This window comes from Rhodopseudomonas infernalis (assembly GCF_022271405.1).
GTDB lineage: Bacteria > Pseudomonadota > Alphaproteobacteria > Rhizobiales > Xanthobacteraceae > Rhodopseudomonas > Rhodopseudomonas infernalis.
Map to the genome: position 1 here is coordinate 1 of NZ_JAJNAL010000007.1, position 55,600 is coordinate 55,600.

Genomic DNA, 55,600 nt, shown 5'->3' on the forward strand with positions numbered 1-55,600 from the left:
GGGGCCCCCGCCCCGGAATGACGGAACGCTCAGCCAGTCGTCACGCCGCCGCCTCGACGTCGGCGATCCGGGTCGCCAGGATCTTGTCGATGCGCCGGCCGTCGAGATCGAGGATCTCGATCTGCCAGCCCTGATACTCGAACTTGTCGCCGATGCTGGGTAGTGCGCCGTAGTGCTGCAGCACCAGGCCGGCGACGGTGTGGTAGTCGCGATGCGGCGGGATCGACACCGGCAGCAGGTCGCCGAACTCGTCGACCGGCATCCAGCCGGCGATCAGGTAGGAGCCGTCCTCGCGGCGCACCGCGGCGGGCTCGGGTGGGCCTTCCTCGTTGCCGAACGCGCCGACGATCGACTCCAGAATGTCGGCGGTGGTGACGACGCCCTCGAACGCGCCGAATTCGTCATAGACCAGCGCCATGTGCACCGAGGACTGCCGCAGCGTCGCCAGCACGTCGCGGGCGTCGGCCGAGGAGGGGATCACGGGCGCATCGCGCACCAGCGCGCGCAAGTCCGGCTTGTCGCCGCGCAGATAGACTTCGAGCATGTCCTTGGCCTGGATGATGCCGATCGGATCGTCGCGCTCGCCATCGGTCACCGGCAGGCGCGAATGCGGGCTGCTGAGGAACGCCTCGCGGATATCCTCCAGCGAGTCGCCGAGGTCGACCAGATCGACCTCCGGCCGCGGCGTCATCACCGCGCCGACCGGCCGGTCGCCGAGCCGCATCACGCCGGCGATCATCTCGCGCTCGCCGGGTTCGAGCACGCCGGCCGTCTCCGCCTCCATCACCAGATTGTGGATCTCCTCCTCGGAGATCTTGTCCTGCATCACGCCGCTCTGACCGAGCAGGCTGAGGATCGCCTTGCCGGAGAAATCGAGCACGAACACCAAGGGCCGCGAAACCTTGGCGATCAGCGCCATCGCCGGCGCGACCTTGGCGGCAACGGCTTCGGGATTGCGCAGCGCGACCTGCTTGGGCACCAGCTCGCCGACGATCAGCGTCGCGTAAGTGATCAGCGCCACCACCAGGCCGAAGCCGAGAATGTCGGCGAACGGCACCGACAGCGTGGTCAGGTACTCGGTCAGCCGCTGGCCGAGCGTGGCACCCGAGAATGCACCGGACAGCACGCCGACCAGCGTGATGCCGATCTGCACGGTCGACAGAAACTTGCCCGGGTCCTCGGACAGCTTCAGCGCCTGCTTGGCACCGCGGACGTTCTTTTGCGCCAGCAGGGCCAGCCGGGCCGGACGGGAGGAGACGATCGCCAGCTCAGACATCGCGAGCAATCCGTTGGCGACGATGAGCGTCACCACGATTGCCAATTCCACCGATAGCATGGCGCCTGCGCCGCCTCCTTTGCTGGTTTCACCAGGGCTGAAGATAGGGTGTCGCAGGCTCGACCGGAACCGGCCCGGGCAGCTTTATCTCGGTTTGTCGGCGGTTTCGGCGAGCTTGGCCTCGTTCCACAGCGCATCCATCTCGGCCAGCGAGGCGGTTTCCGGCGACTGGCCGCGGTCGGCGAGGGCGCGTTCGATGTAGTGGAAGCGGCGTTCGAACTTGGCGTTGGTGCCGCGCAGCGCCATTTCCGGGTCGGCACCGGTGTGGCGGGCGAGATTGACCAGCGCGAACATCAGGTCGCCGGTCTCCTGCGCCATCTCGGTCTTGTCGCCGCGGTCGAGCGCGGCCTCGATCTCGTCGGCTTCCTCGCGGATTTTCTTCAGCACCTCGCGCGGGTCGTTCCAGTCGAACCCGACCTTGGACGCCTTGCGCTGCAGCTCCATGGCGCGCGACAGCGCCGGCTGCCCGGCCTTGACGCCGGCGAGCACCGAACTTGGCGGAGGCTCGACGCCGCCACGGCGGGCGGCACGCTCGGCCTTCTCCTCGGCCTTGATCTGGTCCCAGACGCCCTCGACATGCGACGGCGCGATGTTGCCGTCGGCGTCGGCGAACACATGCGGATGGCGGCGGATCATCTTGCGGGTGACCGCCTCGACCACGTCGCCGAACGCGAAAGCGCCGCGCTCCTCGGCGATCCGGGAGTGAAACACCACCTGCAGCAGCAGGTCGCCGAGCTCGTCGCGCAGGTCCTCGAGATCGCCCTGGGCGATCGCCTCGGCGACCTCGAACGCCTCCTCGATGGTGTAGGGCGCGATCGTCGCGAAATCCTGCTCGAGGTCCCACGGGCAGCCGGTGCCCGGCGTGCGCAGCTGGGCCATGATCTCGATCAGGCGGGAGATGTCGCGGGAAGGGGTCATGGCAGGGTCCGGTATGAGGCGGCTGGGCCTTCCTATGCCGCAACCACGCGGCGCGGCCCAGCAAAAATCCACGTGATTTGGCGGCGGCGTTGCACAGTGCTAGAGGCAGCCGTATGACCGACCTTCCATCCGACAAGACCGCGCTGGTGCTGTTCTCCGGCGGGCAGGATTCCGCGACGTGCCTCGCCTGGGCGCTGGCGCGGTTCGCCCGTGTCGAGACCATCGGCTTCGACTACGGCCAGCGCCACGCCGTCGAACTCGATTGCCGCGACAGACTGCTCGACGGCTTCCGCGCCATCAATCCGGATTGGGCCGCCAAACTCGGCGACAGCCACACGCTGGCGATCCCGACTCTGAGCGCGATCTCCGACACCGCACTGACGCGCGACGTCGAAATCGCCATGGGGGCCGACGGCCTGCCCAATACGTTCGTGCCCGGTCGCAACCTGATCTTCCTGACCTTCGCGGCGGCGCTGGCCTATCGCCGCGGCATCGCCGACATCGTCGGCGGCATGTGCGAGACCGACTACTCCGGCTATCCGGATTGCCGCAACGACACCATCCAGGCGCTGCAGGGCGCGATCAGCCTCGGCATGGCGCGCGAGGTCGAGCTGCACACGCCGCTGATGTGGCGCGACAAGGCCGACACCTGGCAACTGGCCCACGATCTCGGCGGCACCGCACTGGTCGACCTGATCCGCGAGCATTCGCACACCTGCTATCTCGGCGAACGCGGTGCGCGGCACGATTGGGGCTATGGCTGCGGCGAATGCCCCGCCTGTGCGTTGCGGGCCAAAGGCTGGCGTGAGTATCAGGCGCGCACGTAGCCGGCCCAGGCGTCATCTGCCTCACACTTGCGCATGATAGATTTCGGGCGCGCTGCTCGCGATGATCGCTGCAGCATCGGCGAGCGCAAGGGATCACTTGTCGTCTTCTCGGTTGCAGTCTTGCGCACTGCCGCGTCTCGCTACTACGGCGCTTGCGCTGGTCTGCTTGACGGGCGCGCCGGTCGCGGCGGCGGACTGCGATCCGGATGCGACCACTCCAGCGCAGGGTCGGTTCAAATCCGTCACCGCTTACTTCAATAACGAGATCGCCACCCGCAAGCTGCCGGGCATCCGGAATGGCAATCCGGCGGCGTTCACCGCGATGACCACCGACCATATCGGCCCGGACTCGGGCGTCGAGCGCGATTACTTCTATTTCCCGGGGGACGGCTTCGGTTACGGCTACGGATTCGCGGTCCGCACCGATCCGGGCGAGGCGAAACCACCGCCGCCGGGTTCGCTCGGCGAGCTGAAATGGGACGGCGGCGCCGGCACGTATTTCGGCGTCGATCGCAAGCTCGGGCTGATCACCATCCTGATGGAGCAGACAGAGACCGAACGCGGCCGGGTCGGGCCGGCGTTCAAGAAGCTGCTCTACGACGGCCTGGCGGTCAGCGACTGAATCAGCGAGCGGCGTCCCGCAAATGTGTTCCACGCCGACAGCGCCATCCGGCCTTTCACGCTCATCGGCCGTTCCAGCGTCAGCAACGGCTCCGCCTCGCAGCCAAGGCGCTTCTTGTAGTCGTAGCCACCGGCGCCGAGATCGAAACGGCGCACGCCGTTGTCGATCAACCAGCGAATGAGTTCGGTCGCCAGCACGATGCCCGGCGAGCAACGGCTCCATTGCTCGCCAAGATGCGCCAGCCGGACCGTCGTGCAGGTCTGCTGATGCAGCAGGCTGTAGGCGATCGCCACCACGGTGCCGCCGGACTCAAGCACCGAGAGCATCGCAAAACCCGGATCGGAACGCTGTGCCAGCACGGCGCGGTAGAAGTCCGAATAGACCGGGCGGTCGAGCACGTAGCGCTTGCCGCGCGCCGCGATCCTGGCGCGCTGCAGGCTGTCGAGGCTGTCGAGCAAATGGTCCGCTTCGGCTTGATCGGTGATCATGCGCACCGTGAAGCCGCCGTGGACGTCGAACGCGCGGTGATGCTGTCGCAGCGCCTTGCGAAACTTGCGGGGGCGGGCGGCGAGATAGTCGTCCCAGCTCGCGGGCAGCGTCATGACATTGCGGACCGAACCACGCGAGGTGTCCGGCAGCAGCGCCAGCGGATTGAGGCGCCTGCCGACGGCGAGCGGAAGGTTGCGGACACGCAGCACATCGGCCGGCGGCAGCACGGCGGCGACAGCTTCGAACGCTTCGGCCGCAGCTTCAGGCGTCGATGGCGCGGCCGGGCCGAGCAGCGGAAACGCGTAATCGGAAACCGACAAATCGGCGAATTCGATCAGGCTGACGCCGTAGAACCGCCGCAGCACCAGCGGCAGCAGCATCGCGATCTCGCCGCGCCGGTTGTCGCGGACGGTGATGAGCAACGGTTCGAGATCGGCCGCCGGCCCGAGCACGTTAAGCCAGGCGTCGAGCCAGCGCGGCGATTGGAATGGCGTCAGGACGCCTTCAGGTTCCAGCGCCGCGGCGCGGGCCAGGAAGGAGCCGATGTCGTGGGTGCAGTCTGCGATGTAACGGCCGGTCGCTTCCGCCGCCCACTCGGCGGATCGCTCGCACGCTTCGATCGGCAACATCGACCCTCAACTCACCACGCCGTTGGACGACCAAAGCCGCGCAATGCGGCAGAGTGACGGATCAACTCAAATTTGGCGTTGATCTTGTCCAGTCTGCACGATTTTTGGAACAGCAAAGTTAACGGCGCCTCCCGTGGATCGCTCGATTTGAAGCAAGCGCGGAACTCAATGGGGCTTGCAGAAATCGTCCGGCACCAGCGCGATCGGCTGGCCGTGCGGCGTGCGGTCGGCGGCGCGGTCCCAGGCATCGCGATACTGCATCTGGGTTTCCCGACTGGCGACGCCCTTGGCGGCGATCATGCGTTCCAAAGTCGCGAGCCAGTGCTGGTAGTACGTCTCGCCGGTGTCGGGATCGCCGCGCTGCTGCGCGCGGGTGATTTCCTCGGCGAGCGCTGCGGCCCATTCGGGCCAGGTGAACAGCCCGCGCGCGTGCAGCGTCACCGCCATGGCGAAGGCGTGCGCCTCCCACGGCTCGCGGAACACCGGGCCGTCGTGATCGCGCGGCAGATCGGGCAGGGCGTCGGATGCCAGGGCCGCGGCGCGGGCGTCGGGCGTCATCACGCCGGCTCCAGATAGCTGTCCCAGGCGTCGACCGAGACGCGCAGCGACGGCTCGGCCGCGTCGCCCCAGATCTGGCGGCCGTCGAACGTCACGGTGTACAGCCATTGCGGCTGCTCACCCTGGCCGAGCGCATTGGCGTCGGGGAATACGTGCGCGCCGTGCAGCAGTTCGATCACACCGACATGGCCGCGGACATAGCGCGGCAGCCGCGTGTGGGTGCGCGGATGCATCGTCTTGGCGCGGACGCGGTCGCCGACTTTGAACCGCGCAAGGGCCGCGGCCGGCCGTTCCGTGGGGCCGCCGCGCGCCAGCATCGGGCCGACCTCTTCGGCCGCAAGCGCCGCGACGTCGCGGCGGGGATGCAGCGGTCGGCCCTCGGCGACCTCGTCCGGAGCGACCAGATCGCGCTCCGCCATCAGCCGTTCCAGCCCGGCGATCCAGATCTGGTAGTAGCTCTTGGACAGATAGTCGGCCGGCGAGCGGTTCTCGCGGGCGAACCGCGTCATATCCAGATTCCAGCCCCCGGGCCGCGCCATCGCCAGCGTCAGCGCGAAGGCGCGGCGCTCCCAGGCGTCATGAAACGCCGGCTCGTTGGGTTCGGGGATGACGGGGCCGAAGCCGTCCATCCCGCCCATGTCGTGCGCGCCGTCCATCACGCCGTCTCCGCTGGCGAGCGGGCGAGGCCGGTGCCGATCATGCTGTCGCGTGTGACGAGATCGGCGAGGCGGTCTTCGGCGAAACCGTCAGTGCCCTCGGGCCGCATCGGCACCACCAAATAGCGGATCTCGGCAGTCGAATCCCAAACGCGGATCGCGGTGTCGCCCGGCAACGTGACGCCGAAATCGGCCAGCACCGCGCGCGGCTCCTTGACGGTCCGCGACCGATACGGCGCGGATTTGTACCAGACCGGCGGCAGGCCGAGCACCGACCACGGATAACAGGAGCACAGCGTGCACACGACCATGTTGTGGGTCGCCGGTGTGTTTTCGACCGCGACGATGTGCTCGCCCTGGCGACCGCTGTAGCCGAGCTCGGCGATCGCAGCGGTGGCATCCTTCAGCAACCGCTCGCGATAGGCCGGATCGCTCCAGGCCTTGGCGACGACGCGCGCGCCGTTGCGCGGCCCGACCTTGGTTTCGTAGGTCTCGATCAGCACGTCGAGCGCCGCGGGATCGACGTAGCCCTTCTCGGTCAGAATGGTTTCGAGCGCGCGGACCCGCAGCTCGGTTTCCGACAGTTCGGAATGATCGTGGTCGTGATGATGATGGTGCGCATGCGCGTCGGGCTGGCTGCTCATGCGACGCAACATAGAGGGGAAAATGTCGCGCTGTCGAGCCGGGAAGCTGTTAGTCTTCGGGCAATCAAGAACGACGACCGGGAGGCAGCGTGACCGATTTCGTGAGCATTGAGCGTGGGCTCGGCCCGGAGGGCCGCGTCGCGGTCGTTCGGTTCGATCGCCGCGATGGCATCAACGCGCTGTCGCCCGAGGCGATGCGGCAACTGACCGAGGCAGCGCGCAGCTTCGAGGATGACGGCGACACCTCGGTGGTGGTGCTCACCGGCGGCGCCAAGGCGTTCAGCGCCGGCTTCGACCTCAAGGACGCGGAAGGCCGCGGCCGCGCCGAGATGGACCTCGGCGCGCTGCGCCGACATCTCAAGCTAGGGCCGCGATTGACGCGCGCCTGGCAGGAGATGGAACAGGTCACGATCGCGGCGATCGAAGGCTTCTGCGTCGGCGGCGGCATCGCGCTGGCCGTGGCGCTGGATTTCCGGGTGATGGCGCGCGATGCGCACATTCGCGTGCCGGAGATCGGGCTCGGCATGAACATGAGCTGGCAGAGCGTGCCGCGCATGCTGCATCTCATGGGGCCGGCGCGGACCAAGCAGGCGGTGATCCTGGCCGACGACCGGATCGGCGCGGACGAGGCCTCCGCATGGGGACTGGTCGAGCACCTCGCCGAACCGGGGCAGGCGCTGGCGGGGGCGATGGCGCTCGCCGAGAAGGTCGCGGCGCAGCCGCCGATGTCGGTGGCGATGACCAAGCTGACCGTCAACCGGCTGGCGCATGCGCTCGACGACTTGGCCAGCCACATGGACCTCGACCAGTTCGCCCTGGCGGGCATGAGCCAGGACCACAAGGAAGGCGTCGCCGCGTTCCTGCAGCGCCGCACGCCGCGGTTTCGCGGCCGCTGACCTGACAATCAGGAGAAATCGATGATCACCACCATCGTGCAGTTCGCTCTGTCAGAGCCGATCAGCCTCGAGGACGCGGCGCAGCGGTTTAAGGGCAGCGCACCCAAGTATCAAAAGATGCCGGGGCTGATCCGCAAGTACTACATCCGCGCCGAGGACGGCCGCAGTGCCGGCGGCGTGTATCTGTGGGAGTCGCGGCAGGCGGCCGAGGCGGTCTACGCCGGCGAATGGCGGACGCGGGTTGCGCAGCTGTATGGCGCCGAGCCGGTGATCGCGTGGTTCGACAGTCCGGTCATCGTCGACAACACCGCCGGCGGCGCGATTACGACGGCGGCCTGAATCTCAGGAATCTGAAGCACATCGCAGTCGTTGCTGACGTTGCACTTGAGTTGTGGCGCCGCGATCAGCTGAGCGCGCGGCCGAGTGCGAAGCCCAGCCCGACGATCAAACAGCCACCCGCCGCATAAGCCAAATAGTCCGGGTTGTTGCACAACATTTGCGAGACGCCGCAGACGCGTGTGGCCCAGGGCGTGCCGTAATAGAGCTGACCGTGTGCCGTGTGAAATACGGCGGCCGCAGCACCGAGCGCCGCGGCGAGAAAAATGAAAATCGATGCCATCCAGATACCCCCGACTCGTTGAATAGTGTCTGAGGCCCTGCATGGCCGAGCAATTGATCAGGATCAATTCTCACAGTGGGTCTGCTTTTGATAGAATTACCGTCGTCCTCCTGGGGACCCGCTGGGCCCCATCCTTCGCGGCGCGCTACGCGCACCTCAAGATGACGAACTCCGCACTTCAGAAGACAGCGTCGCCTCAATCAATCGATGATGCGGTCAGGCGGCGGTAGCATTCAGCGCCACATGCCGCGCATCCGGGCGCCGATGTCGATCGGCGGGGCCTTGCGGGTCGGGTAGCCGGGGGAGGCGGTGGCCTTGGGCCAGTTCACCCGCTCGAACGCGCCGAGCAGGCGGTCGGGGATGAAGCGGCTGCGCGATGCGTAGACGTGGCGGTCGCCCATTGCGGCCTGGCCGTGGGTGAAGAACCGCTGCGGCACGACCAGATGCAGGTCGTCCTTGGCCCGCGTCATCGCCACGTAGAGCAGGCGGCGCTCTTCCTCGATCTCGGCCGAGGTGCCGGTGCCGAGGTCGGACGGCATGCAGCCATCTACCACGTTGAGCACGAACACCGACTTCCATTCCTGGCCCTTGGCGGAGTGGATGGTCGACAGGATCAGGTAGTCCTCGTCGAGCATCGGCACGCCGGCCTGGTCGGACGTGGCGTCCGGCGGATCGAGCGTCAGTTCGGTGAGGAAGCGCTCGCGGGACGGATAGCCCGAGGCGATCTGCGCCAGCTGCACCAGATCGGCCCGGCGCGCTTCGGCATCGTCATGAATGCGGTCGAGATGCGGCTCGTACCATTGCCGCGCGTATTCGATTTCGTTCGGCCAGCCGGCGCCGTCGCGCAACGTGCCGACCGCGTCGACGAAGCCGCGCCAGTCGCCGGCGCGCGGCGGCGCCGGCAGATCGGCGAGGGCGGCGAGCGGATCGGCCGCGGAGCCGATCGCATCCAGCACCTTCTGCGCCGACGCCGGGCCGACGCCCTGCATCAGCAGCAGCACGCGGAAGCCGGCAACGCGGTCGCGCGGATTTTGCACGAAGCGCAGCAGCGCCAGCATGTCCTTGACGTGGGCAGCGTCGAGAAACTTCAGGCCGCCGAACTTGACAAACGGGATGTTGCGGCGGGTCAGCTCGAGCTCGAGCGGCGCCGAATGCGACGAGGTGCGAAACAGCACCGCCTGCTGCTTCAGCGTCGCGCCGCCTTCGCGATTGTCGAGCACGCGCTCGACGATGTAGCGCGCCTGGTCGGCCTCGTCGCGGACGCCGACGAGCTGCGGCGGCGAGCCGATCGCGCGGTCGGTCCAGAGGTTCTTGGTGAAGCGCTCGCGGGCAAGATCGATCACCGCGTTGGCGGCGCCAAGGATCGCCTGCGTCGAGCGATAATTGCGGTCGAGCGTGATCAGGCGGGCCGGCGGACTGAAGGCTTTCGGAAAGTCGAGGATGTTGCGCACCGTGGCGGCGCGAAACGAATAGATCGCCTGGGCATCGTCGCCGACCACGGTCAGGCCATGCCCGTCGGGCTTGAGCCCGAGCAGCACCTGCGCCTGCAGCGCGTTCGTGTCCTGATACTCGTCGACCAGCACGTGGTCGAACCGGCCGCCGATCTCCTCGGCCAGCTCAGGCTCGGCCATGGTCTGCGCCCAGTACAGCAGCAGATCATCGTAATCGAGCACGTTGTGGCGCTGCTTGGCGTCGACATAGCCGGCGAATAACTGCTTCAGCTCGCCCGCCCAGCCTGCGCACCACGGATAGTTGGCGCCGAGCACCTGATCGAGCGCGAGCGAGGCATTGACGCAGCGCGAGTAGATCGACAGGCAAGTGCCCTTGGTCGGAAACCGGCTCTCGGTCTTGGAGAAGCCGAGATCGTGGCGAACCAGATTCATCAGGTCGGCGGAGTCTTCGCGATCGTGGATCGTGAAGGCCGGATCGAGCCCGATGCGCTCGGCGTGCTCGCGTAGCAGCCGCGCACCGATGCCGTGGAAGGTGCCGGCCCAGCTCAGCGCGCCGTTGAGCGCACCGGCGCGGTCGCCCATCACCTTGCGGGCGATGCGCTCGACCCGCCGCGTCATTTCGGCGGAGGCGCGGCGCGAGAAGGTCATCAGCAGGATGCGATGCGGATCTGCGCCGTTCAGCACCAGATGCGCGACGCGGTGTGCCAACGTGTTGGTCTTGCCGCTGCCGGCGCCGGCGATCACCAGCAGCGGCGGGTACGACGGCGCGCCGACGCCATGCTCGACGGCGCAGCGCTGCTCCGGATTGAGGCTTTCAAGATAGGGCGCGATGGCGGGCACGAATCAGCGTCGGTCAGAATGAAGGCCGACGCTCCCAGATTCCTGCTTTGTTCGCAACGGCGTTCTAGCGCCCGGGCGGCTGGCCCGGCAAGCCGCGGCGGAACCGAGCTGGGGGCAAAAATGTCACAGAGTGCCGGCTATGCGACGACGCATGTTGGGTTATGCTTCGGGAGGTCGCGGACGGTCTGCGACGGGTGGCAGGGCGGCATATTGCAAAGCGCCACGAGCCAGAGAGGGGAACTGGATGTTGCGAGGATCCATCATTGCTGGGGCTGCGATCGTGGTGATGACGTCGGCACATGCGCAGGCGCTCGATCTCGACACGGTGGCGATCCAGAGCGGCAAGCTGGTGATCACCGGCAAGACCACCAAGCCGGGGCAGGAGGTCGAAGTCGTCGGCACCGGCGACAAGGTCAAGAGTTCGTCCTCGCGTCGCTTCCGCTTCTCGCTCAGCTATCTGCCCGAAACCTGCAAGCTCGATCTCAAGGCCGGCGAGGAGATGGCCAAGGATTTGATCGTCGCCAATTGCGGGACGCGTGGCGCGAAGGGCGAGGCTGGTGCCGCTGGTCCCGCCGGCCCGCAAGGCCCCGCCGGACCGAAGGGTGATGCGGGTGCTGCTGGTCCGGCCGGACCTGCGGGCCCCGCAGGCCCGAAGGGTGACACCGGCCCCGCCGGGCCGAAAGGCGAGCCAGGCCCGAAGGGCGATGCCGGCACGGCCGGACCGAAGGGCGAGCAGGGCGAGGCCGCGCCGAAGAATTAATGCTCGGTGCTCGGCCGCTGCCGACGGCTGCACGCTGCACAGCCGTCGGTGGCGGCACCAATCGCTCGTTCCTGGCGCGCCGGTCACCGCCATGACGCTCGAAAGCACCAGGCCGTTCGCCGCAGGCGCGCTGCTGTTGACATATCGGATCGAGAGCGGCCGGGCGTAAGTCGCGGAACCGACGCTGCGACCGGAGGTTGGACCCCCGTTCAACCTTCCGGAGCAGCGTCTTGAAAGTCAGCGATTTCATCGTCGAGCGGCTGCACGCCTGGGGCGTGCGGCGGATCTTCGGCTATTCGGGCGACGGCATCAACGGCGTACTCGGCGCGCTGCAACGCGCCGGCAGCATCGAGTTCGTGCAGGCGCGGCACGAAGAGATGGCCGCCTTCATGGCGGTGGCGCACGCCAAGTTCACCGGCGAGCTCGGCGTCTGCCTGTCGACCGGCGGGCCCGGCGCTACCCACATGATCACCGGCCTCTACGACGCCAAGCTCGACCACGCACCGGTGCTGGCGATCTGCGGCCAGGCCGAGGCGACGGTGCGCGGCGCCAGCTATCAGCAGGAGCTCAACCTCGACCGGATGTTCGCCGACGTCGCGGATTTTGTGCAGGAGCTATCCGCGCCGGCGCAGGCGCGGCATCTGGTCGACCGCGCAATTCGGATCGCGACGGCGCGCAATGGCGTCTCGGTGCTGGTGCTGCCGAAGGATCTGCAGGATCAGACCTACGAGGAGCCGCAGGTCGCGCATGGCTTCACCCGCTCCGGCGTCGGCTACACGCGGCCGCGCGTGGTGCCGTATCCGGACGATCTGCAGCGCGCCGCCGACGTGCTCAACGCCGGCGACAAGGTCGCCATTCTGGTCGGCGCGGGCGGCCGTCATGCCGCGAACGAACTCGTCGCGGTCGCCGATGCGCTCGGCGCCGGCATCGCCAAGGCGCTGCTCGGCAAGGACGTGCTGCCTGACGATCTGCCCTACGTCACCGGCGCGATCGGACTGCTCGGCACCGAGCCGAGCTGGGACTTGATGCAGAACTGCGACACGCTGCTGATGGTCGGTACCGGCTTTCCGTGGGCGGAGTTTCTGCCGAAGGACGGCAAGGTGAGGGCGGTGCAGATCGATATCGAGCCGGCGATGCTGTCGCTACGCTACCCGGCCGAGGTCAACCTGCACGGCGACGCCGCCGAGACGCTGAAGCTGCTGCTGCCGTTGTTGAAGCCGAAGACCGACGGCGCGTGGCGCAAGACCATCGCCAGCGGGCTCGACAACTGGTGGAAGAAGCTGGAGGCGCGCGCGATGACGGCGGCCAAGCCGGTCAATCCGCAGCGCGTGGTCTGGGAGATGTCGCCGCTGCTGCCGGCCGACACCATCGTCACCAGCGACAGCGGCTCCTGCGCCAACTGGTACGCACGCGACTATCGCGTCAAGCGCGGGCAGGCGGCGTCGTTGTCGGGCGGGCTGGCGTCGATGGGCGCGGCGGTGCCGTATGCGATCGGCGCCAAGTTCGCGCATCCGACACGGCCGGTGGTGGCGCTGGTCGGCGACGGCGCGATGCAGATGAACAATCTTGCCGAACTGATCACCGTGCAGAAGTACTGGCAGCAATGGGCCGATCCGCGCTTCGTGGTCTGCGTGTTCAACAACGAGGACCTCAACGAAGTCACCTGGGAGCAGCGGGTGATGGAAGGCAATCCGCGGTTCGACGCCTCGCAGTCGATCCCGAATTTTGCCTACGCCAAATTCGCCGAGCTGATCGGCTTCACCGGCATCTATGTCGACGACCCCGACGGGCTCGCGGCAGCCTGGCGCCGCGCGCTGTCGAGCGATCGGCCGGTGGTGATCGAGGTCAAGACCGACCCCGACGTCGCGCCGCTGCCGCCGCACGTCACGCTGAAGCAGGCGCGCGGCTTCCTGTCATCGATCGTCAAAGGCGATTCCGGCAGCGGCGGCGTGATCGCCGAAACCGCGGCGCAGCTGCTGAATGCCGTGGTGGGCAAGAAGGAGTGAGCGGAGACCGCGCTAGCCGCGGTCGTTCGGTTCGCCGTTGCGTGGCGCCGGATCGGCCGGGATGCCCGGGCGCTTTTCCGCGGTGTCGCGGAACAGGGCGGCGCGGGTCAGAAGCATCAGTGTCACCGGCGTGGTGATGGTGACGAAGCCGAGGATCAGCACCTCGTGCAGCAGCGGGCGCATCTGTAGCAGCGAGAAGCACAGCATCGAGGCGCCGCAGATGAATGCGGTGCCGAGCGAGGTGCCGAGTGTCGGCGCGTGGGCGCGCTGATAGAAGCCGTCGAGCCGCAGCAGCCCGAGCGAACCGATCAGGGTGATGCCGGCGCCGAGCAGCAGCAGGAACGCGATAGCCCAGGCCGCCCAGGCCGGAAGATCCGCCGCGTGGCTCATTCGATCACCTCGCCGCGCATCAGGAATTTGGACAGCGCCACGGTGCCGACGAAGCCGAGCAAAGCGATGATCAGCGCCGCCTCGAAATACACGTTGCTGCCGGTGCGGATGCCGATGGTCAGCATCAGCAGCATGGCGTTGATGTACATCGTGTCGAGCCCCAGCACGCGGTCCTGCGCGCGCGGGCCGTTCAGCATCCGATACGCCGCACAGGCCATCGCCAGGGCCAGCATGCCCTGCGCGATCCCGATCGCCCAGATCAAAACCAAGCTGCTCATTCGAAGATCTCCAACAGCAGACGCTCGTAGCGGCCCTTGATGCGCTCGACCCATTCGGTCTCGTCGACCAGATCGAGCACGTGAAGCTGCAGGATTCCGGACTCCAGATTGTAGTTCACCCACAGCGTGCCGGGCGTCGAGGTGATGATACAGGCCAGCACGGCGAGGCCCTGGCGGCTGCGCAGGTCGAGCGGAATGTCGACGAAGCCGGAGGTGATGTTGTGGCGCTGGCCGCCGAGCACGATCGCGGCGACCGCGATATTCGAGCGGATCACATCCATCAGGACCAGCGTCGCGAGCCGGATTATCGCGACTGGATTATGCACCGCCTTGGCGTCGGGCTGCAGCATGCGCAGCAGCCAACCGCCGAGCACGGCGAACAGGGTGCCGAGCAGGATCGCGCCGAGCGCCAGCGACTGGCTCAGCCACAGCCACATCGCCAGCAGGCACAGCGAGATCAGCGGGAAGGGGAGCAGCCGGCTCATGAGCCGCCCCCGGTCTTGACCCTCGTGTCCGCCGGCGCCAGCACGCTGCCGGTGTAGACGCCTGGCGCGTGCAGCGAATTGGCGGCGCCCTGCATGTAGTTCATCACCGGCTGGGCCCGCACCGTCATGGTGGCGCAGCCGAGCAGCAGCAGGACGATCGGCAGGATTTCCACCAGCCGCACGCGCGGGTCGGCGCGCTCGGTCGGTGTCCACAGCGTGCGGATGCCGGCGCGGGTCAGCGCGATGAGCATCGTCAGGCCCGACAGCATCAGCAGCGCCAGCAGCGCCCAGTGCAGGGCCGAGATTTGCGAGGCGGAGTCCTCGCCGATCAGCGCGGTCAGCATCGCGAATTTGGCGATGAAGCCCGACACCGGCGGCAGCCCGGCGATCACCGCGGCGCAGCCGACGAAGCACCAGCCGAGGATCGCCATCGAGGCGGGGATCACCAGCCCGACCTCCTCGGCATCCGGATCGTCCGGCAGGCCTTCGCCATAGGCCTCACGGGTCACCGCCAGCATGTCGGCGCCGGGATCGCGGCCGCGCTCCAGCAGTTCGATCAGCATGAAGAAGGCGGCGATCGCCAGCGTCGAACTGACCAGATAGAACAGTGCCGACGCCGTGACGGCGGATTTTCCGGCGGCGGCCGCGACCGCCAGCACGGTGCCGGACGACACCAGCACCGCATAGCCGGCGAGCCGCGAGATCTCCTGCGACGCCAGCGCGCCGACCAGCCCGAACACGATCGTCGCCATGCCGGCCGCGATCATCACGTCATGGCCGAACAGCGCCGAGCCGCCGCTGCCGGCGCCGAAGAACAACAGCGACAGCCGCAGCAGGATGTAGACCCCGACCTTGCTCATGATCGCGAAGATCGCGGCGACCGGCGCGGCTGCGGCCGCATAGGTGGTCGGCAGCCAGAAGCACAGCGGCCACATCCCGGCCTTGACCAGAAACGCGACGCCGAGCACCGCGGCGCCGGCTTCCAGCAGCGCGCGGTCCTGCGGCGGCACCTGCGGGATCCGGACCGCCAGATCGGCCATGTTGAGCGTGCCGGTGACCGCGTAGATCAGGCTGACGCCGATCAGAAACAGCAGCGAGGCCGCGAGGTTGATGGCGATGTAGTGCAGCCCGGCGCGGACGCGCGCCTGGCCGGAGCCGTGCAGCACCAGGCCATAGGATGCGGCGAGCAGCAGTTCGAAGAACACGAACAGATTGAACAGATCGCCGGTCAGGAACGCGCCGTTTAGGCCCATCAGCAGAAACTGGAACAGCGAGTGGAAGTGCGCGCCGCCGCGGTGCCAGCGCGCCAGTGCGAAGGTGACGGAGGCGAAGGCGAGGATACTGGTGAGCGCCAGCATCAGCGCCGACAGCCGATCGGCGACCAGCACGATCGCGAACGGCGCCGGCCAGTCGCCGAGCCGGTACACGCCGATCGAGGCGACGCCTTCCGCAGTCGGCGTATCCGCCGCGCGCATCAGCAGCAGCGCGACCAACCCCATGATGAGGATCGAGCCGAGATTGGCGGCGGCCTTCACCTGCTGATAGCGCTCGTCGATCAGCACCATGGAGGCGCCGACGAACAGCGGCAGCAGGATCGGCAGGATGATGAGGTGATCGATCCAGTTCATCAGTCGTGGTCTCGGCCGTCGACGTGGTCGGTTCCGGTCAGGCCGCGCGACGCCAGCAGCACGACGAGGAACAGCGCCGTGGTCGCAAACCCGATGACGATCGCTGTCAGCACCAGCGCCTGCGGCACGGGATCGGCGATCAGCGCCGGATTGCCGGCCTGGCCTTTCTCAAGCACCGCGGCGGCGCCGACCCGCAGGCGGCCCATGCTGAAGATGAACAAATTGACCGCATAGGACAGCAGCGCCAGGCCGATGATGACCTGGAAGGTGCGCGGACGCAGCAGGAGCCAGACTCCGGAGCCGGTCAGCGCGGCGATGGCAAGTGAGACGATCAGTTCCATCAGCTGTTCTCGGGCGTGGTGGCGCGGGCGCTCGGCGGCTGCCGGTGCGCGCGGATCGATTGGTGCGCCAGCGCGATCAGCATCAGCGTGGTGGCGCCGACCACCAGCGCAAACACGCCGAGGTCGAACAGCGCGGCGCTGGCGAGCGGCACCTTGCCGATCCAGGGAATGTCCGCATAGGCGAAGGCCGAGGTGAGGAACGGCTGGGCGAACGGCAGCGCCGCGAGGCCGGTCGCCAGAGCAAGTAACAGGCCGCTGCCGATCCAGCGCAGCGGATGCACGCGCAGCCGCGCTTCGAGCCAGCGGGTGCCGCCGGCCATGTATTGCAGGATCAGCGCTGCGGCCATCGCGATGCCGGCGACGAAGCCGCCGCCCGGCTGGTCGTGACCACGCAGAAGCAGATACATCGCGGCGATGAAGATGAACGGAAACAGCAGCTGCATGATCACCGCCGGCACGGCGAGATAGTCCGCGGCGGTGTCGCCCTTGCTACGTCCTTCATGCGCGTCGTCGTGCTCGTCCTGCAGCCGCTGCTGCTCGGGCAGATCGATGCTGTCGGACGCAGGACGGAAGCGGCGCAGCAGCGCGAACACCGACAGCGCCACCACCGCCAGCACGGTGATCTCGCCGAGCGTATCGAAGCCGCGGAAGTCGACCAGGATCACATTGACGACGTTGGTACCGCCGCCATCTTCATAGGCGTGCCGCAGGAAGAAGTCCGAGATGCTGTTCGGCGCCGGCCGCGTCATCGCCGCATAGGCCAGCAGCGAGATGCCGGCGCCCGCGGCGGCCGCTACCGCCATGTCGCGAAGCCGCTGGGTGCGGAGCAGGAGAGGACGCGCCGAGGTGTTCTCGCCGCTCTCGACCTGCTTCGGCAGCCAGCGCAGACCAAGCAGCAGCAGCACGGTGGTGACGATCTCGACGCCGATCTGCGTCAGCGCCAGATCGGGCGCCGAGAACCACACGAAGGTCAAGCAGGTCGTCAGCCCGGAGCCGCCGATCAGGATCAGCGCCGCGAGGCGGTGGAATTTGGCCACGGCCGCGCCGCCGAGCGCACAGGCGATGCCGACCGACCAGACCACCGCGAGTACCGGGTCGATGTTGTTGAACAGCACCGGCGCCAGCCGCAGCCCGTGCTCGAACACGGCCCAGGATCCGCCGAGCAGCGCGGCGCAGATCAGCAGCAGCAGTTGCGGCTGCAGCCGGCGCGTGCCGATCACCTGTTCGATCGCGCGGGCCCAGCGCCACGACACCGTCACCAGCACGCGATCGAAGATCCGCTGGGTCTTGAAGCGGCCGTTGAATAGCGAGCTCGTCAGGCCTTCCTGCAGCGGCTTGCGCAGCATCACATAGAGCAACACGCCGCCGACCAGCGCGATCACGCTCATCAGCAGCGGCCAGTTGAGGCCGTGCCACACCGCGAGGCTGTAATAGGGCGTGGCGGTGCCCATCACCGACTCGACGGCGACGTGCAGGAACGGCCCGATCGTCAGCGACGGCACGATGCCGACCACCAGACAGGTCAGCACCAGCAGTTCGACCGGGAAGCGCATCCAGCGCGGCGGCTCGTGCGGCACGCGCGGCAGATCGGTCGGCGGCGGGCCGAAGAACACCTCGCGGATGAAGCGCAGCGAGTAGGCCACCGTGAACATGCTGGCCAGCGTGACGATATAGGGCAGGGCATCGTCGAGCATCGAGCCGTCATGGGTCTCGATGGTTTCGGCGAAGAACATCTCCTTGGAGAGGAAGCCGTTGAGCAGCGGCACGCCGGCCATCGCCGACGCGGCGACGATCGCCAGCGCGCCTGTCTTGGGCATGAACTTCCACAGGCCGCTGAGGCGGCGCAGGTCGCGCGTGCCGGTCTCGTGGTCGATGATGCCGGCCGCCATGAACAGCGACGCCTTGAAGGTTGCGTGGTTGAAGATGTGGAAGATCGCCGCGACCAGCGCCAGCGGCCGGTCGAGCCCGATCAGCAGCGTAATCAAGCCGAGATGGCTGATCGTCGAATAGGCGAGCAGGCCCTTGAGGTCGCGCTGGAACACCGCGAGGTAGGCGCCGACGATGAAGGTGGCCAGCCCGGTGGTGCCGACGATCCACAGCCATTCGTTGGTGTTGCCCATCACCGGCCACAGCCGCACCAGCAGGAAGACGCCGGCCTTCACCATCGTGGCGGAATGCAGATAGGCCGACACCGGCGTCGGCGCGGTCATCGCCCGCGGCAGCCAGAAGTGGAACGGAAACTGCGCGCTCTTGGTCAGCGCGCCGAGCAGCACCAGGATCAGCGCCGGCACATACAGCGCGTGATCGCGGATCTGGTCGCCGGCCGACAGCACCGCGCTGAGGTCGTAGCTGCCGACAATGTGGCCGAGCACGATGACGCCGGCGAACAGGCACAGGCCGCCGGCTCCGGTCACCGTCAGGGCGACGCGGGCGCCTTCGCGCGCTGCGGCGTTGTGGTGCCAGTAGCCGATCAGCAGGAACGAGAACAGGCTGGTGAGTTCCCAGAAGAACACCAGCTGGATCAGATTGCCCGACAGCACGATGCCGAGCATCGCGCCCATGAAGCCCTGCAGGAATGAGAAAAACCGCGGCACCGGGTCGGACGGCGACATGTAGTAGCGCGCATACAGCACGACCAGCGCGCCGATGGCGGTGATCAGGCAGGCAAACGCCCAGGCGAAGCCGTCGAGCCGCAGCGTAAAGGTCAGGCCGAACTGCGGCAGCCAGGCGAATTGGTGCTGGATCGGAGCCCCGGCCGAGCCGGGATACAGCCAGGCCAGCAGCCCAAGGCAGCCGAGCGCCACGAGCGCGGCGAGCCATGCCTCGGCGTTGCGGGCATTGGCGGGCAGGAGGGCAGCAACCAGGGCACCGGCGAACGGAAGGAGGAGGACCGCAAGAAGAAACTCGTTCTGCGGCATCCTGGCTCCTTTCAAACGTGAATCGTCTTCCGCTGCCCTCTTGGCGACGTGCTTCGTATGCCTTTATGCGGCTGACGGGCCTTGGAAACAAGGGCAAGGGGAGATTCGGAGTGTATCGGCTGAACGCTCGATTGTCGGCGTGACAAGCTGCGACAAATTGAGGCGAAGTCGTTCACGACTGATCAAAACTCGAAGTTGCCGGACAGGCCGCTCAATTCAGCTCGGCGGCAACCCGCTGCAGCTTGTCGCGTAGCCACCTGTGACCCGGATCGGTGGTATGACGCGGATGCCAATACATGGCCTCGTGGATATCCGGGACGGCGATCGGCGTTTCCAACAGCTTGATGTCGGCGCTGCCGAGCAGCCGCCTCGCGGCCCGCTCCAGCACCAGACTGACCATGCGGGTGCCCTGGATCAGAAATGGGTTGAGCAGGAAGCTCTCGACCGTGACCTCGATCCGGCGCCGGATGCCGAGGTCGACCAAATGCTGATCGGCAAGATTGAGCTGCCGGTCGTTGCCGATGCCGTAGACCAGATGCGGCAGGTCGAGGAAGCACCGCTCGGTGAGAACGTTGTCCCGGATGTCGGGATGGCGCGCGTCGACGGCGCAGAGCCACCGATCGGTCAATAGAAGCGAACTGGGGTAGTCGCTTGTCGTGAACAGTTCGACCGGCTCGATGACAATGTCGGCCTGATTGGTGTGCAGGACGCGCGCCGCATCGCGCGCTCGCGGCACGAGGTGGATCGTCACATTCGGGGCCTCGCTGGTGATCGCGCGGACAAGCGGTGCCAGGAGGATCAAGCCGGCGTAGTCCGATGCGCTGATCGAAAACGTCCGCACGTCGCTCGCCGGATCGAAACCGGGGCGGCGCAGCAGCGTCTGCTCGATCTTGCCGAGTGCCTCCTTCAGCGGAACGATCAGATCCTCCGCATTCCGCGTCAGCACCAGGTCGCGCCCGACGCGGACAAGCAGCGGGTCGTGGAAAATATCGCGCAGACGCGCGAGTGCGGCACTCACTGCCGACTGGCTGAGCCCGATCCGTTCGCCAGCGCGACTGACGTTTCGCTCGGCCAGCAGGGCGTCGAGGATCACGAGCAAATTCAGGTCGATGTTTCGCAAATTCACGCTGTTCATCCCGCGCAGGCGACGTCGAGCGTAGCAACTTGCTCGAAGCTGCGCTACCGAGCGCGATCGTTCGCCGCATTGCGACGGCGCGGCGCCGACGCGCTACCTGTTGCATCGCGGGATGATTGCCGACGGATTGCGCAACATGCTCATTGCCTGTGCCGCCGACGCTGCATCCGCGTGCAGGACTGCCAGCGGCGCAGTGAGCTATCGATGCCACGGATAGTTGGGATACAGATTATCGATTAGACCCGAACTACGCACACCACTTAGCCTCTGCGTCGGCAATGTCGCAAAGAGGCGCGCAATGAGCACAGTGGAAGCGGGCACAACGAGCCCCCAAAGCATTCTTCCCGTCCGGTCCGGTTTGGACGCTGTCTCGTTTCGCAGCGCGATGCGTCAGTTCGTCGGCAGCGTCAGCGTGGTCACCACCTGGCATGGCCAGCGGCCGTGGGGCATGACGATCAATTCGTTCACCTCGGTGTGCATGGACCCGCCGACCATCCTGGTCTGCCTCAATGCCAGAACGCTGACAGCATCGCACGTGCGCAGTTGCGGCCGTTTCGGCGTCAACCTTCTCAGCCGCGATCAACGCCCGATCTCCGAATTGTGCGCGCGGCCGGAGGTCGACAAGTACATCGAAGAGCATGTGGTCGCTCCGCGCGGCCCCTCGCGAGACGCTGGGCCGCCGCAGCTGCTCGGCTCGCTGGCGGCGTTCGACTGTCGGACCATCGAGCAGATCACCGTCGGCAGCCATCTCGTGGCGATCGCGGTCGTCGAAGCCGTCGACCTGCCCGGCGCGGCGGCGCCGCTGCTCTACGGCCAGGGCCGTTACATGGACGGCATTGAGTCGACGGGGCTCACATGACCTCCGCGGCGGCCGCTCTCGACATCGCCCGGCAGCTCTACGCCGCTTACGACAGCCACGACGCCGAAGCGATCGGGCGGCTGTATCACGACGATGCGACGCACGACGAAATTGCGCAGCTTCGCACCAAGCGCGGCGCAGGCGAGATCGCCGCCGGCATGCAGAAACTGTTCGCCTGGCTGCCCGATGTCCGCTGGCAAATTGGAGCGATCGTAGCGGGGCAGGAGGGGACCATCGCTGTCGCTTACGAGATGCGCGCAACGGCGCCTCGCAAGAACGGCGCAGATGTATCGCTGCGCGGCATCCAGCTGATCACCATCGACGCGGGGCGCATCCGCCACAGCGAAGATTACTGGGACGCTGCAACGTTCCAGCGACAAGTATCCTGACAACAGAGGAGGGTGTGACTATGAGAACCGGTGCTGAATATCTGCAATCGCTGCGTGACGGCCGCCGTGTCTATGTCGGCGGCGAACTGATCGAGGATGTCACGGCGCATCCAATGACCAAGGGCTACGCCCACGCCATCGCCGCGTATTACGACCTTCATCTCGATCCCAAGAACCAGGACATCGCGACGTTCGTCGACGACACCGGACAGCGGCAGTCGATGCATTGGTTCCTGCCGCGGTCGAAGGCAGACGTGGTCAAGCGCCGGCAGTACTGCGATTTTCTGTGCCGGCACTTCAAGGGCGGCATCTTCACACGGCCGCCGGCCGGCATGAACGTCGTGATGTTCACCCAGGTCGACGACCAGAAGCCGTGGTCGGAGAATTCGCGCTTCACCGGCACGCCGCGCGACCTCTCGGGCAACATCCAGCGGCAATGGGAGGAGGTGACCTCGCAGGATCTGGCGATTTCGCCGATGTTCCTCGACGTCCAATTCGACCGCGGCCGCGACGACGCGATGGCCGAGACGCCGATGCTCAAGATCGTCGAGGAGTGCGACGACGGCATCTTGGTGCGCGGATGGAAGGCGATCGGCACCTCGGTCCCATTCGTCAACCATCTGCTGATCGGCAATCTGTGGCGCCCGGGCCAGACTGCGGAGCAGACCGTCTACGCGCTGGTGCCGATCGCCACCAAGGGCATTTCCGTAGTCGCGCGCAAGTCGAACGCCCAGCCCGACGCCGATCCGTACGATCGGCCGCTGGCGACGATCGGCGATGAGCTCGACGCCATGGTGTATTTCGACGACGTGCTGATCCCGTGGGATCGCGTCCAGCACATCGGCAATCCGGACCACGCCAAATGGTATCCGCAGCGTCAGTTCGACTGGGTGCATCTCGAGACGCAGATCCGGCATTGCGTTCATGCCGAGCTGATGGTCGGCCTGGCGCTGCTGCTGACGCAATCGCTCGGGACCGCGTCCAGTCCGGTGGTCCAGGCTCAACTCGCCGAACTGATCCGTTTCCGCGAAACCTGCCGGGCCTTCATGATCGCGGCGGAAGAAACCGGCTTCGCGACGCCGGGCGGGCTGTTCAAGCCGAACAACATCTACATCGATTTCGGCCGCGCCTATTATCTCGAAAACCAGAACAAGATGGTCAACACGCTGATCGATTTCTGCGGGCGCGGCGTGGTAATCCAGCCGTCGAAACGCGAGATGGAGGATCCGTATCTCGGACCGAAGCTCGCCGAGGCGCTCCGCGGCGCCGAGATCAGCGCCTACGACCGCATCAAGATCTTCCGCCAGATCAGCGAGCGGTTCCTAACCGAATGGGGGAACCGCCACGAGATGTTCGAGAAGTTCAACGGCACGCCGCTGTATCTGATTAATCTGCTGACCATGCAGCGCACCGAGTATCAGGTCGACGGCCCGCTGACCGAACTCGCCCGGCAGGTGCTCGGCTTCGGCGACACCGCCGAACTCGGCAAGCGCGCACAGGAGGCGGAGAAGAATTCGCACTATGCGAGCGTTCGTTTCCAGCCCGACTACGCCAAGGCGCAGGACGTGCACGAGGGCTACATGAACGACGCCGCCGAATGATCCAGTGCCGGAGCGCGGAGAGGATCCGCGCTCCGGCCATCGTTAGGCTAGGTCAAGACCGGGCACCGAGCATGAGAAACTTCGACGAGACGACGATCACCGAGGCGGTGCTCGGCCGGCTGACCGGCGCAAGCGATCCACGGATCATGGAGATCAGTGCGGCCTTGGTGCGCCACTTGCACGCCTTCGTCAGCGAGGTCCGCCCAACCGTCGCCGAATGGCAAGCCGGCATCGCGTTCCTGACCGAGACCGGCCGGATGTGCAGTGACACGCGGCAGGAATTCGTTCTGCTGTCGGATACGCTGGGCGTGTCGATGCTGGTCGACGCCATCAATCACAGCACGCGCGGCACCACTGAATCCACCGTGCTCGGTCCGTTCTACGTCGAAGGTGCGCCGACCATGTTCAATGGCGATGACATTTCGGCGGGACTCGCCGGCGAGCCGCTGATCGTCACGGGCTCGGTCCGCGGCGGCGATGGCGCGCCCGTCGCCGGCGCACTCGTCGATGTGTGGCACTCGGACGGCGGCGGCTTCTACGACGTCCAGCAGCTTGACCGCGCCGGCGGGCTGGCGATGCGGGCACGGCTCGTCACCGGCGTCGATGGGGGCTTTCGGTTTTGGACCATCAAGCCGGCAGCCTATCCGGTTCCCCACGACGGCCCGGTCGGCAGGATGTTGCAGAAGCAAGGGCGGCATCCGTGGCGACCGGCCCATGTACACTTCATGATCCAGGCTGCCGGCTACGCCCAGCTGATCACGCACATCTTCGCGGAGGGCGATCCCTATCTGAATTCCGATGTAGTCTTCGGCGTCAAGGACAGCTTGATCCGGCCATTCGTCGCGATGGCTGCCGGCGCCGCGCCCGATGGTTCGGATCGCAGCTCGGGCTTCTTCCATCTGCACTACGACTTCGCGCTGGAGCGCGATCCAGAATGCAGACAGGCCGACCTAAAGGTGGCAGCGCGCTGATTGAACTCACGCGGCGGGCGCGCTCGTGGTGAGGTCGAGCGACTTCGCCGAAGACGGCTCTCGTCCAGCGATGCGGTCGTATTCGGCGCGGATCAGTTGCTTGCCGTAGATGCGCTCGAGCCTGCGGACCGTGAAGTGGCCGCGCGCGACATCCTGGAAATGGTCGATGAACGCGTAATTGATGGCGGCACCGCCGATCGCGCCGGCGACCGGAAGCGCCTGCGCCGCGACTTTCTGCGAGACCACCATGCCGAAGCGCGCTGCCACCTGGGTGACGAATTTCACCAGGATCGACGCGCCCTCATTGGCGATGCCGCGCTCGGCGATCAACCGGGCGGCTTCCGACACCGTCTTGGCGAGCACGGCGCGGGTAGCGAAATAGCCGCTCTCCGTCGCGTCGGTCGAGCCGGCGCGACCGCCCAGCGCGAACACTTCGACACAGGCGAGGGCGGCTTCGGGATCGCTCAGGTCTTCGCCTTCGCTTTTGGCGATCTCGGCGATGGCTCGCAGCATGATGACCGTGGAGACGGGAAGCTCGACTGGCAGCGCTGCAAGCCCGAAGGTCCCGCCGACCGCGCCTGAGGCCGCAGCAAGGGCGCGGTGCAGACGCGGCGACCCCGACGAACGCGACGCCGGCAGTGTGCGAAGCGCCACCTTGAGCGCAGCTTCCAGGCCTTTGGACGTGGCCGACGAGATCGCCTTGGCGACCGTGGCGGGAAGGGCGAAGCCGATCAGTTCGACGGGCTTGCCGGCGAGACTGGTGAGCCGGCCCGCCAGGCTGGGATGTTCGAGCAAGCCGACGGCTCGCCGAAGCGCGTCGAGATCCTGCGGCGGAAGTTCAGTGACGTTTTGAAGGGACAAATCGTTCGATCCTGCGGGTTCCGGAGAGAACGAAACCGGGCGGGTGCGGTTCCCGCGCCCGGCGATGATCGCCGGATCGTGGCCGGCAAGCCTGGTAGCAGCGCGGCCTGGGGCTGCCTATCTACACCGGACATGACAAACAATGATCTCAAGGCCTTCGTCGAGGGCCACCAGCGGCTGTTCGTCCTGACCGGAGCAGGCTGCAGTACGAACTCCGGCATTCCGGACTATCGGGATGCGGACGGCAGCTGGAAACGCACGCCGCCAGTGCAGTTTCAGGCTTTCATCGGCGGCGATGCCACCAGGCGCCGCTATTGGGCCCGCAGCATGATCGGCTGGCGCCGTTTCGGTCAGGCCAAGCCGAACGATACCCATCATGCGCTGGCGCGGCTGGAGGCCAGCGGCCGCAGCCGGATGCTGCTGACGCAGAATGTCGACCGCCTGCACCAGGCGGCCGGCAGCAGGGAGGTCGTCGACCTGCACGGACGGCTCGATCTGGTTCGCTGCATGGCGTGTGCAGCCACCCTCCGCCGCGCCGACTTCCAGGACGAACTGACCCGGCTCAATGCCGCCTGGGCCGACCTCGATGCGGCGGCCTTGCCGGATGGCGACGCCGAGCTCGACCATCAGGACTTCTCGACCTTCGTGGTGCCGGACTGTCCGACCTGTGGGGGCATGATGAAGCCCGACGTCGTGTTCTTCGGCGAGGCCGTTCCGAAGGACAAGGTCGCCATGGCGATGGAGACCCTCGGCCAAGCCGACGCCATGCTGGTGGTCGGCTCCTCGCTGATGGTCTACTCGGGATTCCGATTTGTTCAGGCGGCCGCGAAGCTCGGCATTCCGATCGCCGCGGTCAATCTGGGCCGGACCCGTGCCGACGATCTCCTGACCCTCAAAGTCGAGGACCGCTGCGAGGCGGCGCTGTCGTTTCTGCTGTAGGCCAAGCGCGTGTGATCCGCGCAGTGCGCCACGTCCTCGATCCCGACATCCTTGACTAAAGGATGATTACCTAAGGGGCTGCCCTGAATTGTGCGGCGGGATCGCGCGTGCTTTACGGGCGAATGGACCGGTGCCCTTCGCAAGAAGGGTGAAACGGGAATGCGGTGCGGGGCGGTTGCCCCAATGCCGCGGCTGCCCTCGCAACTGTGAGCGGATTGGAGTGTCCTCGATGCCACTGGCCTTTCGGCCGGGAAGGCGGACATCTCCGCAAATCCGCGAGCCAGGAGACCGGCCGGTCCTTGTGTAACTCGTTCGGCGATGGGCCGACGGAGGACTGAACATGAAGATTTCGGATGCGCCGCGCTGCGGCGTCGAATGCCGTGCGCGCTGCTGATCGGGCTGTGCTGCCGGTCCTGGCGTGCGTCGTCATCGTGCTGTTCTTGCTGTCGCTCGGAGTCGGTCCCGTCCGGCTGTCGATCGGTTCGGTGATCACGGCGCTGTTCGGCGGCGGCAGCGACACGGAGCGATCGATCGTCCAGGACATCCGCCTGCCGCGCGCGATCCTTGCGGTCGCGATCGGCGCAATGCACGGCCTAGCCGGCGCCGCGCTGCAGGGCCTGCTGCGCAATCCACTGGCGTCACCCTCGCTGTTCGGCGCACCGCAGGCGGCCGCTTTTGGCGCCGTGCTGGTGATTTCGCTCGGCCTCGCCGACGCACTGTCGTTCCTGCTACCGCTGTCGGCGATCGCAATGGCGTTCGTCTCGGTGTTCATCCTGATCGCGGTCGCCGGGCGCAGCGCCAATCTGCTGCTGCTGATCCTCGCCGGCCTGGCGCTGTCGAGCCTCGCCGGCGCGGCGACCTCGCTGGCGCTCAATCTCGCGTCCAATCCGTTCGCCGCGCTGGAGATCTCGTTCTGGCTGCTCGGCTCACTCGAGGACCGCAGCTTCCAGCACGTCGCGTTGGCGTTGCCGTTCATGGTCTGCGGCGCGGCGCTGCTGCTGACGCGCGGCGAGGCGTTTCGCGTGCTCAGCCTCGGCGAGGAGGCCGCGCAAAGCCTCGGCGTCGACGTTGGGCGGCTGCGGCTGCAGGTGATCCTCGGCGTCGCGCTCGGTGTCGGCGCCGCCGTCTCCGTCTCCGGGACGATCGGCTTTATCGGTCTGGTGATCCCGCATCTGATGCGCCCGCTGGTCGGGCACGATCCGGGCCGGCTGCTGCTGCCGAGCGCGTTCGGCGGCGCGGCCTTGCTGCTCGCCGCCGACGTTGCGGTGCGCCTGATCCCGTCGAGCAGCGGCATCAAGGTCGGCGTGCTGACGGCGCTGATCGGCGTCCCGTTCTTTCTCTATCTGGTGGTGCGTGAGCGCCGCGCACTCGGCGGCAGCATGGCATGACCCAGAACGATTACTTCGTCGCCGACGGGCTGCGGGTCAGCCTCGGCGGCCGTGTGTTGGTGCAGCCGCTCTCGTTCGGCTTGCCGCGCGGCTGCATGGCGGTGGTCGTGGGCCCGAGCGGCGCCGGCAAGACCACGCTGCTGCGCGCGCTTGCCGGACTCGTGACGGCGGAGGGCCGGGTGCTGATCGGCGGCGAGGATGTCGCCCGGATGCCGGTGCGGGAGCGCGCGCGGCGGCTTGCTTACGTGCCGCAAGGCGAGGCGGTGCATTGGCCGCTGCCGGTCCGCGACGTCGTCGCGCTGGGCCGCTATCCGCATGGCGGCGCCGATCCGCGCCGGCTTGGGGCGGGCGATCTCGACGCTGTGAGCCGCGCCCTCGACGACGTCGACCTGGTGCCGCTGCAGCATCGCCCCGTCACCGAATTGTCCGGCGGCGAGCGGCGGCGCGTCGCGATCGCGCGGGCCCTGGCGACGGGCGCGCCGGTCCTGCTCGCCGACGAGCCGATCGCTTCTCTCGATCCCTACTTCCAGCTCTCGGTGATGGCGCTGCTGCGGCGGCAGGCCCGCGCCGGCGCGCTGGTGATTGTCGTCACCCACGATATCGGCCTCGCGGCGCGGTTCGCCGACCAGGTGCTGATGCTGCGCGACGGCAGGCTGGCGGCGATGGGCCCGCCGGCCGCCGTGCTGGCGCCGCCGCAACTCGCCGAGGTGTTCGCGATCGATGCGTACCGTGCCGATCACGAGGCGCAGCCGGTGCTGGTGCCGTGGGCGATGCGGAGCGCGTGATGCGAAAGTGGTTGCTCATTCTGTCGATCAGTTGCGTTACGCTGATCGCCGCACCATCGGCCGCGGCCGCCGCGGTCAAGCGGATCGCGTCGATCAACATGTGCACCGATCAGTTGCTGCTGGCGCTGGCCGATCCCGATCAGATCGTCGGGCTCGGTCCCTATGCGCGCGATCCGCATCTGTCGTGGCTGGCCAGGGAGGCCCAACGCTATCCGAAACTGTCGGGCGAGGCGGAAGACCTGCTGATACTTGCGCCCGACGTCATCCTGGCGGGACGCTATGGCAAGCGCGCGACGCGTGAGATCCTGCGCGCAAAGAAGCTGTCGGTCCAGGAATTCGACACGCCGCGCAGCATCGACGACGTCAAGGCGCAGATCGCGCGGGTAGGTGGGCTGGTCGGGCATCCGGAACGCGCCGATGCGGTCATCGCCGAGCTCGACCGCGCCATCGTGCGGGCGACGGCTGCGGCGGCAAGACACCCCGCGCGGGTGTTGGCGTTGTCGCGGCGCGGCTGGGTGACGGGCAGCGACAGCCTGCTGAGTTCGCTGCTGAAGACCGCCGGCCTGTCCAACGCCGCAACCGACCTCGGCTATGCCTATGGCGGCTTCGCATCGCTGGAGACGATCGTCGCGGCGCGGCCGGACCTGTTGTTACTTGCCGAGGATCAGCCGGCGGCCGAGGACCAGGGCAAGGCCCTGCTGCTGCATCCGTCGATCCAGCACGCCTATCCGCCGAGCCGCCGCATCGTCATTCCGGAGCCGCTGACGATCTGCGGCGGCGCCATGTTCGCAGTGGCGCTGGACCGGCTGGTCGAGGCGATCGAACGCATCGATCATGCGCAGAGTGTGACTGTCGGCGGTGCGGGCCGTTGATGCGATGAGTCCTCGCGCGCGTGATCCTTCGATCGGCTGCTCAACGCTCGGACGGAGCGTCTTTGATCCGCTTGGGATCCTGCTCGCTGCCGTCCCAGATCCGGGGCTTTTCGAGCCAGCGCTGGATGAAATTCCAGGAACGGCGATAGCCGTTATGCGGCAGCGTGCAGGCGCTGCAGTCCTTGCGCAGCATGCCGTTACGGTCGGTGAACACCTGATACGGCCCGGGGCAATCATAGGCGATCAGCGGGCAGTAGCAGAACAGGCAGTTGAACTCGCGCTCGACGCCCGGGTGGCACGGCAAGAACGGGCAGGCCTCGTTGGTGAATCCCTTGAAGGCTTCGTTGGTGGTGGTGTCTTTCGGTTCCATGGCGGCTCGATGGCAAACGCCGTCCGGGCCGCGCGCAGGCGAGGCGACGCGGACCGACGGATAGCGACGCCGTGCTGCGGCGTCAGGACAAGTCATGGGGGAGGCGGCGCGCTAGGCGCCCGGCAAATGCCGCTTAGTCGACCGCTGTCATCGCGTGCTCCTGCTATCGACCCGCCGTCGATCCGAGTTGAACCACGCCTGCGGCCGGTCTCCTGGCTCGCGGATAGGGGCCGGATCGCCTTCCCGCGTCGCATCGCGACGCAGTGGCCTGATGATCCGGACAGATCCGCTTACAGTTGCGGGGGCAGCTGCGGCATGGGCGATCTCTCGCCGCACCGCATTCCCAGTTTCACCTCTCGTACGAGAGGCACCGTAGGCAACGCGAAGCACAGCATGCCGCGCGGCGGCACGCAAGACCAAAGCGAACTCTTCGAACTAACTCGTTCGTCCGAGCGGCAGTTCGAACGACGGCACGTCGCCGTCGACCTCGCGGCCGCGACCGATGCCGGCGATGGCGTCGACCATGCGTCCGCGACGCGCCAGCAGATCGTCCGCCAACGCGACGATCAGTTTGTTCGGCGTCGCGGTCGGCGAGGCGCGCCGCAGCGCATCGGCGATCATCACTTCGTCGCCCGGCGCGCGCTCGCAGGCCATCACATAGGCGGCCGCCGGCGAACGGCTCACGCCCATCCAGCAATGCACCAGAACGTCGTCCTGCGCGTTGCAGCCGCGCGCGAAGTCGATGATCCGGCGCACGATCGCATCGTCCGGCGCGACATGAACCGAGCCGGCGACGTCGACGTCGTTGAAGGCGAGGATCAGGCGATCATCCGGCAGCCAGCTTTCATCGAACACCACGCGCTGCCACGGCGCCATCAGCGACAGCGATCGCACCGGGCGGCGCTCGGCGACAAGGCGAGGGGCGTGATCGAGCGCGCTGACAATGATCATGGCGGCGTCCTATCCGGCACGGCGCCGCACCCGTCAAGCCCGCCGCGATCCGATCTTCGTCGTGCCGACAAACGACCTCAGCCGATTTCTTCTTCCAACCGAGTATAGCCATGACCATCGACGTCGACGAACTGATTTCCCGTATCCGCTATTCGGCTCGTCCGGAGACCGGTCCTCGCCGCGCCCGCGCGCTGATGATCCAGGGCACCAGTTCGGATGTCGGCAAGAGCATGGTGGTGGCCGGGCTGTGCCGTGCCTACGCGCGGCGCGGACTGGCGGTGCGTCCGTTCAAGGCGCAGAACATGAGTAACAACGCGGCCGTCGCGGCAGACTCCGATCTGCCGCCCGGGCCGGACGGAACGGCGCCGCGCGGCGAGATCGGCCGCGCGCAGGCGCTGCAGGCGCGGGCCTGCGGCGTGCCGCCATCGATCCACATGAACCCGGTGCTGCTGAAGCCGCAGAGCGAGATCGGCGCGCAGGTGGTGCTGCGGGGGCGGGTGCTCGGCAACTGTCCGGCGCGGATCTATCACCACATGCGGCAGCGGCTGATCCCGGCGGTGCTCGACAGTTTCGAGCGCGTCGCCGCCGAGTCCGATCTGGTGCTGGTGGAGGGCGCCGGCAGCGGCGCCGAGGTTTATCTGCGTGCCTCCGACATCACCAACATGCGGTTTGCAGAGGCGGCCGATCTGCCGGTCGTATTTCTGTCAGACATCGACCGCGGCGGCACCATGGCGGCGCTGGTCGGCAGCTACGTACTTCTCAGCGAGGCCGATCGGGCGCGTGTCGTCGGCTACCTGATCAACAAATTCCGCGGCGACTTCTCGCTGTTCGAGCCCGGATGCCGCACCATCACCGAACAGACCGGCTGGCCGTTCCTCGGCGTGCTGCGCTGGTTTCCCGGCGCCGACCGTTTGCCGGCCGAAGACTCGCTGGCGCTGGAACGCGCGGCTGCGGCGAGCCGCGGACGGTTGAAAATCGCCGTGCCGCGGCTGGCGCGCGTTGCCAATTTCGACGATCTCGATCCACTGGTCGCAGAGCCCGATATCGATCTGCGCTGGATCCAGCCCGGCTCGCCGATTCCGGCCGATATCGACGTGGTGATCCTGCCGGGCTCCAAGGCGACGCGCAGCGAACTGGATATGATCCGGCGCGAAGGCTGGGACATCGACATCCAGGCCCATGTCCGGCGCGGCGGCCGCGTGGTGGGGCTGTGCGCCGGCTTCCAGATGCTCGGCCGCGTCGTCCGCGATCCGCTTGGCCTCGAAGGTCCTCCCGGCGAGACCGCCGGGCTCGGCCTGCTGGACATTGAAACCGAAATCTCCGGCGACAAACGGCTCGTTGAGATCGACGCCCGCGACGGCCTCAGCGGCTGCCGCGTCACCGGCTACGAAATGCATATGGGCCGGACCATCGGCGCCGGCCTGGCGCGGCCGTGGCTGACGCTGGACGACGGCGCCGGCAAGCTTCGGCCCGAAGGCGCGATGTCGGCTGATGGCCGGGTCGTCGGCGGCTATCTGCACGGCATCTTCGGCGGCGACGATTTCCGGTCGGCCTGGCTGGGGCAGGTCGGCGCCGCAACCTCGGGCCTCGATTTCGAACGCCGCATCGACGACGCACTCGAGACGCTAGCCGACCATTGCGAAAGCAATCTCGACCTCGATGCACTGCTGGCCTTGGCGCGTTGATTGATCGCGCTTTGCTGTGACGGCGCCGGGGGGCTCGCTGCTCAGTCCTCGTCCTGCCACCTGCGCAGAGCGGTCTGGTCATGATAGGCCATGCGGTCCGGTGTGGTGATGAACTCCATCGTCGTCCCCCAGGGCATCCGGCAGTAACAGACCTTGTTTCCGGGCGCCTTTTCGGTCGCATAGGGAATTGCGCGCGGCGCGCTGAGCGGGGTGCCTCCGGCCCTTTCGAAGCGCGCGACCGCGGCGTCGATGTCGTCGGTGTAGACACCGAAGTGCGTGATGCCGAAGTCGCTCGCCCGGACCGGCTGGGCTTGCTCGGGTCCGTGCATCTCGAACAGCTCGATGTCGGGTCCGGTGCCGATCTTGACCATCGCCTGCGCACGCACGACCGTTCCCGGAACAGCGCCGGTGGCCCGCTCGAACTCGGCGCCCTGCCGTGGCGGATCCTGCGGGCCGAACGACTGATAGATCACCTGGCCGCCGAAGGCTTCGACCAGAAACTCTTTAGCTGCTTCGATGTCGGGCACCGTGATGCCGATATGATTGACACCGCGAATAACGGGGGTGGTCATGACTGCTTCCTTTCTTTGAAGTCGATCCATGGCGTTCGCTGCGGGGCGCGATGAGCCCGCAGTGTCGCGATCGGCCGGCGCCGCGAACACATGGGCGCCGCGTGTCACTTGGCTTTGACGAAGTCGATCAGAGCGGCCGCGACTTCATCGGGCCGTTCGTCCGCGACATAGTGGCTGCACCGTGCAATGGAGCCGCCGGTTACGTTGCCGGCGAACTCCTCGAGCATCGGGACCATGTGCGGACCGAAGCGCTGATCGCCGCCGAGGCCGAGCACCGGGATCTCGAGCGGTCGCATCTTGTAGTCGAGCGCGGCCGCGTGATCGGCGGCGAGGGTGCGATACCATTCCATGCCGCCGCGGGTGCGGCCAGGGAGGGCCATCGCTCGCGCGTAGATCTCGATGTCGGCGGGATTGAAGGTGCTGTGATCGTAGAAGCGCTCAGCCATGAAGGTCGAGATGTAGTCGTAGTCGCGGCCATGCAGCAGGCGCTCGGGTAAATCCCGGTTCATGTGAAAACCGAAATGCCAGAGCCGTGCGGTCGTTGCCTCCCATCCGGTCCAGCCGGGAAGCGGAACGTCGAGGACGGCCAGGTGGGTGACGGCGGCGCGATAGAGCGCGGCCTGCGGCAACGCCACCATGCCGCCGATGTCATGGCCGCACACAGCGTAGCGTTGATGCCCGAGAGCAACCATGACCTCATGCGCGTCGCGCGCCATCGTCGCCTTGTCGTAGCCGCCCTGCGGGCAGTCGGAAAAGCCCGCGCCGCGCAGATCGACGGCCACGACGCTGAAATGCTCGGCGAGCAATGGCATCACATGATGCCATTCCCACCAGGTCTCCGGCCAGCCGTGCAGCAGCAGGATCGGCGGACCTGAGCCCCCTGTCACCGCGTTGATCTTGATGCCATTCACCGGCACGAGCTGCTGGGTAAACCCGCTCAAAGTTGCGATCATGATCGCCGTCCGGTCGATGTTGGAGGTTCAAACAGAGTTCGCGACCAGCGCTCAGCGCGGGTCGAAATCGGTGGCGATCGTGATGTCGCGCCAGGCGTCGATATCGCTGCGGAAGGCTGCCAGCTTTCGCTCAGCGGCCGCGTGAGCGACCGGGCCGAGCGGCAGATGCAGCGGGGCGTGATCGTCATCGACGGCCTGAATGATCACCGCGATGGCCTTGTCGGGATCGCCGGCCTGACTGCCGTTGTTGGTTTCGCGATAGTGCCTGCGCGAGGTCCCGGCATATTCCGGCATCTCATTGGCCGCGACTGTGATCGAACGGCCCAAGAAATCCGTGCGAAACGGACCGGGCTCGACGATCAGCACGCGGATGGCGAACGGCTTCAGCTCGGCGGCGAGCGCTTCGGAAATCCCTTCGACGGCGAACTTGGCGGCGTTGTAGTAACCGCCGCCGCCACCGCCCGCGATGCCGGCGACCGACGACATGTTGACGATTGCTCCGCCGGAACGTCGCAGCACGGGTAGGGCGGCTCTGGTGGTTTCGATCAGACCGAAGACGTTCACCTCGAACATCGGGCGATACTCTTCTGGCGTGCCTTCCTCGATCGCGCCGTGCAGGCCGTAGCCGGCATTGTTCACGAGCACGTCGAACCCGCCGAAGGTCTCGACCGCCTTTGCGACCGCCGCCTTGGCTGCCGCCGCATCTGTCACATCAAGCGGCACGGCGATCATCCGGCCGCCGAACGGCTCGGTCATTTTTTCGATCGCGCGGGCGTTTCGGGTGGTCGCGATGACTTGATCGCCGCGCCGAGCTGCAGCGAGCGCGAGCCGCTGGCCGAAGCCGCTGGAGCAGCCTGTGATGAGCCAGGTTTTCATTGCGTTTTCTCCGTGTGTTTTGCGGACGACGCCGAGCTGTCGTCCTCAAGCCGCCAACCTAGGGTGCTTAGATTTGTTCTTTGAGTGACATAATTGTATTCTCGGCGTTCAATTCTGAACGGGTATGGCAACATGGAATGGAGTGACGTCAGGGTGTTTCTCGCCGTTGCGCGATCCGGCACGCTCGGCGGCGCCGCGCGTACGTTGCAGACGAGCCATCCAACCGTCGGCAGGCGCCTGCGCGCGCTCGAGCAGGCGATCGGTCACACGCTGTTCCAGCGGACTGCCGACGGTCTTGTGCTGACCGAAGAGGGCCACGGGATCATCGCGCTGGCAGAGCAGATGGAAGAGGGCGCTCTGGCGATGGAGCGCCGGCTGGCGGGGCAGGAGCAGACTCTCAAAGGCAGCCTGCGGATTTCATCGGCGGACTGGTTCGGGGCCTATGTGCTGCCGCCGATCCTGGCGGATTTCGCGAACGCCTACCCCAATGTCGACGTCGAGATCCTGACCGGCACGCGGCTGTTCAACCTCGCGCAACGCGAAGCCGACGTCGCTTTCCGCATCGTGCCGTTCAACACGGCCGACGTCGTTCAACGGCGGCTGTTCCGGCTCGAATACGCCGTTTACATCGCCGAGGAGTCGCCTGACCCGAAATACGGCGACGGGGCCGGTTTCCGGCTGATCACCCACGACACGTCTACGGGACATTTCCCCGACATCGCGTGGCTCATCGAGAGTTTCCCCAACGCGAGGCCGGTGCTGCGGTCGAACAACCGCAACGTCCAGGGGCGCATGTGCCGGCAAGGCGTCGGCATCGCTGTGCTGCCGCGCGTGGTCGGCAATCAGATCCCGGGGATCCGCAGGCTCGACCTGCCGACACAGCCGCCAGCGCGAGACATCTGGATGGGATACCACCGCGATCTTCGGCGCCTTCAGCGCCTCCGTGCGTTCATCGCGAACGTCTCGAACCATCTCGTCAACGCGACCGCATGATGCGCGTCCGGACTTCGCCGGAGATACGGCCAACCATCGGACTTTTCGCGTAGCGAGCAGCCCGCGCAGGAGCGCAGCGATGTGCGGGACATTGGTGGCTCGGCCGCGTCCCGCATGTCGCTGCGCTCATGCGGGCTACATTTGCTCCTCACACGAGCGACGATCTGAGGCTATATCTCGGCCTTTCGCGCGGCGAAGATGCAGAGCAGCGAGACCAAAGCGGCTGCCAGCTGATAGTAGCCGACATAGCTCATGCCGTAATTGGCCTGTAGCCAGGTCGCGATATAGGGCGCCAGCGACGCGCCGAAAATCCCGGCCATGTTGAAGGTGATCGACGAGCCGGTGTAGCGCACCCGGGTCGGGAACGGCGCCGCCAGCGCAGCGCCGATCACGCCGTAGTTCAGGCCGAACAGCAGCATGCCGACGGTGGTGAAGGCGTAGATGCCGGGCAGGCCGGCGGTCAGCAGCGGCGCCAGCGCGAACGAGAACAGGCCGAGGATGATCGTGCTGCCGAGCAGCAGGGCGCGGCGTCCGAAGCGGTCGCCGAGCTTGCCGGCGGCGATCGTGGAGACGCCGAACAGCACCGAGCCGTAGACCTGCACCAACAGCGCGTCGCGGAACGACACCCCGGCGACCTTGACGTTGTAGGACAACAGATACGCGGTGCAGATGTAGAACGCCACGAAGGTGATCAGCGCCATGAAGGTGCTGATCGCCATGTTGCGCTTGTGATGACGGAATACTTCCACCACCGGCACGGAGACACGTTCGGCCTTGTCGATCGCCTTCTGGAATTCGGGCGTCTCGGTGATCGACAGCCGCACCCACAGGCCGATCGCGATCAGCGCGATCGAGGCGATGAACGGGATGCGCCAGCCCCAGTTGAGCAGCGCGTCCTGCGACATGAAATGCAGCAGCAGCCAGAACACACCCGAGGCCAGAAACAGCCCGACCGGCGCGCCGAGCTGCGGAAACATGCCGTACCAGCTCCGCTTGCCGTCGGGCGCGTTCTCGGTGGCGAGCAGCACCGCGCCGCCCCATTCGCCGCCCAGGCCAAATCCCTGGCCGAACCGGCACAGCGCCAGCATCAGCGGCGCCAGCACGCCGATCTGTTGGTAGCCCGGCAACAGGCCGATCACCACCGTCGAAATCCCCATGGTCAGCAGCGCCGCGACCAGCGTCGTCTTGCGGCCGACCTTGTCGCCGAAATGGCCGAAGATGATGGCGCCGAGCGGACGGGCGAAGAACGCGATCGAGAACGTCGCGAACGACGCCAGCAGCGCCGTCATCGGATCGCTGTTGGGAAAGAACAGCGTCGGAAACACCAGCACCGCGGCGGTGGCGTAGACGTAGAAGTCGAAGAACTCGACCGTGGTGCCGATCAGGCTCGCCAGCAACACCTGCGCGGGTGAGTTCAACGGTTTGCCGCGTCCGGCCGCGGTGGCCGGGGGCACGAAATTGGTGGCGTCCATGAGTGCTGATCCGTCGGATGCGGTTTCGCCCGCATCTGCGTGCGGTCAACCAGGAGAGGCAGCGACTTACCGCAATATTCCGCGCCGGCCAACCGCATCGCCGCCATGCCGCCCATGTCCCACGGGCGGGCCGGGGCGATTTCAGGGAGGCTGATGACCCTGCCTTAGGATCGACAGCAAGGCGGTAGGCCTTACACGGCGCGGCCCTGGCAAGCCGGTCAATACAGCTAACCAAGGAGGGCGGTGCCTGAATACTCCTCATTCAGCCTCCGCAATTGGGGCTTGCGTTGGCTTTGTACCGACGTATACTTTGCGATACAAAGTGAGGTGGGGCATGCGCGATCTCGACAAGGCCTTGGCTGACATCTTCGCCATTCGCACCCAGATCGCTGCGGGCACGGCGTTCCGTGGCTACGGCCCGGCTGCACTGGCGGGTACCGCCGGCCTGGCTGTGGTCACCACGATCGTGCAGTCGCTCTGGCTCGACGACCCGAACAGCCAGCTGCTTGCGTTCTTCTCGGGCTGGATCGCGACCGCGCTGTTGTCCGCAAGTTTGATCTGGCTCGAGATGCGGGCGCGTTCGCGGCGTCACCATTCGGGTCTCGCCGATGCGATGATCCATCAGGCGGTCGAACAATTCGTGCCCGCCGGCGTGGCGGGAGCCTTGCTCGGTGTGACGCTCTGGAAGTTTGCCCCTGGGACGCTCTGGATGCTGCCCGGCTTGTGGCATGTCCTCGTCGGCCTCGGGATTTTCGCTTCTGCTCGGATGCTGCCGCGCCCGGTGGCACTGGTCGGCGCATGGTACTTCGTCGCGGGATTTAGCGTGCTGGCGCTCAGCAGCGAAAGTGCGGCCGTCTCGCCGCTGACGATGGGTGTTCCGTTCGTGGTCGGTCAATTGCTGATGGCTGCCGTGCTGCGGTTTGCGTCGGGAGACGACGATGCCGAAGCCTGACACGAGCGCTGCACCGTTCTCCTATGAGGGGCTGGATCGTGTAATCCACGAGAAGGCGAGGCTGGGGATGCTGACCTCGCTGATGGCGCATCCGAAGGGGTTGGCATTCGCAGATCTGAAGAAGTTGTGCGGACTGACCGATGGCAATCTCAGTCGGCACCTTCAGGTGTTGCAGGAAGCCGGGATGGTCGAGGTCACCAAGGGATATGAGGCCAACCGGCCGCTCACGACCTGTCGTTTGACGAAGACCGGCCGCCGTCAGTTTCTCGATTACCTGGCCGTGCTGGAGCAACTCGTGCGCGACGCCGCCAAGGCGGCCGGTAGTAGCGATCCGCTGCCGACCGGACTTCAAACACGCCCTGCCTGAAATTCGTCACGCCTGAACTACGCCCCTTTTTTGCATGGAGACTTTGTGATGCAAAGTAATCTACATCCCAAACTACATGTCGGCATCATCATGGACGGCAACGGGCGATGGGCGACGCGGCGAGGGTTGTCGCGCCTGCGCGGGCATCAGGCCGGTGTCGAGGCGATCCGTCGCGTGGTGGAGGCCGCGCCGGAGCAGGGCATCGGCACGCTGACGCTGTTCGCATTCTCCAGCGACAATTGGCGACGGCCGAGATCCGAAGTCTCGGCGCTGATGGCGCTGTTGCGCTCGTACCTGGTGAACGAGGTCAGGCGTCTGGTCGACAACGGCATCCGCCTGACAGTCATTGGGCGTCGCGACCGTCTGCCGGACGGCATCGCCGCAACGATCGGACGTGCCGAAGCGGTGACCGCTGGTGGCGACGCTCTCAACTTGCGCATCGCCGTCGATTACTCGGCACGAGATGCGATCGTGAGTGCCGCTTTGCGTGCCGGCGGAATGGAAAATTGCAGCCGCGACACCTTTTCCGACCTCGTCACAGGTGGATCGAAGCTTCGCGACGTCGACCTCATCATCCGCACCAGCGGCGAGCGGCGGCTGTCCGACTTCCTGCTTTGGGAAAGCGCGTATGCCGAATTGTACTTCACCGACCGGATGTGGCCGGACTTCGATGCCGACGATCTCGCCGACGCCATGACGTCGTTCCACGGCCGCGAGCGCCGGTTCGGCGGCCTGCCATCTGCGAAACGCGATCTTTCGATCAGCGCCTAGGCGAAGGGACTCCGTGATGCGTATCCTTCTGGTCAACGTTGCCCATCCCGCGATCGGCAGCCGGATTCCGAGCGATCACTTGCCGCCGCTGGGCCTGCTCGCGATCGGCGGGCCGCTGATCGATGACGGCCACGACGTGCGTTTGCTCGATGCCGAGTTCGGCCCGATATCGACCGCGCAGATCGTCGAACAGGCACGCGACGTCCGTCCCGATGCGGTGCTGTTCGGCCATTCCGGGTCGACCTCCGGCCACCCGGTCATCGCCGAAGTCGCTCAGGCGATCGCGCATGCCATTCCCGGCGTAGCCATCGTCTACGGAGGCGTGTTTCCGACCTACCACTGGCAGGAGATCCTCGACGCCGAGCCGTACGTCACGGCTATCGTGCGTGGGGAGGGCGAGGAGACGGCGCGGCGTTTAATGACCGCGCTCGATGGTGGCGATGATCTCGCGGGCGTCCGTGGGATTGCCTACCGCAGAGCCGGGCAAGCCTGCGCGACGCCGCCGGCCGTAGTGATCGGCGATCTCGACGCCTATCGGATCGGCTGGGAGCTGATTGACCACGCTCGCTACAGCTATTGGGGCGGACTGCGCGCCGTCGTGGTGCAGTTCTCGCGCGGCTGCCCGCATCTGTGCAGTTACTGCGGACAACGCGGCTTCTGGACGCGCTGGCGGCACCGCGATCCGGTGCTGTTCGCCAAGGAGCTCGCGCGGCTGCATCGGGAGCAGGGCGTCAAGGTCGTCAACTTTGCCGACGAGAACCCGACGGTGTCGAAGAAGGTCTGGCAGACGTTCATCGAGGCGTTGATCGCGGAGGAGGTCGATCTGATCCTGGTGGGGTCGACCAGGGCCGACGACATCGTCCGCGACGCCGACATTCTGCATCTGTACAAGCAGGCCGGCTGGGATCGCTTTCTGCTGGGGCTGGAGAACACCGACGACGCCACGCTGGCGCTGATCCGCAAGGGTGCGGCGACGACCACCGATCGGGAGGCCATCCGTCTGCTGCGTCGGCACGGCATCCTGTCGATGGCCACCTGGGTGGTCGGCTTCGTCGAGGAGACCGACCGCGATCACTGGCGCGGGCTGCGCCAGCTACTGTCCTATGATCCCGACCAGATCCAGATGCTGTACGCAACGCCGCACCGCTGGACGCCGTATTTCGGCCAGGCCGCCGAACGCCGGGTGATCACGACCGACCGGCGGCACTGGGACTACAAGCATCAGGTCCTCGCCAATCGCAACATGCCGCCGTGGCGCGTCCTGCTCTGGTTCAAGTTCACCGAGGTGGTGCTTCAGGCCCGCCCGAAGGCGCTGTGGCGCACCTACTTGGAGCGCCGCCGGCGCCTGCGTCACGCGATGCGATGGTACACGCGGATCGGACGCCGGGTCTGGCCCTACGAGATCTGGCAGTTCCTGCGAACCCAGCATTTGAAGATCGGACCGACCGTCGGTGAATTCTGGGGTGACGGACAAGCGGTCGACGAAAACGCGATGGCCACATCGCGGCCACGACGCCAGCTTCCCAATCAAAGCGCCGCCTGAGTGGGGTGCGTGACGGACGGCGCTCCAGCGGCCCAGGCCCATATCCGTAATTCGCATAAGGTATATTATGGAATATCATTATTGATCTGGATTGTCAGTACCTTGCGCGGGCATGCGAATATTGGCGCGACTTGCCACTGCTCGGCGCGCACGGTGCATCACACGCCGCAACGCGGCGCGCTGCGCTGTCGTAGGATGGGTTGAGCGCAGCGAAACCCATCGACCACGTGCACGGCACTTGATGGGTTTCGCTGCGCTCAACCCATCCTACGCACTGTGTCTGGCCCGCCGATCCGGGACCCCGGTTCTTTGACGTCCATCCGAACACGAACTGCCGGCTCTGTGTCTGGCTTCCCCAGAAACCGGGGCCCCGGATCGGCGGCGCGTTGCGCCTTGTCCGGGGCACGTGGCTTGGGCCGATTGCCTAAGCACGCGGCTGGACAACTCCGGTGGCGGCCGTCCGCCAGCCGGAAATCGCTTGACCGGCTGGGCCGAAATGATGACCAAAGGCGCGTCGACTTTTCGGGTCTGGTCGAACACAAAAAAGACGGGTCAAGGAGGAAGCGAAGATGAGCGTGTCACGCAGGATGGTGTTGAAGGCTTCGGCGGCAGCGGCCGTTGTCGGCGGCGTCGGGGCGCCGTGGGTGGCGCGCGCGGCGGAGGCCGAGTTCGTCTACAAGTATGCCAACAACCTGCCCGACAGCCATCCGCTCAACGTCCGCGCCCGCGAGATGTCGGCGGCGATCAAGGCCGAGACGGGTGGCCGGTTCGACCTCCAGGTGTTCCCGAACAACCAGCTCGGCTCCGACACCGACGTGCTGAGCCAGATCCGCTCAGGCGGCGTCGAGTTCTTCACGCTGTCCGGCCTGATCCTGTCGACGCTGGTGCCGGCAGCCTCGATCAATGGCATCGGCTTCGCATTCCCGGACTACGACACGGTCTGGAAGGCCATGGACGGCGAACTCGGCGCCCATGTCCGCGGCGAGATCAACAAGGCCGGCCTGATCGTGATGGACAAGATCTGGGACAACGGCTTCCGCCAGACTACGTCGTCGACGCGGCCGATCAACGGTCCCGAGGACTTCAAGGGCTTCAAGATCCGCGTGCCGGTGTCGCCGCTGTGGACCTCGATGTTCAAGGCGTTCGATGCGGCGCCCGCCTCCATCAACTTTAGCGAAGTCTATTCGGCGCTGCAGACCAAGGTGGTCGAAGGCCAGGAAAATCCGCTGGTGCTGATCTCGACCGCGAAGCTGTACGAAGTGCAGAAGTACTGCTCGCTGACCAACCACATGTGGGACGGCTTCTGGTTCCTGGCCAACCGCCGCGCCTGGGAACGGCTGCCGGCGGACGTGCGCGAGATCGTCGCCAAGAACATCAACGCGGCAGCGATGAAGGAACGCGAAGACACCGCCAAGCTCAACGCCACCGTCAAGGAAGAGCTGACCGCCAAGGGCCTGATCTTCAATCAGCCGACGGTGACGCCGTTCCGCGACAAGCTGCGCAGCGCCGGCTTCTATGCCGAATGGAAAGGCAAATACGGCGAGCAGGCTTGGTCGCTGCTCGAAAAGTCTGTCGGCAAGCTGGCGTAAGCCGCGATGGCTGATGCCCCGGTCTCCGAACTGACGGCTGCCGAGCCGCTGGTGCTGCCGACGCGCCGATCGCTGATCGGCACGTTGGAGGCCGGGCTCGGCCGGCTGGTCGAAATCCCCGCGGCCATTCTGGTGGTCGCGGAGATCGTCGTGCTGTTTGCCGGCGTGGTGTCGCGCTACGTGTTTCACAGCCCGCTGATCTGGTCGGACGAGCTCGCCTCGATCCTGTTCCTGTGGCTGGCGATGTTCGGCGCGGCGGTCGCATTCCGCCGCGGCGAGCACATGCGGATGACCGCGCTGGTGGCAAAAGCGACGCCGCGGAGCCGGGCGTTTCTCGACCTGGTGGCGATCTGCGCCGCGCTGGCATTCCTGCTGCTGATCGCGGCGCCGGCCACCGAATACGCCTACGAGGAAAGCTACATCACGACGCCGGCGCTGTCGCTCGCCAACAGCTGGCGCGCCGCGGCGCTGCCGGTCGGCACCGGGCTGATGGCGGTGTTCGCGCTGCTGCGGCTGATCCGGTTCGGCGACTGGCGGCTGGTCGGGACAGCCGCCCTCACCGTCGCGCTGCTGATCGGCGTCTTCTGGCTGGCGCAGCCGCTGTTCAAGCCGCTCGGCAACATCAATCTGCTGATCTTCTTCGTCGGCGTCGCCGGGCTGTGCGTGTTCGCCGGCGTGCCGATCGCGTTCGGATTCGGCCTGTCGATCTACGGCTATCTGGCGCTGACGACGCGGACGCCGCTGATGGTGCTGGTCGGCCGGATGGACGAGGGCATGAGCCACCTGATCCTGCTGTCCGTGCCGCTGTTCGTCTTCCTCGGCCTGCTGATCGAGATGACCGGGATGGCGCGGGCGATGGTGGCGTTTCTCGCCAGCCTGCTCGGCCATGTCCGCGGCGGCCTGCACTACGTGCTGGTCGGCGCGATGTATCTGGTGTCCGGCATTTCCGGCTCCAAGGCTGCCGACATGGCGGCCGTCGCGCCGGTGCTGTTTCCGGAGATGAAGGAGCGCGGCGCGAAGCCGGGCGATCTCGTCGCCCTGCTCTCCGCGACCGGCGCACAGACCGAAACCATCCCGCCGAGCCTGGTGCTGATCACCATCGGTTCGGTCACCGGCGTGTCGATCTCGGCGCTGTTCACCGGCGGCCTGCTGCCCGGCGTGGTGCTGGCGATCACGCTGTCGACGCTGGTGTGGTGGCGCTATCGCGACGAGGATCTCAGCCACATCAAGCGCGCCAGCCGCGCCCAGATCGGCAAACTGCTGATCATCGCCCTGCCCGCATTGGCACTGCCGTTCGTGATCCGCGCGGCCGTGGTCGAAGGCGTCGCCACCGCCACCGAGGTCTCGACCATCGGGATTGTCTATGCGGTGCTGGCCGGCCTGCTGATCTATCGCAAGTTCGACTTCAAGCGGCTGCTGCCGATGCTGATCGAGACCGCGGCGCTGTCCGGTGCGATCCTGCTGATCATCGGCACCGCCACCGGCATGGCCTGGGGCCTGACGCAGTCCGGGTTCTCCCGGTCGCTGGCGACGGCGATGACCGGCCTGCCCGGCGGCCCGCCGACCTTCCTGGCGGTGTCGATCGTCGCTTTCGTGATCCTCGGCAGCGTGCTCGAAGGTATTCCGGCGATCGTGCTGTTCGGCCCGCTGCTGTTTCCGATCGCCCGCGCCGTCGGCATTCACGAGGTGCATTATGCGATGGTCGTGATCCTGGCGATGGGCATCGGATTGTTCGCACCGCCGTTCGGCGTCGGCTATTATGCGGCCTGTGCGATCGGCCGGGTCGATCCGGCCGAGGGCGTGCGCCCGATCTGGGGTTATCTGCTGGCGCTGATGGTCGGCCTGATCATCGTCGCGGCGGTGCCGTGGATTTCGATCGGATTTCTGTAGCGGCGTCGCGGGCTCGGACGGAGCGACGCCACGTCAAGTGAGAGGTGGTCATGAGCGCTCCCCAGGGTCATTACAGCATCGGGCTCGACAAGACGCCGGCCAACTACGTGCCGCTGTCGCCGCTGAGCTTTCTCGAGCGCTCCGCCAACGTCTATCCGGACCTCACCAGCGTGGTCTATGAGGGGCGGCACTACACCTGGAAGGAAACCCGCGCGCGCTGCCGGCGCTTCGCCTCGTGGCTGGTGCGCAGCGGCATCGGCCGCGGCGACACCGTGGCGGTGATGCTGCCCAACGTGCCGGCGATGGTCGAGGCGCATTTCGCGGTGCCAATGGCCGGCGCGGTGCTGAACGCGCTGAATATCCGGCTCGACGCGCCGGCGATCGCGTTCCAGCTCGAGCACGGCGGCGCCAAGATCATTCTGGTCGATCCGGAATTTTCGGCCGTGATCGCCGAGGCACTGAAGCTGATGAAATCGCCGAAGCCGCTGGTGATCGACGTCGACGACAAGATGTTTCCCGGCAGCCATCGCATCGGCGAACTCGAATACGAATACGCGGTCGCGTCCGGCGATCCGTCGTTCACCGGCGAGCGGCCGCAGGACGAGTGGGACGCGATCTCGCTCGGCTACACGTCCGGCACCACCGGCAATCCCAAGGGCGTGGTGACGCATCACCGCGGCGCTTATCTCAACGCCGTCAGCAACATCCTTGCGGCCAATCTCGGCGCCCATCCGGTGTATCTGTGGACGCTGCCGATGTTTCACTGCAACGGCTGGTGCTTCCCGTGGACGCTGGCCGCCGCCGCCGGCGTCAACGTCTGCCTGCGCAAGGTCGATCCGGCCAAGATCTTCGAACTGATCCCCAAGCACGGCGTCACCCACATGTGCGGCGCGCCGATCGTCTTCAATGCGCTGATCAACGCGCCGGACGCGCCGAAGGGCGCGGCTGCCAAGCCGGTCGTCGGCCTGATCGCGGGCGCGGCGCCGCCGGTGGCGGTGCTGGCCGGCGCCGAGACCATCGGCATCAAGCTGACCCACGTCTACGGCCTGACCGAAGTCTATGGCCCCGCCTCGGTCTGCGCCGAGCAGCCCGGCTGGGACGATCTCAGCGTCGCCGAGCGCGCCCAGCTCAAGCGCCGGCAGGGCGTGCCCTACCCACTGCAGGAAGCCGTCACCGTGCTCGATCCCGAGACGATGCGGGAAGTGCCGCGCGACGGCGAGACCATCGGCGAGGTGATGTTCCGCGGCAACATCGTGATGAAGGGCTATCTCAAGAACGAGAAGGCCACCAAGGAAGCCCTCGCCGGCGGCTGGTTTCACACCGGCGACCTCGGCGTGCTCGACGCCGAAGGCTACGTCATCATCAAGGACCGCTCCAAGGACATCATCATCTCCGGCGGCGAGAACGTCTCCTCGGTCGAGGTCGAGGACGTGCTATACAAACACCCCGCGATCCTGTTCGCCGCCGTGGTTGCCAAGCCCGATCCGAAATGGGGCGAAGTCCCCTGCGCCTTCGTCGAGCTGAAGGATGGTGCGAACGCCTCGGAGGCCGAGATCATCGCCTACTGCCGCGAACACCTCCCCGGCTTCAAGACCCCGAAGACCATCGTGTTCTCGGCGATCCCCAAGACCTCGACCGGCAAGATCCAGAAATTCATGCTGCGCGATCAGGTGAAGTCGGCGAAGGCGATCAGCGAGTAGTACGGGCGGTCGCCCTGCCCCGCTGGCGCTGAGTGCGGCAGCGTGCTGACGGCGCTTCGTAGCAGTGAAGTCGTATAGTCGATGACGCGCGCCGTCATTCCGGGGCGCGCCATCGGACGGCCTCCAGCGGCCGATGGTGCGAACCCGGAATCTCGAAATTGGTGCGCGAGGCGTCGGCCGCGCTGTGCCCGTGGCAGATTCCGGGTTCGCTCGCTGCGCTCGCGCCCCGGAATGACGGGGCTGAGGTGGTGGCGCGATTGAAATGTGGCACGACCTGAAATCGAAACGTGCTCGACTTCGAACTCGTGAAGTTGCGTCGAGGATCGCACTTCCATCCTCTCAACCCGCACCGTCGTTCCGGGGCGCGAAGCGAACCCGGAACCTCGAGGTTGGTGTGCGAGGCATCGGCCGCGCTGTGCCTGTGGCAGATTTCGGGTTCGCTCGCTGCGCTCGCGCCCCGGAATGACGAGGCCAATGGTGTGGTGGCTGCCCGCTCAGGCCCGTTTGCCCTGCCTGCCAAGGTCGGCTGGTCCACGGTCGGCATGCTCCATGCGATGATGCTGCATGCGGAGTTGGGCGAGGCCGACGGCGCGTCCGAGGTCGTTGGCCGGCACCGGCCGTGCAAAGTAGTAGCCCTGGAACGTCGAGCAGCCCCGCGTCAACAGGTGCCGCACCTCCTCCTCGCGTTCCGCGCCTTCGGCCAGCACGTTGATGCCGAGGCCCCGTGACAGCGCAATCAGCGCGTCGCAGATCGCCTGGCTCTCGCCCGAGCTGTCGACGTGATGGACGAACTCGCGATCGATCTTGAGCTTGTTGAACGGCAATTTGCGCAGATAGCTCATGCTGGCGTAGCCGGTGCCGAAATCGTCCAGCGCGATGCCGACGCCGAGATCGCGGAGCGCCGTGAAGACCCGGCGGGTGTGCGCATGGTCGGCCATCGCCGCCGTCTCGGTCAGCTCGATCTCCAGCCGGTCGGGGCTGATCCCGGCGGCCTCGATCGCGCCGCGCACATGCGGGACCAGATCCTTGTCGAGAAACTGCCGGGCCGACAGATTCACCGCGAGGCGGATGTCGCCGAGTTCGGAGCGCGCCCACTCCCGGATCTGCGTGCATGCGCGCGACAACATCCACAGGCCGATCGGCCGGATCAGGTCGGTGGCTTCGGCGAGCGGAATGAACTCGGCCGGCGAAACCATGCCCCGCTCAGGATGGTGCCAGCGCAGCAGCGCTTCGGCGCCGACCACGCTGTGGCTGTCGAGATCGACGATCGGCTGATAGTTCAGATCGAGCTGGCCGTCCGGCAATGCGCGACGCAGATCATGCTCCAGTTCGAAGCGCGACCGCGCGGCCCTTGTCGCTGCCGCCGAGTGCAGCACCAGCGGCATCGCCGGGCCACTCTGGGTCGCCGCGGCCGCAGCCGCGTCGAGCAGATTCTCGGCGCTGGCGCCGTCGGCCGGATGGAACGCGAGGCCGGATTGCAGAAACGGGTCGAGCACGATGCCGCCGAGCGCAAACTCACCGGACGACGACTTGACCACGTCGCGAATACGGAATCCCAGTGCCGCCTGGCTGTCAGCATTGGTGTCCGTCGTCCCCAGGATCGCCAGTTCGGCGCGGCCCGGGCGCGCGAGCATCTTGCCCTCAGCGACGAACGAGCCGAGCCGCCGGGCCAGGATCGCCATCGCGCGTTCGGCGGCGCTGTTACCATAGGCGTTCGTGACGCGCGCATGATCGGCGAAGCGGACCACCGCCAAGGCCACGCCGGAGCCCTGCTCGATTGCCTGGGCGGTCGACGCAAGCAACTGCCGGCGGTTGGGTAGCCCGGTCGCTTCGTCGACGTGTTCGAGGCGGTCGAGCGTGGTTTCGAGATGGTCGATCGTCTCGGCCGCGCAGGCCATCAGCCGGCCGGCCTCGTCGGTGTAGTGGCGCGGCAGCTTGCCGAGGTTGCGGTCGCAGCGGAAGCCCTCGAGCGCCTGCGCGGTCAGCAGCACCGGGCTTAACAACTTGCTCAGCACGAACAGAGTGAGGCCGCTTCCGAGCAGCGTCGCCAGCAGCGTCACTACCAGGGTGTCGACGAACTCTCCCCAATGTTCGGCGTTGAGGGCGGCGATATAGAGCACGACGACGACCAGCGGAACGTGGATGCCGAGGAAAGCGACCAGCATGATCTTCAGCCGGTAGCTCAATGCACCTAATCGAGACATCTGATCGTATAGCCAAAGGTCAGGCACACCGGCCTCCGTGCACACTACGCATCTCGCTTAGTATGCAGGGACAATGTATTAGCAAAGTCCGAATGACGTGTGTGCAACCCGCGCACCGCGCCGACGTACCACGCTTCGTGGTACGCGAGGTCGGCGGATAAAGCTCGTACTACGCGAAAAGGCTCTTGAATCAACATCAAATGATCAACCGGGAACTACGCGTGTGGTTCCTTCCAGGAACCCCCATGCCGCATTCTCACGGTGTCATTCCGCGACCCAGAGGTCAGCCCACAACTTCCAGTCGCATTCCGTCGAACCCTGGTACGACACCCGCCGGTAGCTCTTTGCGCAGCGTCTCGTAGTCGATGTCGGCGTGCATGTTGGTAATCACCGCGCGCTTCGGCTTGAAGCGATCGACCCATTTCAGCGCGGCTTCGATGTTGAAGTGGCTGCCGTGGTGCTTGTAGCGCAGGCCGTCGATGATCCAGAGGTCGAGGCCTTCGAGACGCGGAAAGCTGTCGGCCGGAATGTCGTGCACGTCAGGCGTGTAGGCGGCGCTGCCGATGCGATAGCCGAGCGCCGGGATGTCACCGTGCTGGACCAGGAACGGCGCCAGCGTCAGCTCGCCGCCTGCCCCTGCGATGCTGCGGGTTTCGCCGGCCTCGATCGAATGCGCATCCAGGATCGGCGGATAGGAGCTGCCGGGGGGCGTCTCGAAACAATAGGCGAAGCGCAGCAGCACGTGATCGGCGGTCGACTTGTTGAGATAGACCGGAATGCGCCGCCGCATCGCCATCACCACCGAACGCAGATCGTCGATGCCGTGGGTCTGGTCGGCGTGCTCGTGGGTGAGGAAGACGGCGTCGAGATGATCGACGTCGGCGTCGATCAGTTGCTCGCGCAGATCCGGCGAGGTGTCGATCAGCACACGGGTGATACCGTCCGGCGTGACGCGCTCGGCGAGCAGCGAGCAGCGGCGACGACGGTTCTTCGGGTTGGACGGATCGGCGGCGCCCCAGCCGAGTGCGGGGCGTGGTACGCCGGCGGACGAACCCGAGCCGAGGATGGTGAGCGTCAGCGTCATGCGGCCTCCGTCGCGGAATGGATCAGGCGGCGGCGGGCGCCGGCACCTTGCCGAACAGGCGGAAGAAGTTCTCGGTCGTCTGCCGTGCGATCTCGTCCGGCGTCACGCCGCGGACCTCGGCCAGCACCTTGGCGGTCTCGACCACATAGGCCGGCTCGTTGCGCTTGCCGCGATATTTGCCGGGCGCCAGATACGGCGAGTCGGTCTCGACCAGCACGCGGTCGGCCGGCAGTTCGGCGGCGAGGTCGCGCAGCGCCTGCGATTTCTTGAAGGTCAGGATGCCGGTGAAGCCGATCAGCAGGCCGAGATCGATCGCCTGCAGCGCGAGGTCGCGGCCGCCGGTGTAGCAATGCAGCACCGCGCGAAACGCGCCCTTGCCCATCTCGTCTTCGAGGATGCGGCCGCAATTCTCGTCCGCCTCGCGGGTGTGGATCACAAGCGGCAGTCCGGTTTCGCGCGCCGCGGCGATGTGGGTGCGGAAGCCCCGCTCCTGCGCATCGCGCGAGCCGTGCTCGTAGAAGTAATCGAGCCCCGCCTCGCCGAACGCCACCACTTTCGGATGCTGCGCCAGCTTGACCAGCTCGTCGGCGCTGATGCCGTCTTCTTCGTCGGCCTGGTGCGGATGGGTGCCGACCGAGCAATAGACGTTCGGGAAGCGGTCAGCGATCGCCAGCAGCTCCGGAAGCCGCTTGACCCGAGTCGAGATAGTTACCATCCGCCCCACCCCGCTCGCCTCGGCGCGGGCGACGATGCCGGCGAGATCTTCGGCAAAGTCGGGGAAGTCAAGATGGCAGTGGCTATCGATCAGCATGCTACGCAGTCGCCGGCTCGACATAGCGTGGGAAGATCGGCGCCGGCGCCAGCAGCGGCGTGCCCGGCACGATCCGCGTCGGCAGCGCCGCGAAGTCGCGCGCGTCCGCGGCGACGCCGAGGATGTCGAGCAGCTTCGCCGCCGAGCCCGGCATCACCGGCTGCGCCAGAATGCCGACCTGCCGGAGCACTTCGGCGGTGACGTACAGCACCGTCTTCTGCCGCGCCGGATCGGTCTTGGCGAGCGCCCACGGCGCTTCGCCGGCGAAGTAGCGGTTGGCTTCCGCCACCACCGCCCACACCGCGTTGAGCGCGTGATGGATCTGCTGCGTCGCCATCGCGCTGCGCGCCTGCGCGACCATGCCGTCGGCCATCGCCAGCATCGCCTTGTCGGCCTCGCTGAACTCGCCATGCGCCGGCACCTGGGCATCGCACTGCTTGGCCACCATGGTCAGCGAGCGCTGCGCCAGATTGCCGAGATCGTTGGCGAGGTCGGCGTTGATGCGGTTGACGATCGCCTCGTGATTGTAGCTGCCGTCGGAGCCGAACGGCACCTCGCGCAGGAAGAAGTAGCGCACCTGATCGACGCCGTACTGGTCGGCGAGATTGAACGGGTCGACGATGTTGCCGACCGACTTCGACATCTTCTCGCCCTTGTTGAACAGGAAGCCGTGGGCGTAGACGCGCTTCTGGATCGGAATGCCCGCCGACATCAGGAAAGCAGGCCAATACACCGCGTGGAAGCGGATGATGTCCTTGCCGATGACGTGGACGTCCGCCGGCCAGTAATGCCAGTTGGCGTCGCTCTCGTCGGGGAAGCCGACGCCGGTGATGTAGTTGGTCAGCGCGTCGACCCAGACATACATCACGTGCTCCGGATCGCCCGGCACCTTGACGCCCCAGTCGAACGTGGTGCGTGACACCGACAGATCCTTCAGCCCGCCCTTGACGAAGCTGACCACCTCGTTGCGGCGCGCGTCGGGGCCGATGAAGTCCGGCTGGTCTTCGTACAGCTTGAGCAGCTTGTCCTGATAGGCCGACAGCTTGAAGAAGTAGCTCTTCTCCTCGACCCACTCCACCGGCGTGCCCTGTGGGCCGCGGCGCACCTGGTCGTCACCGACGACGGTCTCGTCCTCGGCGTAATAGGCCTCGTCGCGGACCGAGTACCAGCCGGCATAGCTGTCGAGATAGATGTCGCCATTGGCCTGCATCCGCTTCCAGATTTCCTGGACGGAGCGGTGATGCTGCTCTTCCGAGGTGCGGATGAAGCGGTCGTAGGAGATGCCGAAGCGGTCGTCCATGTCGCGGAAGCGGCCGGCATTGCGGGCGGCGAGCTCCGCCGGTGTCAGGCCTTCGCGCTGCGCGGTCTGGATCATCTTCAGACCATGCTCATCCGTGCCGGTCAGGAAGAACACGTCCTTGCCGTCGAGCCGCTGGAATCGCGCCAGCGCGTCGGTCGCGATCGCCTCATAGGCGTGGCCGATATGCGGCGCGCCGTTCGGATAGGAGATCGCCGTGGTGATGTAGAATGATTGTCGCTGCGCCATGTGCGCGGCCGCCTTTCAATAGATCGATCGTTTGAGCGGCGGCGAGGACCATCAGCCGGCAGATCACGGCCGAAACGGCGTCAGCGCACCGCCTCCGCGAGCTGCCCGAACACCGAGAAAACCAGCGGCTTGCGCTCGAGATTATAGGCTTCGGTGTCGCGCGCGGCGCGGCCGATCTTTTCCCACACCTCCGCCAGCCGTGCAAGGCGCGGCAGTTCCGCATTGGCGTCGGGCGTGCGCAGCCGGCCGGCCACCCAGCGGTCCACGCTATCCACGAAGGCCTGCAGGGTCGCGCGGTCGGTACCGCCGATCGCCTCGCCAAGCGCATGCAGCGCGCGCGGATCGACATTTGGCAGGCTGTCGAGCAGCGCGGTCGTCTTCTGGTGCAGCGTCAGCGCGTCGCCGCCGAGCAGCGTCAGCGCGCGCGACACGCTGCCCTCAGACGCGGCCGCGGCGTCGGCAAGTTTAGGATCGCCGGCCTCGAGATCGGTCGCAGCGACTGCGGCCCGGATGACGTCGTCGGTCGACAGCGATCGCAGCATCAGCTTGCGGCAGCGGGACAGGATGGTCGGCAGGACGCGCGCCGGCGAGTTGCTGATCAACAGAAACAGCGACCGCTGCGGCGGCTCCTCGATCACCTTGAGCAACGCGTTGGCCGAGGACGCGTTGAGATCGTCGACGGTATCGACGATGCAGACGCGCCAGCCCTCGACCGCGGCGGTCGAGCCGAAGAAGCCGATGGTCTCGCGTGACTCGTCGACGGTGATGACATTGCGCAGCACGCCCTTGTCGTTGAGCGAGCGCTCCAGCGTCAGCAGCCCGCCATGCGCCTCGGCCGCAACCAGGCGGACGATCGGATGCTCGGGATCGAGCGCCAGCGTCGCGGCGCCCTGCACGGCGTCCGATTGCGGATCGCGATGCGCGAGCACGAACCGCGCCATCCGGTAGGCCAGCGTCGCCTTGCCGATGCCCTGCGCGCCGCCGATCAGCCAGGCATGGGCGATGCGGCCGCTGCGATAGGCGTCGAGCAGCGCCTGCTCGGCGGCGGCGTGGCCGAACAGCGCCGTGGTCTCGCGCGGCGGGCGGGCGACGATGTCGGCGGAAACCTTGCGGGCGCTCATGCCGAACGCGCCTTGGTTTTGGCTTTGGCGCCAGACTTTGGTCGCGCTTTCGCGCCGGGCTTATCGGCCGGCGTGGCCCGTGGCCAGCCGAGCAAGCGCTCCTGTACCGCCCGCCAGATCCGATCGGCAACCAGCTTCGGCTCGCCTTCCGCGTCCACCAACACACAGCGCTCCGGCTCGGCCGTGGCAATCTGCCGATAGGCGTCGCGCAGTCGGCGATGGAAGTCGGTCGTCTCGCCCTCGAACCGATCGGGCGCCGCGGTGCCGCGACGTATCGCAGCACGCTTGAGCCCGATCTCGACCGGAATGTCGAGGATCACGGTGAGGTCCGGCTTCATCGCCCCGATGGTGACATCCTGCAGCGCGTTGAGCAGCGCCGGGCTGACGTCGCCGAGCTTGCCCTGATACACGCGGGTCGAATCGTAAAAGCGGTCGCATAACACCCAGACGCCGCGCGCCAGCGCCGGTTCGATCAGGGTGCGGACATGATCGTCGCGGGCGGCGGCGAACAGCAGCGCTTCGGCCTGCGAGCCGCCGATCAGGTGACCGATCCCGGACAGCAGCAGATGCCGGATGATCTCCGCGCCCGGCGAGCCGCCTGGCTCCCGTGTCACCAGCGTCTGCAGCCCGGACGTCTGCAGCCGATCGGCCAGCAGCTTGATCTGGGTCGATTTGCCGGCACCCTCGCCGCCTTCGAATGTGATGAAGCGGCCGCGGGATGAGGCGGTTTGGGGGCTTTGTTCAACCATTCTCAGAGCTTCGCCATGCCGGCGCGAAACGCCCCGATCACCAGTTCACTGGCGCCGTCCATGGCGCGTCGCATGGTCGAGCCGACCGGATTGGCCTCGGCGGCCTGCAGCGGGATTTCAACCGCCAGCGCGGGACCGCGCCATACCCGCACCACGCCGATCCGGCGGCCCGGCTCAACCGGCGCGGCCACCGGCCCGGTGTACACGACCCGCGCGATCAGCTTGTCGCTGCCGTTCTTGCGCACCATCACCCGCACCGGCTCGGCCGGCATCAGCGGCACGTAGCGCTTCTCGCCGCCGAACACCCGGGCGTAGCCCACGGTCGCGTCCGAGGCGAACAGCGCGCGCGATTCGAAATTGCGGAAGCCCCATTCCAGCAGCTTCTTGGCCTCGGTGGCGCGGTCGTCGATATCGTCGACGCCGTTGACCACCACGATCAGCCGCATGCCGTTCTGCACCGCCGAGCCGACCAGACCGTAGCCGCCGTCCTTGGTGTAGCCGGTCTTCAGGCCGTCGGCGCCCGGCATCAGATTGAGCAGCGGATTGCGGTTGGTCTGGCGGATCTTGTTCCAGGTGAATTCCTTCTCGCCGAACAGCTTGTAGTAGTCCGGATAGGTCAGGACGATGTGGCGCGCGAGCCGGCCGAGCTCGCGCACGCTCATCTTGTTGGCCGGGTCCGGCAGGCCGTTGGAATTCGCGAACGTCGACTGCGTCAGCCCGATCTCGCGCGCACGCTTGTTCATCCGCTCGACGAACGCCTGCTCGGTACCGGCGATGCCCTCGGCGAGCGCGATGCAGGAATCGTTGCCGCTCTGGATGATGGCGCCCTTCAGCAGATCATCGACCGCGACCTTGCTGTGAATTTCCGCGAACATCGTCGAGTTGCCGGCCGGCGCGCCGCCGCGGCGCCACGCATATTCGCTGATCTTGTATTCGTCGGTGAGCTTGATCTCGCCCTTGGTCAGCAGGTTGAAGACCAGCTCGACCGTCATCAGCTTCATCATGCTGGACGGCGGCCGCAGTTCGTCGGCGTTCTTCTCGAACAGCACGCTGCCGCTCTCGGCGTCGATCAGAATCGCGCTCGGCACGTCGGTGTCGTAGCCGCCGACGACTTCCTCTTTCTTGGCGCCCTGCACGCTCTGGTTCGCGGCCAGCACCGGGCCGGCGCCGACCGCCATCGCCAGCATGCCGGCCAGCAGCACGCGCCATGGCGATGCGGGACGCGAGCAAAGACGAAACGGCGACGTCAGCAGAGCCATAGAGCAACTTCCGGGAGCGGCTTCGGACCAGGGTGCGCGTGTCCCACACCAGGTCCGGACAGCATGTCGCGGGCCATTTTCGTTTGTGGTGACACAGGATCGATCCTATCGTGAGCGCCGCTGCGCTTCCACATAAACTCCAATCAATTCAGGGCGGAAACGGAATGGAATCGACGAGGACCGTCGCGGTCAACGGGATCGAATTGTTCGTGCGCGAGCGGGGCGAAGGTCCGCTGGTGCTGCTGTGTCACGGCTGGCCGGAGCTGTCCTATTCGTGGCGCCACCAGATCGGTGCGATCGCGGACGCTGGGTTCCGGGTCGTCGCCCCCGACATGCGCGGCTTCGGCCGGTCGAGCGCGCCGCAGCCGATCGAGGCCTACAGCATCTTCGATCTGGTCGGCGACATGGTGGCTCTCGTCGCCGAGTTGAAACAGACCAGCGCGGTGATCATCGGCCACGATTGGGGCGCGCCGGTCGCCTGGCATGCGGCGCAGTTCCGGCCGGATCTGTTCACCGCTGTCGCCGGCCTCAGCGTGCCGCCGCCCTGGCGCGGCAAAGGCCGGCCGCTCGAGCTGCTGCAGGCCGCCGGCATCTCGAATTTCTATTGGCAGTATTTCCAGACGCCCGGTGTCGCCGAGGCGGAGTTCGAACGTGACACTGCTGCGACGATGCGCGGAATGCTGTGCGGCGGCTTTGCCGATCCGGCGCGCTCGCTGTTCGTGCCGGAAGGTCGCGGCTTCATCGGCCGCTCCGCCGCCACGCTGCCGCTGCCCGACTGGCTGAACGAAGCCGACCTCGCCTTCTTCATCGAACAGTACAAGCAGAGCGGATTCCGCGGCGGCCTGAACTGGTACCGCAACATCGACCGCAACTGGGATCTGACCGCGCCGTGGCAAGGCGCGCAGATCCGACAGCCGGCGCTGTTCATCGCCGGCGCCAACGACCCGGTGATCTCCGACAAGATGAACGGCAAGCACGTCGCCGCGATGGAAAAGGTGCTGCCCAATCTCAAGCGGAAGCTGATTATCGAAGGCGCCGGGCACTGGATCCA

53 protein-coding genes, 1 pseudogene and 2 riboswitches (1 of these 56 cut by a window edge) are annotated in these 55,600 nt (G+C 66.6%); of the genes and pseudogenes, 24 read left to right on the forward strand and 30 right to left on the reverse strand.

Features of this window, described 5'->3' with window-relative positions:
* Positions 1-40: 40 nt before the first annotated feature.
* Together LPW26_RS06715 and mazG are read right to left on the reverse strand one after the other, a co-directional pair.
* Positions 41-1,336 carry a hemolysin family protein gene (locus tag LPW26_RS06715; protein WP_238733663.1) on the reverse strand — a complete coding sequence of 432 codons (1,296 nt, stop codon included), beginning with the start codon at positions 1,334-1,336 and terminating at the stop codon, positions 41-43.
* A gap of 84 nt (positions 1,337-1,420) precedes the next feature.
* A complete protein-coding gene (gene mazG, locus LPW26_RS06720; protein WP_238733665.1) occupies positions 1,421-2,254 on the reverse strand; it encodes a nucleoside triphosphate pyrophosphohydrolase in 834 nt (277 codons plus the stop codon).
* 113 nt (positions 2,255-2,367) lie between these two features.
* Between mazG and queC the strand changes: the two genes are divergently transcribed.
* Positions 2,368-3,081 carry a 7-cyano-7-deazaguanine synthase QueC gene (gene queC / locus LPW26_RS06725; RefSeq protein ID WP_238733667.1) on the forward strand — a complete coding sequence of 238 codons (714 nt, stop codon included), beginning with the start codon at positions 2,368-2,370 and terminating at the stop codon, positions 3,079-3,081.
* Between the two features lie 286 nt (positions 3,082-3,367).
* Positions 3,368-3,703: pseudogene (locus LPW26_RS06730) on the forward strand (serine hydrolase); the annotation flags it as partial.
* Here the strand turns inward: LPW26_RS06730 and LPW26_RS06735 are convergent.
* From LPW26_RS06735 to nthA, 4 genes are all read right to left on the reverse strand, one after another.
* The gene (locus tag LPW26_RS06735; protein WP_238733670.1) at positions 3,676-4,821 is read right to left on the reverse strand and encodes a GNAT family N-acetyltransferase; all 1,146 of its coding nucleotides are present in this window, start codon (positions 4,819-4,821) and stop codon (positions 3,676-3,678) included. The pseudogene LPW26_RS06730 and the gene LPW26_RS06735 sit on opposite strands and share 28 nt — an antisense overlap.
* A 165-nt stretch (positions 4,822-4,986) precedes the next feature.
* Positions 4,987-5,379, reverse strand: a complete 393-nt coding sequence (locus LPW26_RS06740; RefSeq protein ID WP_238733672.1) for a nitrile hydratase accessory protein — start codon at positions 5,377-5,379, stop codon at positions 4,987-4,989.
* On the reverse strand, positions 5,379-6,035 hold the full coding sequence (nthB, locus tag LPW26_RS06745; protein WP_238733673.1) for a nitrile hydratase subunit beta: 657 nt from the start codon (positions 6,033-6,035) through the stop codon (positions 5,379-5,381). The genes LPW26_RS06740 and nthB overlap by 1 nt, the downstream gene beginning before the upstream one ends.
* Entirely contained in the window at positions 6,035-6,679 is a 645-nt protein-coding gene (gene nthA, locus LPW26_RS06750) for a nitrile hydratase subunit alpha (RefSeq protein ID WP_238733674.1), read from the reverse strand. Before nthA ends, nthB begins: the two co-directional genes overlap by 1 nt.
* Positions 6,680-6,768: 89 nt before the next feature.
* On the opposite strand from nthA, the gene LPW26_RS06755 reads away from it, so the two are divergent.
* Entirely contained in the window at positions 6,769-7,575 is an 807-nt protein-coding gene (locus LPW26_RS06755) for an enoyl-CoA hydratase/isomerase family protein (protein ID WP_238733675.1), read from the forward strand.
* Between the two features lie 21 nt (positions 7,576-7,596).
* Complete coding sequence (locus LPW26_RS06760; protein ID WP_238733676.1) at positions 7,597-7,914, forward strand: YdhR family protein; 318 nt, start codon at positions 7,597-7,599, stop codon at positions 7,912-7,914.
* Between the two features lie 64 nt (positions 7,915-7,978).
* Here LPW26_RS06760 and LPW26_RS06765 read toward each other — a convergent pair whose 3' ends face one another.
* Both LPW26_RS06765 and LPW26_RS06770 read right to left on the reverse strand, forming a co-directional pair.
* Positions 7,979-8,194: a hypothetical protein gene (locus tag LPW26_RS06765; RefSeq protein WP_238733678.1), complete on the reverse strand. Its 216-nt coding sequence runs from the start codon at positions 8,192-8,194 to the stop codon at positions 7,979-7,981.
* Positions 8,195-8,427: 233 nt separating this feature from the next.
* Positions 8,428-10,476: an ATP-dependent helicase gene (locus LPW26_RS06770; protein ID WP_238733919.1), complete on the reverse strand. Its 2,049-nt coding sequence runs from the start codon at positions 10,474-10,476 to the stop codon at positions 8,428-8,430.
* Between the two features lie 253 nt (positions 10,477-10,729).
* Here LPW26_RS06770 and LPW26_RS06775 point away from each other — a divergent pair, with 253 nt between their 5' ends.
* Together LPW26_RS06775 and LPW26_RS06780 are read left to right on the forward strand one after the other, a co-directional pair.
* Complete coding sequence (locus LPW26_RS06775; RefSeq protein ID WP_238733679.1) at positions 10,730-11,245, forward strand: collagen-like triple helix repeat-containing protein; 516 nt, start codon at positions 10,730-10,732, stop codon at positions 11,243-11,245.
* 230 nt (positions 11,246-11,475) lie between these two features.
* Positions 11,476-13,251, forward strand: coding sequence for a thiamine pyrophosphate-requiring protein (locus tag LPW26_RS06780; protein WP_238733680.1), 1,776 nt, complete (start codon positions 11,476-11,478; stop codon positions 13,249-13,251).
* Positions 13,252-13,263: 12 nt separating this feature from the next.
* Here the strand turns inward: LPW26_RS06780 and mnhG are convergent, their stop codons facing one another.
* The 7 genes from mnhG to LPW26_RS06815 form a co-directional block, all read right to left on the reverse strand.
* Positions 13,264-13,641 (reverse strand): monovalent cation/H(+) antiporter subunit G, encoded by a 378-nt coding sequence (gene mnhG, locus LPW26_RS06785; protein ID WP_238733681.1) that lies wholly within the window; start codon positions 13,639-13,641, stop codon positions 13,264-13,266.
* Positions 13,638-13,919: a K+/H+ antiporter subunit F gene (locus LPW26_RS06790; RefSeq protein WP_238733683.1), complete on the reverse strand. Its 282-nt coding sequence runs from the start codon at positions 13,917-13,919 to the stop codon at positions 13,638-13,640. The genes mnhG and LPW26_RS06790 overlap by 4 nt, the downstream gene beginning before the upstream one ends.
* A complete protein-coding gene (locus LPW26_RS06795) occupies positions 13,916-14,404 on the reverse strand; it encodes a Na+/H+ antiporter subunit E (protein WP_238733685.1) in 489 nt (162 codons plus the stop codon). The genes LPW26_RS06790 and LPW26_RS06795 overlap by 4 nt, the downstream gene beginning before the upstream one ends.
* Positions 14,401-16,032: a monovalent cation/H+ antiporter subunit D gene (locus LPW26_RS06800; protein ID WP_238733691.1), complete on the reverse strand. Its 1,632-nt coding sequence runs from the start codon at positions 16,030-16,032 to the stop codon at positions 14,401-14,403. Before LPW26_RS06800 ends, LPW26_RS06795 begins: the two co-directional genes overlap by 4 nt.
* Entirely contained in the window at positions 16,032-16,373 is a 342-nt protein-coding gene (locus LPW26_RS06805) for a Na+/H+ antiporter subunit C (RefSeq protein ID WP_238733693.1), read from the reverse strand. Before LPW26_RS06805 ends, LPW26_RS06800 begins: the two co-directional genes overlap by 1 nt.
* The gene (locus LPW26_RS06810; protein ID WP_238733696.1) at positions 16,373-19,291 is read right to left on the reverse strand and encodes a monovalent cation/H+ antiporter subunit A; all 2,919 of its coding nucleotides are present in this window, start codon (positions 19,289-19,291) and stop codon (positions 16,373-16,375) included. The genes LPW26_RS06805 and LPW26_RS06810 overlap by 1 nt, the downstream gene beginning before the upstream one ends.
* Before the next feature lie 211 nt (positions 19,292-19,502).
* On the reverse strand, positions 19,503-20,426 hold the full coding sequence (locus LPW26_RS06815; RefSeq protein ID WP_238733698.1) for a LysR family transcriptional regulator: 924 nt from the start codon (positions 20,424-20,426) through the stop codon (positions 19,503-19,505).
* A 385-nt stretch (positions 20,427-20,811) separates the two neighbouring features.
* Between LPW26_RS06815 and LPW26_RS06820 the strand changes: the two genes are divergently transcribed.
* The 4 genes from LPW26_RS06820 (at position 20,812) to LPW26_RS06835 (ending at position 24,246) form a co-directional block, all read left to right on the forward strand.
* A complete protein-coding gene (locus tag LPW26_RS06820; RefSeq protein WP_238733700.1) occupies positions 20,812-21,285 on the forward strand; it encodes a flavin reductase family protein in 474 nt (157 codons plus the stop codon).
* Positions 21,282-21,674, forward strand: a complete 393-nt coding sequence (locus LPW26_RS06825) for a nuclear transport factor 2 family protein (protein WP_238733702.1) — start codon at positions 21,282-21,284, stop codon at positions 21,672-21,674. The genes LPW26_RS06820 and LPW26_RS06825 overlap by 4 nt, the downstream gene beginning before the upstream one ends.
* 20 nt (positions 21,675-21,694) lie before the next feature.
* Positions 21,695-23,275, forward strand: coding sequence for a 4-hydroxyphenylacetate 3-hydroxylase family protein (locus tag LPW26_RS06830; protein ID WP_238733704.1), 1,581 nt, complete (start codon positions 21,695-21,697; stop codon positions 23,273-23,275).
* A gap of 71 nt (positions 23,276-23,346) precedes the next feature.
* The gene (locus LPW26_RS06835; RefSeq protein ID WP_238733705.1) at positions 23,347-24,246 is read left to right on the forward strand and encodes an intradiol ring-cleavage dioxygenase; all 900 of its coding nucleotides are present in this window, start codon (positions 23,347-23,349) and stop codon (positions 24,244-24,246) included.
* Between the two features lie 6 nt (positions 24,247-24,252).
* Here the strand turns inward: LPW26_RS06835 and LPW26_RS06840 are convergent, their stop codons facing one another.
* On the reverse strand, positions 24,253-25,107 hold the full coding sequence (locus LPW26_RS06840) for an EcsC family protein (protein WP_238733707.1): 855 nt from the start codon (positions 25,105-25,107) through the stop codon (positions 24,253-24,255).
* Positions 25,108-25,239: 132 nt separating this feature from the next.
* Between LPW26_RS06840 and LPW26_RS06845 the strand changes: the two genes are divergently transcribed.
* From LPW26_RS06845 to LPW26_RS06860, 4 genes are all read left to right on the forward strand, one after another.
* A complete protein-coding gene (locus LPW26_RS06845) occupies positions 25,240-26,046 on the forward strand; it encodes an NAD-dependent protein deacetylase (protein ID WP_238733709.1) in 807 nt (268 codons plus the stop codon).
* Between the two features lie 111 nt (positions 26,047-26,157).
* Positions 26,158-26,357, forward strand: a riboswitch (cobalamin riboswitch).
* Positions 26,358-26,399: 42 nt separating this feature from the next.
* Positions 26,400-27,434, forward strand: a complete 1,035-nt coding sequence (locus tag LPW26_RS06850; RefSeq protein ID WP_238733711.1) for a FecCD family ABC transporter permease — start codon at positions 26,400-26,402, stop codon at positions 27,432-27,434.
* A complete protein-coding gene (locus tag LPW26_RS06855; protein WP_238733712.1) occupies positions 27,431-28,219 on the forward strand; it encodes an ABC transporter ATP-binding protein in 789 nt (262 codons plus the stop codon). Before LPW26_RS06850 ends, LPW26_RS06855 begins: the two co-directional genes overlap by 4 nt.
* A complete protein-coding gene (locus LPW26_RS06860; RefSeq protein ID WP_238733714.1) occupies positions 28,219-29,091 on the forward strand; it encodes an ABC transporter substrate-binding protein in 873 nt (290 codons plus the stop codon). Before LPW26_RS06855 ends, LPW26_RS06860 begins: the two co-directional genes overlap by 1 nt.
* Before the next feature lie 40 nt (positions 29,092-29,131).
* Here the strand turns inward: LPW26_RS06860 and LPW26_RS06865 are convergent, their stop codons facing one another.
* Positions 29,132-29,461 carry a cysteine-rich small domain-containing protein gene (locus LPW26_RS06865; protein ID WP_238733716.1) on the reverse strand — a complete coding sequence of 110 codons (330 nt, stop codon included), beginning with the start codon at positions 29,459-29,461 and terminating at the stop codon, positions 29,132-29,134.
* A 185-nt stretch (positions 29,462-29,646) separates the two neighbouring features.
* A riboswitch (cobalamin riboswitch) is annotated at positions 29,647-29,851 on the reverse strand.
* 45 nt (positions 29,852-29,896) lie between these two features.
* Positions 29,897-30,412 (reverse strand): tyrosine phosphatase family protein, encoded by a 516-nt coding sequence (locus LPW26_RS06870; RefSeq protein WP_238733718.1) that lies wholly within the window; start codon positions 30,410-30,412, stop codon positions 29,897-29,899.
* A 110-nt stretch (positions 30,413-30,522) separates the two neighbouring features.
* On the opposite strand from LPW26_RS06870, the gene LPW26_RS06875 reads away from it, so the two are divergent.
* Positions 30,523-32,097, forward strand: coding sequence for a cobyric acid synthase (locus tag LPW26_RS06875; protein WP_238733720.1), 1,575 nt, complete (start codon positions 30,523-30,525; stop codon positions 32,095-32,097).
* 41 nt (positions 32,098-32,138) lie between these two features.
* Here LPW26_RS06875 and LPW26_RS06880 read toward each other — a convergent pair whose 3' ends face one another.
* The 3 genes from LPW26_RS06880 to LPW26_RS06890 all read right to left on the reverse strand — a co-directional run bounded on the left by LPW26_RS06880 (position 32,139) and on the right by LPW26_RS06890 (position 34,498).
* Positions 32,139-32,669: a VOC family protein gene (locus tag LPW26_RS06880; RefSeq protein ID WP_238733920.1), complete on the reverse strand. Its 531-nt coding sequence runs from the start codon at positions 32,667-32,669 to the stop codon at positions 32,139-32,141.
* Between the two features lie 104 nt (positions 32,670-32,773).
* Positions 32,774-33,622, reverse strand: coding sequence for an alpha/beta fold hydrolase (locus tag LPW26_RS06885; RefSeq protein WP_238733721.1), 849 nt, complete (start codon positions 33,620-33,622; stop codon positions 32,774-32,776).
* Positions 33,623-33,673: 51 nt separating this feature from the next.
* Positions 33,674-34,498 (reverse strand): oxidoreductase, encoded by an 825-nt coding sequence (locus LPW26_RS06890; RefSeq protein ID WP_238733723.1) that lies wholly within the window; start codon positions 34,496-34,498, stop codon positions 33,674-33,676.
* A 132-nt stretch (positions 34,499-34,630) separates the two neighbouring features.
* Between LPW26_RS06890 and LPW26_RS06895 the strand changes: the two genes are divergently transcribed.
* Entirely contained in the window at positions 34,631-35,491 is an 861-nt protein-coding gene (locus tag LPW26_RS06895; protein ID WP_238733725.1) for a LysR family transcriptional regulator, read from the forward strand.
* A gap of 170 nt (positions 35,492-35,661) precedes the next feature.
* On the opposite strand, the gene LPW26_RS06900 is transcribed toward LPW26_RS06895, so the two are convergent.
* Positions 35,662-36,963, reverse strand: a complete 1,302-nt coding sequence (locus tag LPW26_RS06900; RefSeq protein WP_238733729.1) for an MFS transporter — start codon at positions 36,961-36,963, stop codon at positions 35,662-35,664.
* A gap of 334 nt (positions 36,964-37,297) precedes the next feature.
* Between LPW26_RS06900 and LPW26_RS06905 the strand changes: the two genes are divergently transcribed.
* The 7 genes from LPW26_RS06905 (at position 37,298) to LPW26_RS06935 (ending at position 45,775) form a co-directional block, all read left to right on the forward strand.
* Complete coding sequence (locus tag LPW26_RS06905) at positions 37,298-37,915, forward strand: hypothetical protein (protein ID WP_238733730.1); 618 nt, start codon at positions 37,298-37,300, stop codon at positions 37,913-37,915.
* Positions 37,902-38,282 carry a transcriptional regulator gene (locus tag LPW26_RS06910; RefSeq protein WP_238733731.1) on the forward strand — a complete coding sequence of 127 codons (381 nt, stop codon included), beginning with the start codon at positions 37,902-37,904 and terminating at the stop codon, positions 38,280-38,282. The genes LPW26_RS06905 and LPW26_RS06910 overlap by 14 nt, the downstream gene beginning before the upstream one ends.
* 48 nt (positions 38,283-38,330) lie before the next feature.
* Positions 38,331-39,053, forward strand: coding sequence for a di-trans,poly-cis-decaprenylcistransferase (locus LPW26_RS06915; RefSeq protein ID WP_238733732.1), 723 nt, complete (start codon positions 38,331-38,333; stop codon positions 39,051-39,053).
* A gap of 16 nt (positions 39,054-39,069) precedes the next feature.
* Positions 39,070-40,596 (forward strand): magnesium-protoporphyrin IX monomethyl ester anaerobic oxidative cyclase, encoded by a 1,527-nt coding sequence (gene bchE / locus LPW26_RS06920; protein ID WP_238733733.1) that lies wholly within the window; start codon positions 39,070-39,072, stop codon positions 40,594-40,596.
* A 569-nt stretch (positions 40,597-41,165) separates the two neighbouring features.
* Positions 41,166-42,185 (forward strand): TRAP transporter substrate-binding protein, encoded by a 1,020-nt coding sequence (locus tag LPW26_RS06925; RefSeq protein ID WP_238733734.1) that lies wholly within the window; start codon positions 41,166-41,168, stop codon positions 42,183-42,185.
* Positions 42,186-42,191: 6 nt separating this feature from the next.
* The gene (locus LPW26_RS06930) at positions 42,192-44,075 is read left to right on the forward strand and encodes a TRAP transporter large permease (protein ID WP_238733735.1); all 1,884 of its coding nucleotides are present in this window, start codon (positions 42,192-42,194) and stop codon (positions 44,073-44,075) included.
* Positions 44,076-44,125: 50 nt separating this feature from the next.
* Positions 44,126-45,775, forward strand: a complete 1,650-nt coding sequence (locus tag LPW26_RS06935; protein ID WP_238733736.1) for an acyl-CoA synthetase — start codon at positions 44,126-44,128, stop codon at positions 45,773-45,775.
* Here LPW26_RS06935 and LPW26_RS06940 read toward each other — a convergent pair.
* From LPW26_RS06940 to LPW26_RS06975, 8 genes are all read right to left on the reverse strand, one after another.
* A complete protein-coding gene (locus LPW26_RS06940) occupies positions 45,742-45,888 on the reverse strand; it encodes a hypothetical protein (protein WP_238733737.1) in 147 nt (48 codons plus the stop codon). The two genes, LPW26_RS06935 and LPW26_RS06940, sit on opposite strands and share 34 nt — an antisense overlap.
* Before the next feature lie 381 nt (positions 45,889-46,269).
* Positions 46,270-48,006, reverse strand: coding sequence for a putative bifunctional diguanylate cyclase/phosphodiesterase (locus LPW26_RS06945; RefSeq protein ID WP_238733739.1), 1,737 nt, complete (start codon positions 48,004-48,006; stop codon positions 46,270-46,272).
* A gap of 256 nt (positions 48,007-48,262) precedes the next feature.
* Positions 48,263-49,063 (reverse strand): MBL fold metallo-hydrolase, encoded by an 801-nt coding sequence (locus LPW26_RS06950; protein WP_238733742.1) that lies wholly within the window; start codon positions 49,061-49,063, stop codon positions 48,263-48,265.
* A 22-nt stretch (positions 49,064-49,085) separates the two neighbouring features.
* Positions 49,086-49,874 (reverse strand): TatD family hydrolase, encoded by a 789-nt coding sequence (locus tag LPW26_RS06955; RefSeq protein ID WP_238733744.1) that lies wholly within the window; start codon positions 49,872-49,874, stop codon positions 49,086-49,088.
* Between the two features lies 1 nt (position 49,875).
* Positions 49,876-51,420 carry a methionine--tRNA ligase gene (gene metG, locus LPW26_RS06960; protein ID WP_238733746.1) on the reverse strand — a complete coding sequence of 515 codons (1,545 nt, stop codon included), beginning with the start codon at positions 51,418-51,420 and terminating at the stop codon, positions 49,876-49,878.
* Positions 51,421-51,500: 80 nt separating this feature from the next.
* A complete protein-coding gene (locus LPW26_RS06965) occupies positions 51,501-52,541 on the reverse strand; it encodes a DNA polymerase III subunit delta' (RefSeq protein ID WP_238733748.1) in 1,041 nt (346 codons plus the stop codon).
* Positions 52,538-53,290: a dTMP kinase gene (gene tmk / locus LPW26_RS06970; protein ID WP_238733750.1), complete on the reverse strand. Its 753-nt coding sequence runs from the start codon at positions 53,288-53,290 to the stop codon at positions 52,538-52,540. Before tmk ends, LPW26_RS06965 begins: the two co-directional genes overlap by 4 nt.
* A gap of 2 nt (positions 53,291-53,292) precedes the next feature.
* Positions 53,293-54,549: a D-alanyl-D-alanine carboxypeptidase family protein gene (locus LPW26_RS06975; protein WP_238733754.1), complete on the reverse strand. Its 1,257-nt coding sequence runs from the start codon at positions 54,547-54,549 to the stop codon at positions 53,293-53,295.
* A gap of 164 nt (positions 54,550-54,713) precedes the next feature.
* On the opposite strand from LPW26_RS06975, the gene LPW26_RS06980 reads away from it, so the two are divergent.
* Positions 54,714-55,600, forward strand: the 5' portion of a protein-coding gene (locus tag LPW26_RS06980; RefSeq protein WP_238733756.1) for an alpha/beta fold hydrolase. It continues 61 nt past the right edge of the window; 887 of the gene's 948 nt are visible here — the first part of the coding sequence; its start codon is at positions 54,714-54,716; its stop codon lies beyond the right edge, outside the window.

Coding starts and splice junctions, on each gene's coding strand:
- LPW26_RS06715 (WP_238733663.1), bottom strand. CDS start 1,336: ATGCTATCGGTGGAATTGGCAATCGTGGTGACGCTCATCGTCGCCAAC.
- mazG (WP_238733665.1), bottom strand. CDS start 2,254: ATGACCCCTTCCCGCGACATCTCCCGCCTGATCGAGATCATGGCCCAG.
- queC (WP_238733667.1), top strand. CDS start 2,368: ATGACCGACCTTCCATCCGACAAGACCGCGCTGGTGCTGTTCTCCGGC.
- LPW26_RS06735 (WP_238733670.1), bottom strand. CDS start 4,821: ATGTTGCCGATCGAAGCGTGCGAGCGATCCGCCGAGTGGGCGGCGGAA.
- LPW26_RS06740 (WP_238733672.1), bottom strand. CDS start 5,379: ATGACGCCCGACGCCCGCGCCGCGGCCCTGGCATCCGACGCCCTGCCC.
- nthB (WP_238733673.1), bottom strand. CDS start 6,035: ATGGACGGCGCGCACGACATGGGCGGGATGGACGGCTTCGGCCCCGTC.
- nthA (WP_238733674.1), bottom strand. CDS start 6,679: ATGAGCAGCCAGCCCGACGCGCATGCGCACCATCATCATCACGACCAC.
- LPW26_RS06760 (WP_238733676.1), top strand. CDS start 7,597: ATGATCACCACCATCGTGCAGTTCGCTCTGTCAGAGCCGATCAGCCTC.
- LPW26_RS06765 (WP_238733678.1), bottom strand. CDS start 8,194: ATGGCATCGATTTTCATTTTTCTCGCCGCGGCGCTCGGTGCTGCGGCC.
- LPW26_RS06775 (WP_238733679.1), top strand. CDS start 10,730: ATGTTGCGAGGATCCATCATTGCTGGGGCTGCGATCGTGGTGATGACG.
- mnhG (WP_238733681.1), bottom strand. CDS start 13,641: ATGAGCCACGCGGCGGATCTTCCGGCCTGGGCGGCCTGGGCTATCGCG.
- LPW26_RS06790 (WP_238733683.1), bottom strand. CDS start 13,919: ATGAGCAGCTTGGTTTTGATCTGGGCGATCGGGATCGCGCAGGGCATG.
- LPW26_RS06795 (WP_238733685.1), bottom strand. CDS start 14,404: ATGAGCCGGCTGCTCCCCTTCCCGCTGATCTCGCTGTGCCTGCTGGCG.
- LPW26_RS06800 (WP_238733691.1), bottom strand. CDS start 16,032: ATGAACTGGATCGATCACCTCATCATCCTGCCGATCCTGCTGCCGCTG.
- LPW26_RS06805 (WP_238733693.1), bottom strand. CDS start 16,373: ATGGAACTGATCGTCTCACTTGCCATCGCCGCGCTGACCGGCTCCGGA.
- LPW26_RS06810 (WP_238733696.1), bottom strand. CDS start 19,291: ATGCCGCAGAACGAGTTTCTTCTTGCGGTCCTCCTCCTTCCGTTCGCC.
- LPW26_RS06815 (WP_238733698.1), bottom strand. CDS start 20,426: ATGAACAGCGTGAATTTGCGAAACATCGACCTGAATTTGCTCGTGATC.
- LPW26_RS06820 (WP_238733700.1), top strand. CDS start 20,812: ATGCGTCAGTTCGTCGGCAGCGTCAGCGTGGTCACCACCTGGCATGGC.
- LPW26_RS06825 (WP_238733702.1), top strand. CDS start 21,282: ATGACCTCCGCGGCGGCCGCTCTCGACATCGCCCGGCAGCTCTACGCC.
- LPW26_RS06830 (WP_238733704.1), top strand. CDS start 21,695: ATGAGAACCGGTGCTGAATATCTGCAATCGCTGCGTGACGGCCGCCGT.
- LPW26_RS06835 (WP_238733705.1), top strand. CDS start 23,347: ATGAGAAACTTCGACGAGACGACGATCACCGAGGCGGTGCTCGGCCGG.
- LPW26_RS06845 (WP_238733709.1), top strand. CDS start 25,240: ATGACAAACAATGATCTCAAGGCCTTCGTCGAGGGCCACCAGCGGCTG.
- LPW26_RS06850 (WP_238733711.1), top strand. CDS start 26,400: ATGCGCCGCGCTGCGGCGTCGAATGCCGTGCGCGCTGCTGATCGGGCT.
- LPW26_RS06855 (WP_238733712.1), top strand. CDS start 27,431: ATGACCCAGAACGATTACTTCGTCGCCGACGGGCTGCGGGTCAGCCTC.
- LPW26_RS06860 (WP_238733714.1), top strand. CDS start 28,219: ATGCGAAAGTGGTTGCTCATTCTGTCGATCAGTTGCGTTACGCTGATC.
- LPW26_RS06865 (WP_238733716.1), bottom strand. CDS start 29,461: ATGGAACCGAAAGACACCACCACCAACGAAGCCTTCAAGGGATTCACC.
- LPW26_RS06870 (WP_238733718.1), bottom strand. CDS start 30,412: ATGATCATTGTCAGCGCGCTCGATCACGCCCCTCGCCTTGTCGCCGAG.
- LPW26_RS06875 (WP_238733720.1), top strand. CDS start 30,523: ATGACCATCGACGTCGACGAACTGATTTCCCGTATCCGCTATTCGGCT.
- LPW26_RS06880 (WP_238733920.1), bottom strand. CDS start 32,669: ATGACCACCCCCGTTATTCGCGGTGTCAATCATATCGGCATCACGGTG.
- LPW26_RS06885 (WP_238733721.1), bottom strand. CDS start 33,622: ATGATCGCAACTTTGAGCGGGTTTACCCAGCAGCTCGTGCCGGTGAAT.
- LPW26_RS06890 (WP_238733723.1), bottom strand. CDS start 34,498: ATGAAAACCTGGCTCATCACAGGCTGCTCCAGCGGCTTCGGCCAGCGG.
- LPW26_RS06895 (WP_238733725.1), top strand. CDS start 34,631: ATGGAATGGAGTGACGTCAGGGTGTTTCTCGCCGTTGCGCGATCCGGC.
- LPW26_RS06900 (WP_238733729.1), bottom strand. CDS start 36,963: ATGGACGCCACCAATTTCGTGCCCCCGGCCACCGCGGCCGGACGCGGC.
- LPW26_RS06905 (WP_238733730.1), top strand. CDS start 37,298: ATGCGCGATCTCGACAAGGCCTTGGCTGACATCTTCGCCATTCGCACC.
- LPW26_RS06910 (WP_238733731.1), top strand. CDS start 37,902: ATGCCGAAGCCTGACACGAGCGCTGCACCGTTCTCCTATGAGGGGCTG.
- LPW26_RS06915 (WP_238733732.1), top strand. CDS start 38,331: ATGCAAAGTAATCTACATCCCAAACTACATGTCGGCATCATCATGGAC.
- bchE (WP_238733733.1), top strand. CDS start 39,070: ATGCGTATCCTTCTGGTCAACGTTGCCCATCCCGCGATCGGCAGCCGG.
- LPW26_RS06925 (WP_238733734.1), top strand. CDS start 41,166: ATGAGCGTGTCACGCAGGATGGTGTTGAAGGCTTCGGCGGCAGCGGCC.
- LPW26_RS06930 (WP_238733735.1), top strand. CDS start 42,192: ATGGCTGATGCCCCGGTCTCCGAACTGACGGCTGCCGAGCCGCTGGTG.
- LPW26_RS06935 (WP_238733736.1), top strand. CDS start 44,126: ATGAGCGCTCCCCAGGGTCATTACAGCATCGGGCTCGACAAGACGCCG.
- LPW26_RS06940 (WP_238733737.1), bottom strand. CDS start 45,888: ATGGCGCGCCCCGGAATGACGGCGCGCGTCATCGACTATACGACTTCA.
- LPW26_RS06950 (WP_238733742.1), bottom strand. CDS start 49,063: ATGACGCTGACGCTCACCATCCTCGGCTCGGGTTCGTCCGCCGGCGTA.
- LPW26_RS06955 (WP_238733744.1), bottom strand. CDS start 49,874: ATGCTGATCGATAGCCACTGCCATCTTGACTTCCCCGACTTTGCCGAA.
- metG (WP_238733746.1), bottom strand. CDS start 51,420: ATGGCGCAGCGACAATCATTCTACATCACCACGGCGATCTCCTATCCG.
- LPW26_RS06965 (WP_238733748.1), bottom strand. CDS start 52,541: ATGAGCGCCCGCAAGGTTTCCGCCGACATCGTCGCCCGCCCGCCGCGC.
- tmk (WP_238733750.1), bottom strand. CDS start 53,290: ATGGTTGAACAAAGCCCCCAAACCGCCTCATCCCGCGGCCGCTTCATC.
- LPW26_RS06975 (WP_238733754.1), bottom strand. CDS start 54,549: ATGGCTCTGCTGACGTCGCCGTTTCGTCTTTGCTCGCGTCCCGCATCG.